The organism is Roseobacter sp., assembly GCF_024639605.1.
GTDB lineage: Bacteria > Pseudomonadota > Alphaproteobacteria > Rhodobacterales > Rhodobacteraceae > Roseobacter.
The window spans coordinates 1-44,172 of record NZ_JAHEHZ010000009.1 but is presented as its reverse complement, the minus strand read 5'-3'; the positions used below and the strand labels follow the sequence as shown (position 1 = coordinate 44,172).

The 44,172-nt window shown below is 60.2% G+C and carries 41 protein-coding genes and 1 pseudogene; 21 read left to right on the top strand and 21 right to left on the bottom strand.

Features of this window, described 5'->3' with window-relative positions:
• The 3 genes from Q0M35_RS02480 to rmuC all read left to right on the top strand — a co-directional run.
• The coding region (locus Q0M35_RS02480) for a urate hydroxylase PuuD (protein ID WP_295311841.1) at positions 1 to 713 on the top strand (713 nt) is incomplete at its 5' end.
• An 83-nt stretch (positions 714 to 796) separates the two neighbouring features.
• Positions 797 to 2,632: a DNA mismatch repair endonuclease MutL gene (gene mutL / locus Q0M35_RS02475; protein ID WP_295311839.1), complete on the top strand. Its 1,836-nt coding sequence runs from the start codon at positions 797 to 799 to the stop codon at positions 2,630 to 2,632.
• The gene (gene rmuC, locus Q0M35_RS02470; protein WP_295311837.1) at positions 2,629 to 3,864 is read left to right on the top strand and encodes a DNA recombination protein RmuC; all 1,236 of its coding nucleotides are present in this window, start codon (positions 2,629 to 2,631) and stop codon (positions 3,862 to 3,864) included. Before mutL ends, rmuC begins: the two co-directional genes overlap by 4 nt.
• 55 nt (positions 3,865 to 3,919) lie before the next feature.
• Here the strand turns inward: rmuC and uxuA are convergent, their stop codons facing one another.
• The 14 genes from uxuA to Q0M35_RS02400 form a co-directional block, all read right to left on the bottom strand.
• Positions 3,920 to 5,101 carry a mannonate dehydratase gene (uxuA, locus tag Q0M35_RS02465; RefSeq protein ID WP_295311835.1) on the bottom strand — a complete coding sequence of 394 codons (1,182 nt, stop codon included), beginning with the start codon at positions 5,099 to 5,101 and terminating at the stop codon, positions 3,920 to 3,922.
• The gene (locus tag Q0M35_RS02460; RefSeq protein WP_295311833.1) at positions 5,098 to 6,150 is read right to left on the bottom strand and encodes a Gfo/Idh/MocA family oxidoreductase; all 1,053 of its coding nucleotides are present in this window, start codon (positions 6,148 to 6,150) and stop codon (positions 5,098 to 5,100) included. The genes uxuA and Q0M35_RS02460 overlap by 4 nt, the downstream gene beginning before the upstream one ends.
• Entirely contained in the window at positions 6,147 to 7,154 is a 1,008-nt protein-coding gene (locus Q0M35_RS02455; protein WP_295311831.1) for a Gfo/Idh/MocA family oxidoreductase, read from the bottom strand. The genes Q0M35_RS02460 and Q0M35_RS02455 overlap by 4 nt, the downstream gene beginning before the upstream one ends.
• The gene (locus Q0M35_RS02450) at positions 7,151 to 8,188 is read right to left on the bottom strand and encodes a Gfo/Idh/MocA family oxidoreductase (protein WP_295311829.1); all 1,038 of its coding nucleotides are present in this window, start codon (positions 8,186 to 8,188) and stop codon (positions 7,151 to 7,153) included. Before Q0M35_RS02450 ends, Q0M35_RS02455 begins: the two co-directional genes overlap by 4 nt.
• Positions 8,185 to 9,072, bottom strand: coding sequence for a sugar kinase (locus tag Q0M35_RS02445; protein WP_295311827.1), 888 nt, complete (start codon positions 9,070 to 9,072; stop codon positions 8,185 to 8,187). Before Q0M35_RS02445 ends, Q0M35_RS02450 begins: the two co-directional genes overlap by 4 nt.
• The gene (locus tag Q0M35_RS02440; protein WP_295311825.1) at positions 9,069 to 9,950 is read right to left on the bottom strand and encodes a DMT family transporter; all 882 of its coding nucleotides are present in this window, start codon (positions 9,948 to 9,950) and stop codon (positions 9,069 to 9,071) included. The genes Q0M35_RS02445 and Q0M35_RS02440 overlap by 4 nt, the downstream gene beginning before the upstream one ends.
• A complete protein-coding gene (locus Q0M35_RS02435) occupies positions 9,951 to 10,838 on the bottom strand; it encodes an NAD(P)-dependent oxidoreductase (RefSeq protein WP_295311824.1) in 888 nt (295 codons plus the stop codon).
• Between the two features lie 12 nt (positions 10,839 to 10,850).
• A complete protein-coding gene (locus tag Q0M35_RS02430; protein WP_295311822.1) occupies positions 10,851 to 11,735 on the bottom strand; it encodes a phytanoyl-CoA dioxygenase family protein in 885 nt (294 codons plus the stop codon).
• Positions 11,728 to 12,741 carry a Gfo/Idh/MocA family oxidoreductase gene (locus Q0M35_RS02425; RefSeq protein ID WP_295311820.1) on the bottom strand — a complete coding sequence of 338 codons (1,014 nt, stop codon included), beginning with the start codon at positions 12,739 to 12,741 and terminating at the stop codon, positions 11,728 to 11,730. The genes Q0M35_RS02430 and Q0M35_RS02425 overlap by 8 nt, the downstream gene beginning before the upstream one ends.
• On the bottom strand, positions 12,738 to 14,246 hold the full coding sequence (locus tag Q0M35_RS02420) for an altronate dehydratase family protein (RefSeq protein WP_295311818.1): 1,509 nt from the start codon (positions 14,244 to 14,246) through the stop codon (positions 12,738 to 12,740). Before Q0M35_RS02420 ends, Q0M35_RS02425 begins: the two co-directional genes overlap by 4 nt.
• Positions 14,247 to 14,256: 10 nt before the next feature.
• On the bottom strand, positions 14,257 to 15,207 hold the full coding sequence (locus tag Q0M35_RS02415) for a phytanoyl-CoA dioxygenase family protein (RefSeq protein ID WP_295311816.1): 951 nt from the start codon (positions 15,205 to 15,207) through the stop codon (positions 14,257 to 14,259).
• Positions 15,208 to 15,220: 13 nt separating this feature from the next.
• Positions 15,221 to 16,846, bottom strand: a complete 1,626-nt coding sequence (locus Q0M35_RS02410; protein ID WP_295311814.1) for a TRAP transporter large permease subunit — start codon at positions 16,844 to 16,846, stop codon at positions 15,221 to 15,223.
• Positions 16,846 to 17,751: a TRAP transporter small permease gene (locus Q0M35_RS02405; RefSeq protein WP_295311812.1), complete on the bottom strand. Its 906-nt coding sequence runs from the start codon at positions 17,749 to 17,751 to the stop codon at positions 16,846 to 16,848. Before Q0M35_RS02405 ends, Q0M35_RS02410 begins: the two co-directional genes overlap by 1 nt.
• 99 nt (positions 17,752 to 17,850) lie before the next feature.
• A complete protein-coding gene (locus Q0M35_RS02400; protein ID WP_295311810.1) occupies positions 17,851 to 18,873 on the bottom strand; it encodes a TRAP transporter substrate-binding protein in 1,023 nt (340 codons plus the stop codon).
• Positions 18,874 to 19,060: 187 nt separating this feature from the next.
• Here Q0M35_RS02400 and Q0M35_RS02395 point away from each other — a divergent pair, with 187 nt between their 5' ends.
• Positions 19,061 to 19,750 (top strand): GntR family transcriptional regulator, encoded by a 690-nt coding sequence (locus tag Q0M35_RS02395; protein WP_295311809.1) that lies wholly within the window; start codon positions 19,061 to 19,063, stop codon positions 19,748 to 19,750.
• Here Q0M35_RS02395 and denD read toward each other — a convergent pair.
• The gene (gene denD / locus Q0M35_RS02390; protein ID WP_295311807.1) at positions 19,714 to 20,697 is read right to left on the bottom strand and encodes a D-erythronate dehydrogenase; all 984 of its coding nucleotides are present in this window, start codon (positions 20,695 to 20,697) and stop codon (positions 19,714 to 19,716) included. The genes Q0M35_RS02395 and denD overlap by 37 nt on opposite strands.
• On the bottom strand, positions 20,694 to 21,581 hold the full coding sequence (locus Q0M35_RS02385) for an NAD(P)-dependent oxidoreductase (RefSeq protein ID WP_295311805.1): 888 nt from the start codon (positions 21,579 to 21,581) through the stop codon (positions 20,694 to 20,696). The genes denD and Q0M35_RS02385 overlap by 4 nt, the downstream gene beginning before the upstream one ends.
• Positions 21,582 to 21,782: 201 nt before the next feature.
• Between Q0M35_RS02385 and Q0M35_RS02380 the strand changes: the two genes are divergently transcribed.
• From Q0M35_RS02380 to Q0M35_RS02355, 6 genes and pseudogenes are all read left to right on the top strand, one after another.
• Complete coding sequence (locus tag Q0M35_RS02380; protein ID WP_295311804.1) at positions 21,783 to 22,544, top strand: SDR family oxidoreductase; 762 nt, start codon at positions 21,783 to 21,785, stop codon at positions 22,542 to 22,544.
• Positions 22,541 to 24,343, top strand: coding sequence for an IlvD/Edd family dehydratase (locus Q0M35_RS02375; protein ID WP_295311802.1), 1,803 nt, complete (start codon positions 22,541 to 22,543; stop codon positions 24,341 to 24,343). The genes Q0M35_RS02380 and Q0M35_RS02375 overlap by 4 nt, the downstream gene beginning before the upstream one ends.
• Positions 24,288 to 24,577 (top strand): annotated as a pseudogene (locus Q0M35_RS18535) (DUF6552 family protein). Before Q0M35_RS02375 ends, Q0M35_RS18535 begins: the two are co-directional and overlap by 56 nt.
• A gap of 13 nt (positions 24,578 to 24,590) precedes the next feature.
• On the top strand, positions 24,591 to 25,439 hold the full coding sequence (locus tag Q0M35_RS02365) for a fumarylacetoacetate hydrolase family protein (RefSeq protein WP_295311799.1): 849 nt from the start codon (positions 24,591 to 24,593) through the stop codon (positions 25,437 to 25,439).
• A gap of 2 nt (positions 25,440 to 25,441) precedes the next feature.
• A complete protein-coding gene (locus Q0M35_RS02360; protein WP_295311798.1) occupies positions 25,442 to 26,371 on the top strand; it encodes a 2-hydroxyacid dehydrogenase in 930 nt (309 codons plus the stop codon).
• Between the two features lie 4 nt (positions 26,372 to 26,375).
• Positions 26,376 to 27,470: a mandelate racemase/muconate lactonizing enzyme family protein gene (locus Q0M35_RS02355; RefSeq protein ID WP_295311795.1), complete on the top strand. Its 1,095-nt coding sequence runs from the start codon at positions 26,376 to 26,378 to the stop codon at positions 27,468 to 27,470.
• 3 nt (positions 27,471 to 27,473) lie between these two features.
• Here the strand turns inward: Q0M35_RS02355 and Q0M35_RS02350 are convergent, their stop codons facing one another.
• The gene (locus tag Q0M35_RS02350; RefSeq protein WP_295311794.1) at positions 27,474 to 28,124 is read right to left on the bottom strand and encodes a ChrR family anti-sigma-E factor; all 651 of its coding nucleotides are present in this window, start codon (positions 28,122 to 28,124) and stop codon (positions 27,474 to 27,476) included.
• 5 nt (positions 28,125 to 28,129) lie between these two features.
• Positions 28,130 to 28,654 carry a sigma-70 family RNA polymerase sigma factor gene (locus Q0M35_RS02345; RefSeq protein ID WP_206040809.1) on the bottom strand — a complete coding sequence of 175 codons (525 nt, stop codon included), beginning with the start codon at positions 28,652 to 28,654 and terminating at the stop codon, positions 28,130 to 28,132.
• 253 nt (positions 28,655 to 28,907) lie between these two features.
• Between Q0M35_RS02345 and Q0M35_RS02340 the strand changes: the two genes are divergently transcribed.
• The 5 genes from Q0M35_RS02340 to Q0M35_RS02320 are packed head-to-tail and all read left to right on the top strand — an operon-like array spanning position 28,908 to position 33,518.
• Entirely contained in the window at positions 28,908 to 30,236 is a 1,329-nt protein-coding gene (locus tag Q0M35_RS02340; protein ID WP_295311793.1) for an FAD-dependent oxidoreductase, read from the top strand.
• Positions 30,233 to 30,994: a DUF1365 domain-containing protein gene (locus Q0M35_RS02335; protein WP_295311792.1), complete on the top strand. Its 762-nt coding sequence runs from the start codon at positions 30,233 to 30,235 to the stop codon at positions 30,992 to 30,994. The genes Q0M35_RS02340 and Q0M35_RS02335 overlap by 4 nt, the downstream gene beginning before the upstream one ends.
• Complete coding sequence (locus tag Q0M35_RS02330) at positions 30,991 to 32,223, top strand: MFS transporter (protein WP_295311791.1); 1,233 nt, start codon at positions 30,991 to 30,993, stop codon at positions 32,221 to 32,223. Before Q0M35_RS02335 ends, Q0M35_RS02330 begins: the two co-directional genes overlap by 4 nt.
• Before the next feature lie 3 nt (positions 32,224 to 32,226).
• Positions 32,227 to 32,787 carry a DUF3833 domain-containing protein gene (locus Q0M35_RS02325; protein ID WP_295311790.1) on the top strand — a complete coding sequence of 187 codons (561 nt, stop codon included), beginning with the start codon at positions 32,227 to 32,229 and terminating at the stop codon, positions 32,785 to 32,787.
• Positions 32,787 to 33,518, top strand: coding sequence for an SDR family NAD(P)-dependent oxidoreductase (locus Q0M35_RS02320; RefSeq protein ID WP_295311789.1), 732 nt, complete (start codon positions 32,787 to 32,789; stop codon positions 33,516 to 33,518). The genes Q0M35_RS02325 and Q0M35_RS02320 overlap by 1 nt, the downstream gene beginning before the upstream one ends.
• 4 nt (positions 33,519 to 33,522) lie before the next feature.
• Here Q0M35_RS02320 and Q0M35_RS02315 read toward each other — a convergent pair whose 3' ends face one another.
• Genes Q0M35_RS02315 through Q0M35_RS02305 form a run of 3 tightly spaced genes read right to left on the bottom strand, consistent with a single transcriptional unit; the run spans position 33,523 to position 35,863 of the window.
• On the bottom strand, positions 33,523 to 34,578 hold the full coding sequence (locus Q0M35_RS02315) for a saccharopine dehydrogenase (RefSeq protein WP_295311788.1): 1,056 nt from the start codon (positions 34,576 to 34,578) through the stop codon (positions 33,523 to 33,525).
• A gap of 2 nt (positions 34,579 to 34,580) precedes the next feature.
• Entirely contained in the window at positions 34,581 to 35,198 is a 618-nt protein-coding gene (locus tag Q0M35_RS02310) for a glutathione S-transferase family protein (protein WP_295311787.1), read from the bottom strand.
• An 11-nt stretch (positions 35,199 to 35,209) separates the two neighbouring features.
• Positions 35,210 to 35,863 carry a histidine phosphatase family protein gene (locus tag Q0M35_RS02305; RefSeq protein WP_295311786.1) on the bottom strand — a complete coding sequence of 218 codons (654 nt, stop codon included), beginning with the start codon at positions 35,861 to 35,863 and terminating at the stop codon, positions 35,210 to 35,212.
• A 236-nt stretch (positions 35,864 to 36,099) separates the two neighbouring features.
• On the opposite strand from Q0M35_RS02305, the gene fdhF reads away from it, so the two are divergent.
• The 6 genes from fdhF to Q0M35_RS02275 all read left to right on the top strand — a co-directional run.
• A complete protein-coding gene (fdhF, locus tag Q0M35_RS02300; RefSeq protein WP_295311785.1) occupies positions 36,100 to 38,865 on the top strand; it encodes a formate dehydrogenase subunit alpha in 2,766 nt (921 codons plus the stop codon).
• Between the two features lie 3 nt (positions 38,866 to 38,868).
• Positions 38,869 to 39,240, top strand: a complete 372-nt coding sequence (locus Q0M35_RS02295; protein WP_295311784.1) for an ASCH domain-containing protein — start codon at positions 38,869 to 38,871, stop codon at positions 39,238 to 39,240.
• A 226-nt stretch (positions 39,241 to 39,466) separates the two neighbouring features.
• Positions 39,467 to 40,657: a hydantoinase/carbamoylase family amidase gene (locus tag Q0M35_RS02290; RefSeq protein ID WP_295311783.1), complete on the top strand. Its 1,191-nt coding sequence runs from the start codon at positions 39,467 to 39,469 to the stop codon at positions 40,655 to 40,657.
• Between the two features lie 213 nt (positions 40,658 to 40,870).
• A complete protein-coding gene (locus tag Q0M35_RS02285; RefSeq protein ID WP_295311782.1) occupies positions 40,871 to 42,841 on the top strand; it encodes an AMP-binding protein in 1,971 nt (656 codons plus the stop codon).
• A gap of 84 nt (positions 42,842 to 42,925) precedes the next feature.
• The gene (locus tag Q0M35_RS02280; RefSeq protein WP_295311781.1) at positions 42,926 to 43,744 is read left to right on the top strand and encodes an ABC transporter ATP-binding protein; all 819 of its coding nucleotides are present in this window, start codon (positions 42,926 to 42,928) and stop codon (positions 43,742 to 43,744) included.
• Between the two features lie 123 nt (positions 43,745 to 43,867).
• Positions 43,868 to 44,172 (top strand): hypothetical protein (locus Q0M35_RS02275; RefSeq protein ID WP_295311780.1); only part of this gene is annotated, 305 nt, incomplete at its 3' end.

The following is a 44,172-nucleotide window of genomic DNA, read 5'->3' as shown; positions in this document are numbered from 1 at the left end:
TCACCGGGCGCGCGGCCATGCTGCATCTGGGGGCTTTTACGGCCACCATCATGAGCGCCAATGTTTTTATGGTGATCATCCCGAACCAGAAAATCGTGGTCGATGATCTGATCAACGGGCGGACCCCGGATGCGAAATACGGCAAGATCGCCAAGCAGCGCAGCACGCATAACAACTATCTGACACTGCCGGTGATCTTTCTGATGCTCAGCAATCATTATCCGCTGGCTTTTGCCACCGGTAACACGTGGATCATCGCCAGCCTTGTGTTCCTGATGGGTGTTACAATCCGGCATTATTTCAATTCGATGCACGCGCGTCAGGGCAACCCACACTGGACCTGGGCTGTGACTGCGCTGATTTTTATTGTGATTATGTGGCTATCGGTGGCGCCGATGCATGGGCTTGATGAGCCAGAAGAGGCCACCGGGCCTGCGTTGCGCTTTGCACAGGCCGAAGGGTTTGAGGATGTGCATGATATCGTTCTGGGACGGTGCTCGATGTGCCACGCAGCAGAACCGGTCTGGGAAGGGCTGCTCTGGCCACCCGGTGGCGTGCGTCTTGAGACGGAAGATCAGATCGCGCGGCAGGCCCGCGACATCTATCTGCAGGCGGGTCTCAGCCACGCGATGCCCCCTGCAAATCTCTCTTTTATAACCAGCGAGGAACGAGCACAGATCGTCGCATGGTATCATGCCGCAACCGGCGGATAGGGCGCGGGCGCGGGACGACACAGATCACGTTTCTGCAGAATTCAGGTTCCAGAATCGCAGTATGCCATGCTAAGTATAGCGGTATGCTCACAGCTAACCCCAACATAAGCGACTTTCGCCCGGTAATTCGCCAGCTTGATGAAAGCGCGGTAAACCGGATCGCTGCGGGTGAAGTTGTCGAACGCCCGGCGTCCGCTGTCAAAGAACTCGTCGAAAACGCAATCGACGCCGGGGCCCGCAATATCACTGTCGAATATGCGGACGGCGGCAAGACGCTGGTACGTGTTCAGGACGATGGCTGTGGCATGACGGCGGAAGATCTGCCGCTGGCGCTTACGCGCCACGCTACCTCCAAAATCGACGGATCCGACCTGTTGAATATCCATACCTTTGGTTTTCGCGGTGAGGCTTTGCCTTCTCTGGGTGCCGTTGGCCGGCTGACGATATCAAGCCGGACGCCGGGCGGCGAGGGGATTGAATTATCGGTGTCCGGCGGGCGGACCTCGCCGGTAAAACCGGCAGCCCGGAACACGGGCACGACTGTCACGCTGCGCGACCTCTTTTACGCAACACCGGCGCGGCTCAAGTTTCTGCGCACAGACCGCGCTGAGGCGAAGGCGATCACTGATGTTATTAAACGTCTGGCGATGGCCGAGCCCTTCATCCGTTTTGTGCTGCGCGAAGTGTCAGGTGACAGCAAAGGCCGCGAAACGTTTGAGGCACCGGCGGAGCAGGGAGATCTTTTTGACGCGCTGCATGGTCGCCTCACCAGGGTTCTGGGGCGGGAGTTTGCTGAAAACGCGCTGCCCGTTGACGCGCAGCGCGAAGGGTTGCACCTTACGGGATTTGCCGCGCTGCCGACCTATTCTCGGGGGTCGGCTGTTGCGCAGTATCTTTTTGTCAACGGTCGCCCGGTGCGCGATAAGCTGCTGATCGGGGCTTTGCGCGGTGCTTATTCGGATTTCCTGAGCCGCGACCGTCATCCGGCTGCTGCACTTTTCATCGAATGTCCGCCCGAACAGGTCGATGTCAACGTACACCCGGCCAAATCAGAGGTGCGGTTCCGCGACCCGGGGCTCGCGCGCGGGCTCATCGTCTCCGCGCTGCGCCATGCGCTTGCTGAGGCAGGACACCGGGCCTCGACCACCGTTTCCGGTGCCACCCTCGGGGCTATGACACCAGAAACTGCGGGCGCACGGGTGTATCAGATGGACCGTCCCGGTGCGCTGGTGCGCGGCGCGTCCTATGCGGCTCAGACCCCTCAGTTTTCGGAAACATCGGCACCATGGGGCCGTGTTGAGACCGGCCCGGACACCGCTCCCGACCAACCGGCGCAGGATTTTCCGCTCGGCACGGCCCGCGGCCAGGTGCACGAAAACTACATCGTAGCGCAAACCGCTAAAGGGATGGTTATTGTTGATCAGCACGCAGCCCATGAACGGCTGGTCTATGAAAAACTCAAAGCGCAGATGGCCGAAAACGGCGTCGCTTCTCAGGCTTTGCTGATCCCGGAAATCGTCGAGCTGTCAGCCGGCGACTGTGCGCGACTGCTTGATGCAACCGAAGATCTGGCAGGGCTTGGTCTGGTGATTGAACCCTTCGGAGGTGACGCGGTTGCGGTGCGCGAAACGCCGGCCGTTCTGGGTGAGGTCAACGCGCGCGCCATGGTGCTTGATATCCTTGATGAACTGGCCGATCAGAACTGGTCAGATACCCTGCGCTCACGAATAGAAGCGATCCTGAGCCGCGTTGCCTGTCACGGGTCGATCCGGTCAGGACGCCGGATGCGCGCAGAGGAGATGAACGCGCTGCTGCGCGAGATGGAAGCTACTCCGCATTCAGGCCAGTGCAATCATGGCAGACCCACCTATGTCGAGCTGAAGCTGTCCGACATAGAGCGTCTTTTCGGCCGCACATGATCGAGTTCGGAGGCCAGACTTATCTGCTCAGCGATCCGCTGGTGATGGCGGTACTGGCGGGCAGTGCGGTTTTATTGCTGATCGTGATCCTGCTCATCATGGCGGTGCGGGCCGCAGGCAGATCCGCACAGTTCGCGGCACCGCTTGCACAGCAAATCGGGATGCTGGGCCAGAACGTGCAGCAGCTTGGCGCCGGACAGGAGCAGTTGCGCGGCGGATTACAGACCGTATCCGACACGCAGGCCAACGCACAGGCGCACGTCATCCAGACCGTCGAGTCGCGTCTTGCCTCGGTGCAGCAACAGATGCAGGACCGGCTGGCGGATAACGCCATGCGATCGCAGCGCGCTATGACAGAGATGCAGGAGCGGATGAAAGAGACGCTGAACGGCTCTTCAAAACAGACGAACACCTCTCTTACGCAGTTGCAGGAACGGCTTGCCGTGATCGACAAGGCGCAGGACAATATCACCCGCCTGTCCGGCGACGTTCTGAGCCTTCAGGACATCCTGAGCAATAAGCAGACGCGGGGAGCTTTCGGGGAGATCCAGCTTAATGATATCGTATCAAAAGCGCTGCCGCGCGACAGTTATTCGTTGCAGGCGACGCTCAGCAACGGCAAGCGCGCGGACTGTCTGATCCACCTGCCCAATCCTCCCGGGCCTATTGTTATCGATAGTAAATTTCCACTTGAAGCCTATGAAGCGTTGCGCCGGGCAGAGACGGAGTATGACCTGAGTGAAGCAGCAAAGATGCTGCGGAACTCGGTGCGCAAGCACATCACCGACATTTCACAGCGCTATATTATCGAGGGGGAAACCGCTGACGGGGCGCTGATGTTTCTGCCGTCAGAAGCGGTCTATGCGGAACTGCACGCAAATTTTCCCGAGCTGGTTCGGGCAGGGTTTGATGCGCGGGTCTGGATCGTTTCTCCGACCACCTGCATGGCCACGCTGAACACCATGCGCGCCATCCTGAAAGACGCCCGGATGCGCGAACAGACGGGCGCTATCCGCAAAACGCTGAAACTGCTGCACCGCGACGTTGAGCTTGTTGTCGAACGGGTCGGGAAGCTCGACATGCACTTCCGGCAGGCGCGCGATGACCTTGACGGGATCGGCACAGCGGCCGAGCGCGCGGGCAAGCGGGCGATGCGCCTCGACAATTTTGATTTCGAAGAACTCAGCGCGGAAGAAGAAGTTGCGGTGCCGCTCAGCCCTTCGAAACCCTGACGGAAGCATAGATGCCCGAAAGGTGAAAAGGATACGCCAGCGTATTGAATCCCGGTCAGGCCAGTGCCCGAATCACGCCCCGCAGCTCAGCCAGACCCCGCATCCGGCCGATCAGCGGATAGCCCGGCGCGCTTTCCCTTTCCCGATCCGTGAGCAGTTCCTGCCCGTGGTCCGGGCGCATCGGGATCTGACTGTCGGCGCGCCCGGCGGTCGCCCGGCGTTTTTCTTCATCGAGAAGAGCGCGAATGACGGCGACCATGTCGGTGTCTCCGTCCAGATGCGCGGCCTCGAAAAAGTCGGGTCGCTCCGGATCGGGGCCGGGCAACCTTTGCGTGTTGCGCAGGTGAGCAAAATGAATTTTTGAGCCGAGCCTTGTGATGAAATCAACCGGGTCAAACCCGGGCGCCACACCAAGTGACCCGGTGCAAAACGTCGCGCCGCTCGATGGCATATCAACTGCATCCAGAACGCGCGCGTAGTCTGCTGTGGATGACATGACCCTGGGCAAACCGAGCAACGGAAACGGCGGGTCATCGGGATGGCAGCATAACCTGATCCCGAGTTGACCTGCATGTGTGGCCACTTCTCCCAGGAAGTCGATCAGGTTACTGCGCAAACGGTCGGGAGTGATGGCCCGGTAAGTATCCAGCCGAGCTTTCACATCCTCTAACGTCCACGTGTCGTTGGCACCCGGTAACCCCGCGATGATTGTCTGGCGTAACGTTGCCCGTTCTTCATCCGGCATCGTTTTAAACCGGGTCCGCGCCGCTTCCTGCAAGGCGGCATCATAATCTTCCGTGGCAGCCGGGCGGCGTAAAATGAAGAGATCGAAAACCGCAAAATCCAGCAGCGAGAAACGCATCGCGGTGCCGCCATGAGGTTGGGGTTCACGCAGCACGGTACGCGTCCAGTCGAGGATCGGCATGAAATTATAGCAAACAGTGGTGATGCCTTCTCTGGCGAGATTGGTCAGGCTGGTTCTGTAATGCTGAATATCTTCAGAAAAATCTTTTCCACCTGTCTTGATGGTCTCAGAAACCGGCAGGCTTTCGACAACGTCCCAGGCAAAGCCCGCAGCCTCCAGCGTCTGCCGCCTTGTCCGGATGTCTTCGCGATTCCACACGTAACCTGGCGGGATGTGGTGCAGTGCAGTGACGATACCTTCGACACCCGCCTGATGAAGATCACCAAGGCGAATCTGATCGTCCGGCCCGAACCAGCGCCAGCATTGTTTCATGGCTGCCATCCTTTGAACATCGGGTGTGTGCTTAAAAGGGGCAGATTAACATACGAACGCGTACTGGCAGCGCTGTAAATTGCAGTTACAAGCTCAATAGACGCGATCCCGTCCTCGAGAGTTACCGCAGCGCCGTGAATGCCCCGCAGCGCCTGTGCGACCCCGGTCAGAAAACCCACAAACCCTGCCGGTCCGGGCTGTGTTGAGGAAACGACCCTGTCGACGGCTTCCTGCCTTGCGGGAACGCGCGCCTTGAAGGTCCATGTGCCTGTTCCGGGCGCATAGGGTTCGGTGCCGGATGTGGCCGTCAGATGCTCAAACACCAGCCTGATCCGGCTTTCATTGGTTGCGGCGCCAAGGGTTATACTGCTCGAAGCCATTGCGCCATTCTGCATTTCAAAGCTGATGGTGGCACAGTCTTCTGTCTCGATATCGTTAACGCGCGTTGTCATCATCGCAGCAACACGCGCAACCGGGCCCATGAAATGTGTGAGCAGATCATGGTTGTGAATAGCATGGCCGAGCACTGCGCCACCCTGTTCTCCGGCCCAGGTGCCGCGCCAGGGGACTGCGTAATAGTCAGCGCACCGTGACCAGTGGGTCTCGACAGATGCGACCTGTGGCTGTCCGGCAAGACCTTCTCCGATCAACTGTCGTAACTGGTCGAATGCGGGACCCCAGCGGTACTGGAAAACGGGAAAAACTCTTTTACCACTGGCCTTTGCAGCCTGCGCAATGCGATGCGCGCCCTCAAGAGATGTCGCCAGAGGCTTTTCGCAAATCACGTGTTTACCGGATTCCAGCGCTTGCAGGCAGACCGGCACGTGCAGATGCGGGGGCAGGCATATGTCGATCAGGTCAACATCCGGATCGTTCAGAGCGGTTGCAATATCCTCCACCACGGAAAAGGAATCGTCCTGACGCAGTTCTTCGGCACGTGCGGTGTTCTGATCAACGATCATCGCAACCTCATACTGCCCTGGCAACAGCCGGTAGGCGAGAAGGTGCTCGCGCCCGATGCCTGCCCCAAGGATCGCTACGCGGATCATCGTCTTCTGCCCTCGGCCATTTCCTGCGCTTTAAGTGCAAGTTCCATTACAGCAAAGCAGTGCGTCTGTCGCATCGCTGTTTCTGTACGGTTGCGTATGTCATTTGCAAGGCGCCCGAAGTAAGGTAACCCGGCATTGCGCGCATCAATCTTCTCGCAGCGTGATCCGTTGACGAGAATGAGATGATCGGAACCGGGTGCTCCCCCGACATCCACGTATTTGCGCAGCTCGATGTAGCCATCTGTCCCGAGAATGGTCAAACGACCGTCACCCCAGGTTGGCAATGCATCGGGTGTGTACCAGTCAACGCGGATGTATCCCGTACCTTTTTCGCTGCGCAGCGAAACCTCGCCGAAATCCTGAAGCCCGGGATCCTGCTGGTTTGCGTAATTAGCTGTAAAGGCGTGACAAATTTCAGCTGTTTCTGACCCGGTAAAATGCAAAAACTGATCGATCTGATGCGAAGCGATGTCGGTCAGTATTCCGCCATACCGGTCGCGCTGAAAGAACCAGCCGGGCCTGGTGTCACGGTTCAGGCGGTGGGGGCCAAGACCCGTGGTGTGAACCACTTTGCCGATGACGCCGGACGCCACAAGCTCATCGGCCATTGTGACGGCGGGCACCTCAAAGCGTTCTGAGAAATTCACCGACCAGATGCGCCCGGTCTCAGCCACGCAGGTCCTTATCTCATCAAGTTGCGACAAAGTAGTGCATCCCGGTTTATCGGTCATGATATCCATACGCTTGCGCATGGCCTGCACTGCCAGTGCCGCTCTGTCAGCAGGGATTGCAGAGATCAGAGCAAGATCGGCACCGCTGTCCAGGGCCTGCTCAAGAGACGCAAAGCGTGTCACGTCCGGAAAGCGTGCCTCAAATCCTGCAAGTGTCCCCGGCGTGCCGTCCGTCCAGTATCCGAGACAGCGCGCTCCGGTTTTCAGCATATTCTCTGTCATGCCGTAGATATGGCGGTGGTCGAGCCCGAGGGCGATGAATGCAAGCGTCATACCCTGCTCACTTTCGTGCGGGCGCCGCTTTTTGCTGCGCGCTCCATGGCGTCGATCACCGCATGCGCCATCAGAGCGCTTTTGCCGGTGGCCAGCGGCTGTATGTTTTGCTGCAGCGCACGGGCGAAATCCTCCAGAACAGACTGGTGCCAGGCATGTGTAAACTCCATCGGGTCCGCGCCGCCACCGGTGCCGCCTGCTGCTGCACCAATGGTTTCGGTGCGCCCGTCTTTGTGCTGCAGGGTCAGCACCCCTGATGCAAGATGCGCCGCGGCTTTCGTTCCCTGAAGTGTGATGCTTTCTGAGGCTCCCGGATATGCCGCCGTTGTGGCCGTCAGACTACCGACCGCGCCGCTTTGAAGTTCAAACAGTGCTCCGGCCCAGTCTTCTGCTTCAAGCTGGTGAAGGGGCGTCCGATGCATGGCTGCCTGCAGCGAGGTCACAGGGCCCAGCAACCACAGCATCAGATCAAGTGTATGAATAGCCTGGCTGATCATCACGCCGCCGCCGTCACGGTCATATGTGCCCCGCCCCGGCACATCATAGTAAGACTGATCGCGCCACCATGGCACGCGCAGATCTGCCGTGGCGATCCTGCCCAGGATACCGGCGTCGATTGCTTCTTTCAGGTGCAACGAGACGGGGCGCGCCCGGTGCTGAAACATAATGCCCAGAGGAAGACCGGCACGGTCGAAGAGGTTGACGATGTCCCGGGCGGCCTCCAGGCTGCGCTCTACAGGTTTCTCCATCAGGATGGGGCGGGCATTTCCGGCGAGAGCCCGGACAAGCTCCTTCCGCGCATCAGGTGGTGTCGCTACAATGGCGAAATCCGCATCTGCTGCCGCGAAGGACCGAACGTCCGGAAAGACGCCGACTTCATAGCCCAAAACCTTCTTTGCTTTTTGCGAGAAAGCGTCGGCGCGCGCCGGGTCCCGACCCAGAACACCTGAAAGAGTGAGGCGCGGCCTGGCATCGCGGATCGCCGGCAGATAAGTTCCGGCCACCATCCCAAGCCCTGCCAGCACGACCTTCACGGCGCATCCTCCGGGATGATGGCACCGGGGTACTGCACCACCTTTGCCGCGCAGGTGTGGCCTGCCATCAGAGCGCCGGCCTGATCCGCGCCGGTCAACAGAGCCGCCAGATAGCCGCCGTTGAAGCTGTCTCCGGCAGCAGTCGTATCAATGACTTTCGGCGCCGGAGCATAGGTCTGGTCGATGGCCTCTCCGAGGCTCAGCGGCCCGCCGGCACCGCGTTTCAGCGCACCTGTGAGGCTCAGCGCTTTAAAGCGGACTGCCACCTCGTCCGCGCTCTGATCAAAAAGCGCCATCTCGTCATCAAGCGATGGCAGCCCTATGTCGGCACGTGCCCAGAGCATGGAATTCACCGCCCGCGCGGTCGCCGGGTTTTCCCACAGGCGGGGCCGGTAATTGCTGTCATAGGCAAATTTCACATCCGACTGCACAAGCCAGTCGAGCAGGGAAAGCCGGACCTTGTGGGGCAGGATCGCCATGCTGATGCCGGACAAATACACCAGATCATAACCTTCAAGCGCCGAAAAATCCGGCTCCTGCCCGTACTGAAACATCTCACGGGCCGCAGAACTGCTGCGCCAGTAGGTAAAGGACCGTTCGCCCTCATCCGACGTCGTTATGGCGTAAAGCCCGGGAGAGCGGCCGGGCAGGGTTGTGATGCCGCCGGTCCCGATACCCTGATCCGCGATGAAATGACGGATGCGGTCGGAGAAGGGATCATCGCCAAGGCAGGTGATGTAATCAACTTCGCACTGTGGTGCCGCACGCCTGAGATAGATCGCCGTGTTCAGGGTGTCACCGGCTACACCCAGCGTCGCAGCAGTCTCGCTCTTAACGGACAGCTCGATCATAGCCTCACCGGCGCAGGCGATACGCAGGGTCATCGTTGTTCTCTTTTCCAGATGATCAGGCCCGAACCCACAATCACCAGTGCACCGACGATGGTCCAGACTTCGGGAGGATGATCAAACACGAGCCAGCTCAGCGCGGCGATGTAGATCATGAAGGAATAGGTGTAAGGCATCAGGGTATTTGCTGTCCCGAAGCGATGCGCACTCGTGAGTAGTTGATGCCCGCTCCAGCCGCCGGCACCCATCGAAAAGAGCAGCACCCAGCCGGAAAGGTTTTCGGGCGAGACCCAGACCCAGACCGCAAGCGGCAAAAGCAGCACCGTTCCGAGCGCGCCCATGATGAACTGCATCGTTTCGGTCGCCACGAGCCCGGCCAGACGACGGGTCATCAGCGAATAGAGTGCCAGTGCGGTCGCATTATACACCGGCAGGATCATGGCAGGGTGAAACGCCTCTCCGAACGGACGGATGACGATCAGAACGCCGGCAAAGCCCATAACAATCGCGCCCCACCGCCAGGGGCCGATCTGTTCTTTCAGCACGGTCAGTGACAGAAAACACACGATGATCGGGCTGGAGAACATGATTGCTGAGATAACCGTCAGCGGCAGAAAGTTCAGCGAGTAAAAGTTGCACATCGTGGCCGAGATCAGCAGCAGGGCGCGAAACATCACCTGACCCAGATAGGGCGTGCTGAGCCTGTCACGCGACAACCCGCCCGAGATTGCGATCACCAGCGAAATCGCAAAGTGCCCGGCATAGCGCATAAACGCCAGCTGGAACGCCGGGATGCCCGCGAGCACAAGCCATTTGGCCGAAGTATCCACCAGCGCAAAGAAGAACCAGGCGGCGAGCATCATCAGGATGCCCAGCTGCGGTCGGTCCTCGATTGCGCCGGCGGAAATGGCCATTTACCTGCCGAATTTTGCCGAGAAGTAATCGATCTGTTCGGCGACCAGCGTATCGCCGCGGCCTTCCTCAACAGCGCCGTTCAGAGCGGCAAGCGCGCATTTCGACATGATGCTGTCGACGCCTGCGTCTTTGGCCATCTGAGTGTAATAGCCAACGTCCTTTGCTGCGTTTTTCACTGCAAAAGCAAGCATCTGTGCGTTCCCGTCGACGCCATAGGCTTTGACGAAATCCATCATTCCGGAGGCCAGTGGCCCTGCGGACATTACATTGTAAAGCTGTTCGCGGTCCACGCCCGCCACGTCTGCCATGGCGAAGGCCTCGGACATGGCGTTGGCGGTGGTCATGGCGAAAAAGTTGTTGATCAGTTTGATGGTGTGCCCGGCCCCTGACGCGCCGAGGTGGAAGACGTTTTCACCCAGGTCATTCAGAACCGGAGTGATGCTGTCAAAGGCGGCCTTGTCGCCGGCACCCATGATATTGAGTTGTCCGTCTTTGGCATGGCTGGGGGTGCGCCCGAGCGGCCCGTCAAGGTACTGCCCACCCGCTGCTGCAACTTTTTCCGCCAGCATCCGTGTGGAGCCTGGCAGAGAGGTGCCGAAGTCGATCACAACAGTGCCGGGTTTCATGCCTGCGATGACGCCTTCCTCACCCAGCATGCGCGATTCCACCTGCTCGGAGGTGCCCATACAGAGCATGACAATCTCCGAGGCTTCTGCCACCGCTTTTGCGTTCGAAGCTTCTGTGGCACCGCGGTCGACGGCCTGATCCACATATGTGCGATCGCGGTTGCCGAGGACCGTGACTTCATAGCCTTTGTCCTGCAGGCGGCCGACCATTGCGCCGCCCATCAGCCCCAGGCCGATGAATCCGATTGTTGGTTTTGTCATGAAAAATTCCTCTCAGATGGTGTCAAAGGCACGTTTTTTCATGCCTTTCTGGATTTCGTAAATGGAGATAGGGACATCAGGTTGTGGCTGCGGGATGCGCACGGGGATGTCTTTGAGCCGCGGGTTCAGCGTGGGTTCACCGCACAGCATACGGGTGTTGTAATCGGCAATGCCATCCCATTTAGTCATGGATCCCATGATGGGGAAGGCGTCAGCCGCCATCATTTCGTAAAAGAGAATACGCCGTGCGCGGTCGGATCTGTTGAGCGCCGAGCCGTGCACGATCCGCCCGTGATGAATGCTGACCGAGCCCGCCGGCCCGGTCAGTTGTACCGCATCACCGGAGTTCAGACCGTTCTCCTCAGGCAGCATGGCACCGGCGAAAACACCGTCCACATGGTGATCGAAAACCGGCCCTTTATGGCTGCCCGGATAGACCATCAGCGGGCCGTTCTCCGGCGCCATATCGTCGAGGATCACGCCGATGGCGAGGATGTCGTCGTTGGTGTGCGGATAGAAAGCATAATCCTGATGCCATTCGACAGCTGCCCCGTATCCTGCTGATTTCATGTTGAGCTTTGTTGTGTGCAGGCGCAGATCCGGGCCGATCAGATCGCGGGCAGGGGCGAGGATGAGATCGGAATACATCAACTCGCGCATCACATCAGAGATAGTGTGCGGCAGTTTGATCCGGCGCAGGCGGGGGTTTTGCTGAGAGTGGCTGTCTTCGAGATCGAGGCGGTCGTTTGAGGTGGTCATGCCGGCGGCCTCCTCCTCAAACCGGGCAATCTCGGTGTAGATCCTGTTCAGCCATTCAGGCGGGATCCGGTTTTCCAGCACGAGATATCCGTGCTCCTGATAGTCAGCGATCTGCTGCAATGTCAGGGTTTCAGCCATAGCGTTTTTCTCCCCGGGCGGATGGTGCAAGCTGCGCTTCGATGCCAAGGGCAACGGCAAGTGTCCGGCTGGCATCAGCTACACCGATCAGCGGGGGCACATGGCCTTCCATCACGTCGACAAAATGGTCCAGCTGCCGGTCGAGCGGCACGCTGGCGTCATCAGGATCGCTCAGATCGCTGGCAATGGCCGGGTGCGACCAGTCGTCGCCGCGCCAGCTGGTCATCGACGGGAAACTTACCGCCCCCCTGGTTCCGGTAATCCACATCATGTCCTGATCCGTTGTGCCGATGTTGGGGTTCTCGCCGGTGCCGGCCTCAAACCCCCATGGGCTGGGCGCGGTGTCAGCAAAGCTGATGGTGCCGGTCGCACCGCTCTCAAAGGCCAGCGCCACAGCGCCGCTTTCGATGCGGTCGGTACCACGCAGACTGCGCCCGGGCAGCGCGACGGTGGCGGAAATTTCCCCCAACAGATGCCGCAGAATGTCGATGTCGTGCACGATATTGATCATCACAGGGCTGCCGCCCGCTGTGCGCCAGTTGCCGGCAAAATAATCATCCGGTTTGCGCATCGCCCAGATCAGCGTGGCAGTGACGGGCCTGCCGATCATGTCTTCGGCGATCAGCCGGCGCAGACGGGCAATGCTGCGATGATAGCGGCGGTGGTGGCCCACCAGCGCGTGCACGCCGGCCTTTGTCACCGCAGCCTGCAGCAGTTCGGCACCGGCGACGTCACCGGCCACCGGCTTTTCGATCAGCATATGCCAGCCGCGCGATGCGGCATAGCATCCGTGGATCGCATGAAGGTGCGTGGGCGTGGCGATAATCACCCCGTCCACATCGTCCGGCACCTCCGACATATCCGCAAACCCCGGCGTGTCCCCGCCGCTCAGGCGTGCGGGGTCAGGATCGACCAGACCCGCAAGCGTGCAGCGCGGATGCGCCCGGACCGCCGCCAGATGGCGCGCGCCGATCAGGCCGCCTCCGACAACGACGATCCGTTTCACATGACTGCTCCGATCTGCCAGGGTACGAACTCGTAGTCTCCGAGGCCCTGAGCTTCGGATTTGCTGGCCTCGCCCGAAGCCACGCGCAGAAACAGATCATAGATCTCGCGACCCTTTTCCTCGACACTCACGCCTTCGGTCAGGATGGTGCCGGCATCGACGTCCATATCCTCGGACATACGTTTTGCCATGGCGGAATTGGTCGCGACCTTGATGGTCGGGCTGGGTTTTGAGCCAAAGGCTGAGCCGCGCCCGGTGGTAAAACACACCAGATTACAGCCCCCCGCGATCTGACCCGTGACCGAAGCCGGGTCATAGCCGGGGCTGTCCATAAAGGTGAACCCGCGCGCCGTGACGGGTTCTGCGTATTTGTAAACGCCGGTCAGGGGCGAGGTGCCGCCCTTGGCCGCCGCTCCGAGCGATTTTTCAAGTATCGTGGTCAGCCCGCCCTTTTTGTTGCCGGGCGAGGGGTTATTATCCATCGAGCCCTTGTTGCGCGCGGTGTAATCTTCCCACCAGCGGATGAGACCGATCAGGCGCTCGCCTGTCGCCCGGTCGACCGCGCGCCGGGTCAGCAGATGTTCCGCGCCATAGATCTCGGGCGTTTCGGCAAGGACACCGGTGCCCCCCTGTGCGGTCAGCAGGTCGCAGGCATATCCAAGCGCCGGATTGGCGGTGATCCCGGACCAGGCATCCGAGCCGCCGCATTGCAGGGCGACTTTCAGTTCTGACGCCGGGCAGGGCGTGCGTGTCGCCTGATTGGCAAGCGGCAGCATAGCTTCGATCTTTTCGATGCCCGCCTCAATGGTGCGGCGCAGACCCGCGACTGACTGAATATTCATGACCTGAAAGGTCGGGCCTTGTTTCAGACCGTATGCTTCGAGCAGCCAGTCGATCTGGTTCATTTCGCACCCGAGGCCCACCATCAATACGCCGGCATGGTTGGGATGGCGGGCGTAGCCCCACATCACCCGTTGCAGCGCCTCGAACCCGTCACCATCGCCGGCCATGCCACAGCCGGTGCCGTGGACGAAAGCCACAACGCCATCGACATTCGGAAAGTCAGCAAGCAACTCCGGTGTAAAGTGCGCCGCGATCTGACGGGCGGCCGTGGCCGAGCAGTTCACCGAGGTGACGATGGCGATGTAGTTGCGCGTGCCGACCGCGCCGTTTTCACGACGGTAGCCCATAAAGGTGTCGCGCTGATCTTCCGGCACCGGCGTCACGGCGCGCAGATCGGTTGAGAATTCATACTCAGCTTCAGTGTTGCGAAACTCGACGTTCTGGGTGTGCACATGATCTCCCGCCGCAATATCCCCGGCCGCATAGCCGATGATCTGTGCATATTTGCGCACCGCTTCGCCGGCGGCGATGTCGCGGGTGGCGATCTTGTGACCCGAGGGGATGAGGGTGCGGGTCGTGGTGTCTTCTACGGCAACGCCGGCTTCCAGCGCGCGGGTTGCTGTCACGACGTTGTCGGACTTATCAAGGCGGACGGTGTCCATCAGGTCTCCTTTACGCGCAGAAAGGCGCGTCGCTTTGCCAGCGGTGGATCGGGATATGCGGCTCCTTTGACAGGGCCGCACGTGCATCTTCCCACATAACCCGCCACCTGCGCCAGTCCGTAAGCATGGTTTCGGGGGCTGCAGCGCTGCGCGCGATAAATTCCGGGAAGTGCGCGCGCCCGGTCGGCTGGCCGGTCACGTTGTAGCGCAGATCGAACGACCAGCGGAACCCGTCCGTAAGGTTGACCCGCGATGCATGGGGCGTCAGCGGATGAAAGAGCACGACCCCGCCTGCCGGTACGGGCAGCGGCACGGCGGCGGTCTCATCGATTAAATCATCGGCGATGGCAGTCTGCACTTTGGGGCAGTGCGGCAGCATTTTGTCAGCGGCTTTTGGAATGACCTGCAGACATCCGTTCTCCAGAGTGGCATCGGTCATGGCGATCCAGACAGTGATCATGTCGGTCTGATCTGCTTCAGCGTGACCGACACCGCGATCCTGATGCCAGTCGGTGGCGGTGATATGAGCGCGGATCTCGTCACCCTTCAGCCTGCGTGCGGGCGGTTTGATGCGAACATGCTGGATCGGATTGGAGGTGATCTCCGGGCCGATCAGACTTTGCACAATATCGAGGATTTCTTCACAGCGCAGCAGATCGAAAACCGCAGGCCCGAAGTGCATCGGCGTGTCGGGTGTGATCTCGTCGCCCGGCAGGCTGATGTCCATCGGCTGAAACCAGTCGCAGCCGGCGTCATATCCGACCTGGAGTTTGTCCCAGAAACTTTCAAGGCGGTCCGGATGAGTGGTGATCCGTCCCTCTGCATGCCAGCGGGCGCAGAGCTGATCGAGAATTCCCTCGTATTCTTCCTTTACAGCATCCCGGGTGACCAGGGGCACCACATCCGGGACAACCAGATACCCGTCAGTTCTGAAGGATTGAATCTGATCATGCGTGAGCATCTCGTCCTCCTGATCACGGAAGCAGCAGCGTAACAATCGGTGGCCAGATCAGCAGAACAGAGAGCGCGCAGAGCTGGATTCCGATAAACGGCAGGAAGCCTTTGAAAATATCGGTCAGGCTGATGTGCGGCGGTGCGACTGATTTGAGATAAAAGGCGGCAGGGCCGAAGGGCGGGCTGAGAAAGCTGACCTGCATGTTCATACAGAACACGACGCCAAACCAGATCGCCACGTGACGCGGGTTGAGTTCACCGAACACGCCGATTTCCTCGATCGGCAGACGCTGCACGATCGGCAGAAACACCGGGATGATCAGCAGAACAATGCCGACCCAGTCCATGAACGCGCCCATAAAGAGCAGGATGACCATCATCGCGAGGATAATCCCCATGGTCGGCAGATCGGAGCCCACTATGAAATCCGCGACATAAACAGGGCCGCCGGCGATGGTGTAGGCACCGGAGAGCGCTGCGGCACCGATGGTCACCCAGATAATTGTGCCGGTGGATTTCAGCGTGCGCATCAGGCTGTCCCAGACCAGATCAAAGGAGCCTTCGCCACGCAGAATGGCGATGACCAGCACGGCGAGCGCGCCCATGCCGGCGGCTTCTGTGATACCGGTGATCCCGCCGTAGATTGACCCCATGACCACGCCGATGACGACGATGGGTGGGACGAGCCCTTTGCCCATATTCCATCCGGTGGCTGTGGTTTTGCGCCCCAGCACAGCGAACATCATGATAAAGGCCACAATGACCGCGCCGCCGAACCATGGCAGATAATCCGCTGTGCCATACGCAATATCAGCGCCGGTATTACCTGCATTCTGTCCGGCCAGTTCAAAGAAAAGCGCGCGCAGAAAGAGTACCGTGGAGAACCCCGCGACAAGCACCGACAGGAAAGCCACAAAGAGCTTCAGCTTTTCAATGCCCACCGGTTCGCCTTTGACGGGGTCTGGCAGGGGCGCGTCTTCGGGGCGCATCTGGGTGCGGATGATGATGTAGATGATGATGAAGCTCGCGAGCATGAAGCCCGGAAGGAAGGACGCGGTAAAGAGCGCCTTGATAGATGTTTCAGTGATAAGCCCGTAGATGATCAGCACGATCGAGGGCGGGATCATTGTGCCAAGGCTGCCGGAGGCGCAGATCGTCCCGATGGCGAGGTTCTGGTTGTATCCGAGGCGCAGCATCTGTGGCAGCGCGATCAGGCCGAGCAGAACAACCTCGCCGCCGATGATGCCTGACATCGCAGCCATGATCACCGCCATGATGGAGGTCACGATGGCAATGCCACCGCGCGTGCGGTTCAGCCAGATGTTCAGCGAGGAATACATGTCCTTGGCAATGCCCGACCGTTCGAGCAGAGCGGCCATGAAGATAAAGAGCGGAATGGATATGAGCACGTAATCGGTCAGTAACCCGTATATCTTCTGGGCCAGAATGTTCAGAGGCCCGGATCCGGGTCTGCCGGTCAGGATTCCGTCGCCGAAGGACAGCGGGTTCATCAGAAGTGCCGGTTCAAACTTCATCACCAGCACGAGAACCGCGAGGATTGCCGAGGCAAATCCGAGCGGCATGCCGATGGCAAGAAGCAGCACAAGGCCCAGCATGAGGACCATCGAAATTGTTCCGATATCCATCAGCTTTTCCTCGGTGTGTTGGATTGTATTGACCCGCGTGTGACGTCGAGATCGCCCGTGCCGTCAGCTCCGACAGCGGCTCTGAGACGGTCGAGTTCGTCCTGATCAATGTCATCGGCGGCGGTATGGATCACCGGCTCTGCGTTCCAGTCGGAGACGAGGTTGACGATGGCCTGAAAGGCCACAAGCACCATCACGAGCAGAACCATCGGTTTGAGCGTCGCCGGGATCGGCGGATCAAAAGCGGTGCCGAATGTTTCCCAGCGGTAAAACTTGTCGAAGGCCTCGCCGTATCCGCCGTACACGAGGAAAAAGGCAAAGGTCACGATGAGCGTGGTCGAGATGATGTCGCAGACCCTCTGCAGCCATCGGGGCATCATGTCATAAAGCAGAAAGATGCGGATGTGGCTGCGCTGCTGCATGGCGTAAAGGCCGGCACACAGAAACACGAAACCCGCCAGCCAGAGCGACAGTTCGTTGGCCCAGAGCGTCGGTGCCTCGAAGACATAGCGCAGGATCACTTCGTAGATCATCACCGAGCAGAGCAGCACGATCAGCATCATGGTCAGGCGTCCGATGAAAACAGCGAGCCTGTCGAGCGGCTTCCAGCTTTCAAATTCCATAGGGGCGCGGCGCACGGTTCTGACACCTATGATTCCGAAAACCGGCAACAAGAGCAGTGCCGCCCAATCCATCGCATCCGCGTAACCGCCGAAGAGGCCCGTCATGCCGTCCGTCACATCGACACGTGCGAAAAGCGCACTCAGTTTATCATATTGGGAAGGATCTTCAGGCGGGAACCACGAGAGGGTAAAGGCAGGAAGATGCCAGGTCAGCCAGCCGGCGCAAAGAATAAAGGCCAGCGGGACAAGCCACTCGACCAGGCTTCCGGATTTTTCTTCCATGATGTCCCCCCGGACGCTTTGGCAGATTAATTTTATGTGTCCCGGCCAGAGACAAAAAGACCCCGCCTATGGGCAGGCGGGGTCCGTTTTCAGGTCAGTTTACTGCTTGAGGCCAAGCTGCTCGAGATAGGCAAGGTGGCTTTCTACCAGGGCCTTGGCTTCGGGCGTGTCGGCGAACTCCGGCCATGTGGCCTGAGCCGCGGCACGGAACTTCGCCAGTTCTTCAGGGGCCCACTGCGACAGAGTTACGCCCTGCTCACGCAGTGTTGCGGCAGCTTCGGCGTTCTTTTTCTCGAACGTCAGGGCCGTGCGCAGCGCCAGGGCTTCCATCGCAACCTTCATGATCTTCTGGTGGTGCGCAGGCATCGCGTCGAACACGGCCTTGTTGCACGCCAGGTGGTCAGACGGCATTGAGTGGAAGCCGGGGAAGTTGGCATATTTCACGATGTCATAGAGACCCAGGCCCACGTTGTTTGCGAGGCCGGATGCATCGGCACCATCGATGATGCCTGTTTCCAGAGCGGTGAAGATCTCGGTGAAGTCCATCACGATCGGCGAGGCGCCGAGCTTTTCAAAAATCTTCGTTTCCATGCCGGGGGGCGAACGGAATTTCCAGTCTTTGAAGTCTTCGACCTTGGCGATCGGCTTGGAAGAGGCAAAGCTTTCCTGGCCGTAGACCCACCAGCCGATCAGCTCCATGCCGTATTTGTTATAAAGCGGTGCTGCCGCTTCACGGCCACCGCCGTAATAGAGCCAGCTCAGCTGCTGATAGGGCGTGTCGTAGCCGCCCATGATGTCGCCCACAAACTGGAACGCGGAGTTTTTGCCGGTCTGGTAACCACCGCCGGTCATGTCACAGTCAAGAATGCCCGTGGATGCGGCGTCAAATGTCTCAACCGATTTCACAACGGAAGATGAATAGAACATCTCGACGTTGATCTCGCCGTTTGACATATCCTGGACGTCTTCCACGTACTGAGCGGCCAGCTTGCCGGACACCGTCTCGGGTGCATAGTGTGTCTGAATACGCAGGTTTGTTGTGTCGGCCGACGCGGTAAATGCGGTCGAAGCAGCGAGAGCTGCCACAGCGGCGACGGACGCCGCCCTTTTCATCATTGTCATGTTGTCCTCCCAGACGTTAAGCGCGCTGTTTTCCCGGGGTTCTGAGCCCCGCTTCTGATTACGCTAACAAAACGTTAGGCTGAGCCGGGTGCACGCGCAAGAAAATATTTTATTTCCGCATAATTTTGATATTTTATTTGAATTTCGAAAATTTCGCCGTAACCCTGAGGGCCAGCGGGGGGCTATCATGCGGACGCAGGACGCAGACATTTTCGACGATATGCGGCATCGCCTGATCACAGGCGAGTTCGGGTACGGTATCAAACTGCGCGCCGAAAAGCTACGGTCTGATTACAACTGCTCGGCCAGCACGGTGCGGGAGGTTTTGTTCCGCCTGTCCACCGTCGGGCTGGTCGATTTTCAGGAGCAGCGTGGATTCCGTTCGCCGGAGCAATCGGTTGAGCGCCAGCACGATCTGACGCACATGCGCATTATGCTGGAAAGCGAAGGAGCGTGCCTTTCGATCCGTCTGGGTGGTGTGGAGTGGGAATCACGGCTGAGTGCCGCGCATCACAAGTTGTCGCATATCGAGATGCGGGTGCGCTCCTCAGGGGATGTTTCGCCTTTGCTGAGCCTGTGGAGCCGGGCGGAGCAGGAGTTCCATGAAACTCTGATCGAGGCCAGCGGGTCAGCCCTTTTGATACGCACCCACCAGGTCATTTACGAACAGTTTCGCCAGCAACTGGTCTCTGCCGAGACCAACTATGGCTACTTTCCCGAAAATATACCCGAACATCAGGCGATTCTGGACGCAGCACTGGACCGGAATGAGGATCTGGTGCGCAAGCGGGTGCATGACCACCTCGCGCGCAACCTCAGCACGCCGTTGCCGGTCCCGCATCAGGCGGTCGCTTTTGGCAAATCCTCTTTGATGTAGACATCAATGATTTCGTCAAAGCTGCTCTCGGCCTTAAACCCGAGGTCGATCGCGCGTTGCGGGTCGAAATTCCGCGGCCAGCCTTCGACGATTTTCATGATCGCCGGGTCAGGCTCAGCCCGGATCAGATCAACGGTTTTCTGGCCCGCCGCCCGTCGCAGCGCTTCGATCTGCTCGGCCACGGTGCAGCTGATCCCCGGCAGGCTGAGCGCGCGGCGCCCTTCGAGCAGGTCCGTGTCCAGCGTCGCCGCGTGGGTCAGGAACCCGGCCGCCGACCGCGGCGAGGCGTGCCAGTGGCGCACCGTATCGGGCACCGGCAGTATGGCCTCAACCCCGTTCAGCGGCTCCCGGATAATGCCTGAGAAAAACGACGAGGCGGCGAGGTTCGGTTTGCCCGGTCGCACGCAGATCGTCGGCAAACGCAGTGACACACCGTCGATGTATCCTTTGCGGCTGAAATCGGTGACCATCAGTTCGCAGATGGCCTTTTGCGCGCCATAACTCGTTTGTGGTGCGTTCAGGAATTCATCGCCGATCTTCTCCGGGAAAGGCGCGCCGAAAACCGCGATCGATGACGTGAACACGAGCCGTGGCACCCACTCCCCGCCGCTGGCTTCGTGTTCGGCGCGCAGGGCTTCCAGCAGATGCCACATGGACATCATGTTCACTGCCCAGCCTTTTTCGAAATTCGTCTCTGCCTCGCCCGAGACAATGGCGGCGAGGTGAAAAATCACATCGAAACGCGCGGCAGCAAGTGCGCGGATGATCGCCGGGTCCGTGATGTTACCGGTTTTTGTGGTAACGTCGGTCACGCCTTCCGGCGGAAAGGCCATATCGAAAAGTGTGATGTCGGGCGATGCGTTATTCCCGAGACCTTCAGACTGAAGGCGTGTCGCGAGTTTCTGGCCGACCATCCCGCCGCCGCCGAGAATCAGAACCCGGGTCATACCGGCAACCCGTTGCGCGCGCGCAGTTCCAGATAGAGGCCGGAGTGATCTCTTTCGGCGCCGTTCATCTCGTCAATAAAGTACTGAAACCTGTCGCGCACGCTCTGGGTGGCAGGCAGCGTCAGGCCGAGGGCTGTTGCTTCATCAAGGGTATTGTTGAGATCTTTCACCTGAAATTTGGTGAGCCCGCCGGGATCGAAATTGCGGGTCGTCATGCGTTCGCCGTGCTGTTGCAGGATGGTACTGTCGGCAAATCCACCTTTCAGTGCGGCGCGCACCGCGGCAGGGTCGGCACCGCCCTGCTCCACCAGCAGCATGGCTTCGGCCACGGCTGAGATGGTCACGGCAACGATCGTCTGGTTTGCCAGTTTGGAAAGCTGCCCGGTGCCCGAGGGGCCGACATGTACCGGCCGCCCCATCGCCTCGAAAACACCGCGGGCGGCGTCGAAGTGCGCGGCCTCGCCTCCGACCATAATGGCAAGCGTGCCGTCTTCGGCGCCCCTGGTTCCGCCCGAAACCGGCGCATCGAGGTGCCCGAAGCCCAGCGATTTCAGCGTTTCTGCCTGCGCGCGGGAGTGTTCGGGTTTGGCGCTGGACATGTCCAGCCAGATGGCACCCGGACTGAGCGCTGCCTGAACTTCCCGGTCATCCAGCAGCGCGCCCGAGGCAAATCCGTCCGACAGCATCGTGATGACAAACTCCGCGCCCGCAACCGCCTCAGCGGCACTGGCCGCGACCGTGGCGCCGTGCTTTGCCAGTGGTTCTGCGCGCTCTGTTGTGCGGTTCCAGACGGTCAGGTGATGGCCGGCGCGCAGCAGGTTGCGGGACATGGGAAACCCCATCAGCCCGGTGCCTATGAGTGCGACCTTGCGTGCTTGTGTCATAAGAGCGGTTATCCTCTGCTGGCCGTTTTCAAAGCTGTAGCCAAAGTTAATACTGTGTCATACGCTAACGGAAACCAGCCGCTGAACCAGCCCGTTTGACGGTTTTTTTGACGACAACAGCAGGAAGATCCGAGGCCCGCAATTTTTCCGTACGCATGCGTCCGGATAGTCGCAGGCAGGCCCGGAACGGGGGGAGAATATATGTCCGGACAAAGGCTTAAGGGCAAACGCGCGCTGATCACAGCAGCAGGTCAGGGGATCGGCCGGGCCACGGCTCTCGCGATGGCGGATGAGGGCGCACAGGTTTTTGCCACCGACGTGAATATGGAAGCGCTTTCTACGATTCGCGATGCGAATCACGAAAATCTCGAAATTTTCGAACTTGATGCCCGTGACGATGAGAGCGTGAAAGCGGGCGTCGCACGCGCACGGCCGGATGTTCTTTTCAACTGCGCAGGCTTCGTGCATCACGGCACCGTTCTGGACGCCAGAGACGAAGAATGGGAGTTCGCCTTTGATCTCAATGTGCGCTCGATGCTGCGCACAATCCGGGCAGCACTGCCGGGTATGCTCGAACAGGGGGCGGGCTCGATCATCAACATGTCTTCTGCCTGTTCCAGTGTGATCGGCGCACCCAACCGCTTCATTTACGGCACGACCAAGGCTGCGGTCATCGGGCTCACAAAATCGGTGGCGGTCGATTACATAGCACAGGGTATCCGCTGCAACTGCATCTGCCCGGGCACGGTCGAAAGCCCCAGCTGGCACGAGCGCGTCGATGCGCTGGGCGAGCAGCTGGGCAGCAAAGAAGAGGCGATGAAACAGTTCGTATCGCGCCAGCCGATGGGACGGGTCGCCACCGCAGACGAAATTGCCGCCCTTGTGGTGTATCTCGCGAGCGATGAGAGCGCCTTCACCACAGGGCATCCGCATATCATTGACGGGGGGTGGTCGGGCCAATGAACGGGAAAAAGATCGGTATTGAAGACCTTCGGTCGCGCAAATGGTTCATGAATCCGGACAATCCGGAGATGACTGCGCTTTATCTGGAACGCTATCTGAACTACGGACTGACGCGCGCTGAATTGCAGTCCGGCAAGCCGATCATCGGGATTGCACAGACCGGCAGCGATCTGAGCCCCTGCAACCGCCACCATCTGGAGCTGACTAAACGGGTGCGGGACGGTATTATCGCGTCTGGTGGCACCTGTATCGAAGTGCCGGTGCATCCCATTCAGGAAACCGGCAAGCGCCCGACGGCGATGCTGGACCGGAACCTTGCCTATCTCAGCCTTGTGGAGACGCTTTTCGGCTACCCTCTCGACGGTGTGGTGCTGAACATCGGCTGTGACAAAACCACGCCTGCGTTGCTGATGGCCGCGGCGACGGTCAACATTCCGGCGATTGCGCTCTCGGTCGGGCCGATGCTCAACGGATATTTCCGCGGCCAGCGCACCGGATCGGGCACCATTGTCTGGAAGGCACGCGAGATGCTGGCCGCCGGAGAGATTGACGACGACGGATTCATGGAACTCGTGGCCTCGTCTGCGCCTTCGGTCGGTTACTGCAACACGATGGGTACGGCGACGACCATGAACAGCCTCGCGGAAGCGCTGGGTATGCAACTGCCCGGAGCGGCGGCGATCCCGGCCCCGTACCGGGAGCGCGGGCAGATCAGCTACGACACCGGCCGGCGGATCGTCGATATGGTATGGGAAGACCTTCGCCCGTCGCAGATCATGACTCGCGAAGCCTTTGAAAATGCAATTGTAATCAACTCCGCCATCGGCGGGTCGACCAATGCGCCGATCCACCTCAACGGCATCGCTCGGCATCTCGGAGTGCCACTGGACAATGACGACTGGCAGAAGGTCGGGCACGATGTGCCGCTGCTCGTTAATCTGCAGCCGGCTGGCGAATACCTTGGCGAGGATTACCAGCACGCGGGCGGTGTACCTGCAGTCGTCGGAGAGCTTCTCTCCGCCGGGTTGCTGCCACATCCGGATGCGGTGACCGCCAACGGCCGTACCATGGGCGAGAATTGCGGCGGGCGTCGCAGCGAAGACACCAAAGTCATTCGCTCGGTTTCTGACCCGCTTGTCGCTCAGGCCGGGTTCATCAATCTGACGGGCAATCTCTTTGACAGCGCGATCATGAAGACCAGCGTGATCGGACCGGCCTTCCGGCAGCAGTACCTTTCTGATCCTGACGACCCGAATGCGTTTGAGGGGCGCGCTGTGGTGTTTGACGGGCCTGAGGATTTCCATCACCGCATTGATGATCCGGCGGAGAATATCGATCAGGACTGCATTCTCTTTATGCGCGGTGCGGGGCCCAAAGGATACCCGGGCGGGGCCGAAGTCGTGAACATGCGTCCGCCGTCCTATCTGCTGAAAAAAGGTATCGAGGCGCTGCCCTGTGTCGGCGACGGTCGGCAGTCGGGCACATCCGGCAGCCCGTCGATCCTGAATGCATCGCCTGAGGCGGCCGCGGGCGGTGGCCTGGCGCTGCTGAAAAACGGCGACCGGGTGCGTATCGATCTGAACAAATGCACAGCGGATATGCTCGTGCCTCTTGATGAGCTGGCCGAGCGCGCCCGCGTCTTTGAGGCCGCAGGTGGTTACGACGCACCGGAGAGCCAGTCGCCCTGGCAGCAGTATTTCCGTGAAAAAGCCGGCCGCTTTGATCAGGGCATGATCCTTGAGGATGCGGACAAGTATCAGGACATCTCACGCAAATGGCTGCCCCGTGATAACCACTGACCCGGAAACACCGCACCCGTGGCGGCCGGTAGATACGGTAAAATGGATTGCGACAGCCGTGCAGCTTGTTGGCTGTGATCTGAGGGGCATGGGTGTCACACCGTGGAATTATGGACGTTCTTTGCGGGGATCGTCCTGTGGTTTGCCGTCGGTGCAATGTGGAAGGACAAGGCGATCATGGTCGTGCATGTCGGAGCCTTCCTGTCGCTGCTGATCGGCTATCTCAACGCATAATAAGGAGACGTGCATGAAACTCGTAAGATACGGCGCCGCCGGGGCGGAAAAACCAGGGATGCTGGACGATGGTGGCGTGCTGCGTGATCTGTCGGCCCACGTGGATGACATTGCAGGCAATGTTCTCTCTGAGGCCGGACTTGATAAGTTGCGCGCGATTGATCCCGCGACCCTGCCTGCAGTAGAGGGCAGCCCGCGTATCGGCGCTTGTGTCGGCAGCATCGGCAAGTTCATGTGCATCGGTCTGAATTTTGCGGATCACGCCGAAGAAACCGGCAACCCCTTCCCCGATCACCCGGTGCTTTTCATGAAGGCGAACTCCGCCGTGGTGGGCCCGGATGACGATGTGTCGATGCCGCGCGGCTCCACCAGCACTGACTGGGAAGTGGAGCTTGGGGTGGTGATCGGCAAGGCCGCAAAATACGTGAGCAAAGAAGACGCGCTCGATTATGTTGCCGGCTATTGCGTGATCAATGACGTCAGTGAGCGGCATTTTCAGAACAATCTGACCGGCACCTGGACCAAGGGTAAATCCTGCGACACTTTCGGACCGACCGGCCCCTGGCTGGTCACGCGGGATGAAATCCCTGACGTACAGAACCTTGCCATGCGTCTCGACGTGAACGGTAAGCGTATGCAGACCGGCAACACGAAGACGATGATCTTTACTGTTGCTGAGATCATCGAACACCTGAGCGGGCTTATGACGCTGCATCCGGGCGATGTCATCTCGACGGGCACGCCGCCGGGCGTTGGCATGGGCATGAAACCGAACCCGGTTTATCTCAACAAAGGCGACGTGATGGAGCTGGAAATCGAAGGTCTGGGCATACAGCGCCAGACCGTGACGGAGGACGCATAATTATGGCTGATCTGCTGCAGATCGGGGGCATTACCGACACGATGCGAGAGCGGCTCGAAGCAAAGTTCACGATTCACAAGCTGACCGATGGCGCGTATCCTGCGGATGCGATCACGCATATCGCCACCAACGGGCACGACGGGGTGGCACCGGATGTGATGGCGGCACTGCCGAACCTGCAGGCGATAAGCTGTTACGGTGTGGGCTATGACGCGATTGATGTGAACGCGGCCAAAGCAAAGGGCGTCGTGGTGACCCATACGCCCAATGTTCTGAATGCCGAAGTGGCGACAACGGCGGTTCTGCTGATGCTGGCCTGCTACCGGGAGCTTTTGCGCGATGACGCCTGGGTGCGGTCGGGAAACTGGGAAGCGAAGGGCAACGCGCCGCTGACCCGCTCTGCGGACAATCAGACGGTCGGCATCCTCGGGCTGGGGCGCATCGGGCAGGCGATTGCCGACAAGCTGGCACCTTTCGGAACGAAGATTGTTTATCATTCGCGCAGCAAAAAGGACGTGCCCTATAAGTATTACGGCGACCTTACCGAAATGGCGCGCGATGTGGATTGCCTGATCTGCATCACGCCGGGCGGGCCTTCGACGCAGCGGATCGTCAACCGCGAGGTGATCGATGCGCTGGGGGCGCAGGGTACGCTCATTAATGTAAGCCGTGGCTCTGTTGTCGATGAGCCGGCCATGATCGAAGCGCTGCAGGAAGGCCGGCTTGGCTGGGCGGGGCTTGACGTGTTCGAGGCGGAACCAAAGGTGCCGGAGGCCCTGCGCAAGCTGCCCAATGTGGTGTTATTGCCCCATGTGGGCAGTGCCACGGTGGAAACGCGCGCCGCGATGGGTGCGCTGACTGTCGATAACCTGCTGCAGCACCTTGAGGATGGCAATGTCATCAGCCCGGTGCCGGAATGTGCGGACATGTGAGCCCGTGAGCGCGATTGCAGAGGTCACCGCGCGGCTTTTCAATGTGCCGCTGGACGAAGTGCTGGTGGACGCAAAACACGGCAGCCACAGTCACTTTCATCTGATCACCGCGACCGTGGTGCTGGAGGATGGCCGCGAAGGCACCGGCTATACCTATAACGGCGGTCGCGGCGGCCATGCGACGGCAGCGATAATCACTCATGATCTGGCGCCTTTTCTGAAGGGCCGGGATGCGGGTGATGTCGAAGCGCTCAACGACGCGATGCAGTGGCACATGCATTATGTCGGGCGCGGGGGCATCCTGAGCTTTGCGATTTCGGCCGTTGATATTGCGCTCTGGGACCTGCGTGGACGGGCCGCCGGCCAGCCGCTGTGGCAAATGGCGGGCGGGGCTGGCACGACCTGTAACGCCTATGGTGGCGGCATCGATCTCGCCTTTCCGTTGCCTAAGCTGCTCAGCCATGTGCAGGGGTATCTCGATGCCGGTTTGCGTGCGGTCAAGATTAAGGTGGGCCAGCCGACGCTTGAGGAGGACATTGAGCGCATCCGCGCCGTGCGCGCGCAGATCGGACCGGATGCCGGGTTCATGATCGATGCGAATTATTCGCTGAGCGTGGATCAGGCAATTGCCATGGCCCGGGCGGTCAGTGACCAGAACATAATGTGGTTCGAAGAGCCGGTGATCCCGGACAACTACCCTGGCTATGCCCGCATCACCGATGCCACTGGTGTGGCGGTCGCTCAGGGCGAAAACCTGCACACGATCCATGAGTTTGAGATGGCGCTGGCGCAGAGCAGTCTGAGCTTTGTGCAGCCTGATGCATCGAACTGCGGCGGCATCACAGGATGGCTTCAGGCAGCCAGGGCGGCGGAGGAAGCGGGAGTTCAGGTCTGCAGCCATGGCATGCAGGAGCTGCATGTCGGGCTCTTGTCGGGCATGTCGCCTGCGGGCTGGCTTGAAGTGCACAGCTTTCCCATCGACCTGTACACAAAACGCCCGCTCGTCATTGAGAGAGGGCGTGCTGTGGCATCTGATGAGCCCGGAACCGGCGTGACCTTTGACTGGCCGCGCCTGGAGCCTTTTGAAGTCGTGCTCTGAGCGTCAGATCCGCAGGAAACGCTGTGCGATCCTTGGAAGCAAGCGGTCGAAACGCAGCGGCGCGTCAGTTACCGCCAGACAGATGCAGTCCTCGTGGATATCGGCCACGGGTGTGTGGTGCAGATCACTGTCCGCGATCTCGACATCGCCGCGGGCGAAATAGCCGTCGTCGTCCTGAAACGCACCCTTCAGAACCAGAGTCATCTCGGTCCCGTGATGGCCGTGGTCGGGCATCGCAGCACCAGCAGGAATGAAAAGCAGCCGCGCGGTGGCATCTTTGGACGTCGGCAGGATCGCCTGCTTCACGCCCATACCAACCGGCTTCCAGCGTATGGCATCCAGACCGCCACCGACATAATCGCGCAGCGGTCCGGGCAGAACGGCGTTCTCCGGAGAGGAAACTTTAATTGTGTCCGGTGCGCCGCTTTCAATCAAAGCCATTGTGGCCTCGAAACTGTCTGCAGCTACACTTGCTTCTGGCTGCTGGTCGAGGATCTCGCCGCCCAGAGCATCAAAGCTGCCGGCACGTGCACGGCAGTCGTCGCAGAGCGACAGATGCGATGCGACAATCAGGTTAAACGCTTCCGGCAGGGTTCCTGCAGAATAGGCCATCAGGACGGCGTCATTGAGGTGATGTTTGATTGTATCTGTCATGGCTTTCACTTCAGTGTGTGGCGCAAACGGTCCAGCGCCAGTCTTATTCTCGATTTGATCGTGCCCAGTGGCAGACCGGTTTCGGCGGCGATTTCGCTGTGGGTCAGATCCCCGAAATACGCCTTTTCGATTAACTCTCTCTGTGGCTCCGGAAGCTTCGCGAGCGCGGCCCCCAGTAATTCTGTTTCCTGTTGCAGGTTCAGGACATCTTCCTGATCCGGTTCTGCCTCAGGACCCCAGGTCAGGTCCTCCGGTTCCGGTCTGCGCTGGCGGCGCAGAAGGTCGATTTTACGGTTCCGCGCGATCGTAAAAATCCACGTCGCGACGGAGGCCCTTGCAGGGTCGAACTGATGCGCCTTGTGCCAGAGCGACGCCATCACATCCTGTGTGCACTCTTCTGCCAGTGAGGCATCCGTACCGGTCCGCATCAGGAACCCTTTTACTCGCGGTGCAAAGTGCTCGAACACTTCAGCAAAAGCGCGGCGGTCCCGGTCATCCCGGATCCGTACCATATGTTCCACCCAGAGCATCCGGGCTGATCCGTCTTTAACTGTCACGACTGAACGCCCTGCTCTCGTCACGCTTTTGCGCCGCGCCGGCGGCGCCACCGGCACAGCCAACCCTCTTTCGGTGCGATTTTCAACTGTGGCGTTTGCGTACATGAGAGGTTTACGCTGCACCTGCGAAGGCGGATCATAAAAACTTTGTTTTTGTCCTGACCGATCCAGATTAAGAAACGTCGCGTACACTTAATGACAAAACAAACCGAGCGGATAACCCTTTATGCCTTTCGAAGCCCTCACTTCAGGTGATTTAACAGCGTGCGCGCCGAAATCAGACCCGCTGCGGATTGCGGTGATCGGAGGGGGTATTTCCGGCATGGGAGCGGCTTATATGCTTGGGCGCGATCACCATGTCACACTCTTCGAAGCGGAGGCGCGTCTTGGCGGGCACGCCCGGACAGTGATAGCAGGGAAGAACGGAGATCAGCCAGTCGATACAGGGTTCATCGTTTTCAATTACGCTAACTATCCGTTCATGGCGGCGCTCTTTGACGAGCTTGGTGTGCCAGTAGTGAAATCCAACATGAGTTTTGGCGCGTCTGTCGACGGCGGCCGCCTGGAATACGCACTTACGTCACTCGATGCTCTCTTCGCCCAGAGACGCAATGCGGTTACACCGGCCTTTCTCGGTATGGTGCGTGATATTCTGAAGTTCAACAAAAACGCACTCCGTATTGCGGAAAACGGTGATCTGACCCTGCGCGATTTTCTGGTCGAACTGGGGACGGGTGACTGGTTCCGTGACTATTATCTGCTGCCGCTCTCGGGCGCGATCTGGTCCACGCCGACCGAAAAGATTATGGATTTCCCGGCGCAGGCAATGATCCGGTTTTTCGAAAATCACGCGCTGCTGAACACCACAGGTCAGCATCAGTGGTACACTGTCGAAGGCGGATCTGTGCAGTATGTTCAGCGGCTGCAAAGCGCTTTGAAATCGCGCGACGTGCGGGTCCGGACCGGCGCACCGGTCCGGTCGGTGTCGCGCATCGGGGGGCAGGTGTCCGTACGCGCCGCCAGCGGTGAGGCGGAAATTTACGACCACGTGGTGTTTGCAACGCATTCGGATGACAGTCTGAGCCTGCTGGCGGATGCCAGCGCTGCTGAGAGCACCGCTCTCGGGGCCATCGGGTATCAGCCCAACCGCATTGTTCTGCACGCTGATGAGGCGATCATGCCGGCGCGGCGCAAAACCTGGGCCAGCTGGGTCTATACCGAAGACAGCGCCGCGAAATCCGACCGGATCGACCTGACATACTGGATGAACTCATTGCAGCCCATTCCGCAGAACGACCCGCATTTTGTCACGCTCAACACCAAACGTACGATCCGCGAAGAGCTGATCTATGATGAGGTAACTCTGCGCCATCCGGTCTATGATCTCGCAGCCCTTGCGGCGCAGCAGGATGTTGCGGCCTTCAACGGGACGAACAACACGTGGTTCTGCGGGGCATGGATGAAAAACGGATTTCACGAGGACGGTCTGTCGAGCGCCGTTGATGTTGTGCGTGCCCTGCGTGCCGGAGCTTCTGTGAGGGTCGCTGCCGAATGACGGGAACCGTCGATCATATCGCCGGTCTGACGTATCACGGGCGCAAGGGGGATATCACCAACGCTTTCCGCTATTCGGTGGACTATGTGCTTTTTGACGCCGAGGCGGATCTCGACACGCCCGGGCTGTTTGCGCGCAACGGGCGCGGGGTGACGGCCGTCAATGATCGCGACCACGGTGGCACACCCGGCGAGGGGCGCGGCGCGCAATGGGTGCGTGATGTTCTCGAACAGCATCAGATCACGGGTGTTGCGCGGATTGAACTGCTCGCGCAGCCACGCGTGTTGGGTCATGTGTTCAATCCTGTCAGTTTCTGGCTCTGCCGCAATGGCACGGGCGAGCTGATTACGGTGATTGCCGAGGTCAGTAATACCTTCGGCGACAGACACAGCTATCTGTGCTGCCACCCCGATCAGCGCCCCATTTCGCCAGGAGACACTCTGCAGGCGCGCAAGGTTTTCCACGTCTCTCCGTTTCAGCCGGTCGAGGGCGGATATACCTTCCGTTTCGACATTACGAAGGAGCGGATCGGCATCTGGATCGACTACGCCCGCGAAGGTGGCGGGCTGATCGCCACGCTCACCGGCAAACGCCGTCCGCTGAGCAATACTGTCATCCTGAAGTCAGCTCTGTGCCGGCCGTTCGGCGCGCGTCGGGTGCTGGCCCTGATCCACTGGCAGGCCTTCAGGCTCTGGCTGCGCGGCGCGCTTTACCGCCCGCGCCCGACGCCACCGTCCGAGGAGGTATCGCGCGGATGACCGTCACCACAGATCGCCTGCCGTCCTATTCCCTCTTTGCGGCCCTTCTCGCCTCAGCCGGGTTGCCGATCTATATTCATGCGCCGAAATTCTATGTCGATGAATATGGTGTGTCGCTGGCAGCGCTTGGCACAGTGCTGTTTGGTCTGCGCCTGCTCGATGTGGTCCAGGATCCGTTTCTGGGCTGGCTGTCGGAAAAAACCCGTGATGCGCGGGCAGCAGCGGTCGGCATTGGCTGCGCTGTGCTGGGCGGGTCGATGCTGCTCCTTTTTGCTGTGCCGCCCTTTCTGCCGCCGGTTTTGTGGTTCGCACTGAGCCTGACCCTGGTCTTTTCAGCGTTCAGCTTTCTGACAATCAACTTTTATGCTCAGGGCGTCGTTAAGGCGGCCAGACTTGAGGGCGACGGCCATCTCAGACTGGCACGCTGGCGTGAAAGCGGGGCGCTTGCGGGCGTCTGTGCCGCGTCGGTCGCACCGGTCGCGCTGGGGTTCGTCTTTGCGGCCCCCTTCGCCGGTTTCGCGGCAGGATTTGCGGTTTTGTCGCTGGCGGCCTGGTGGTTTATGCGGCCCGAGTGGAGCACGGCCGGGTTGGGGCAGTCCACCGGATTTGCTGCTGTTCTCTCTGATCCGATGGCGCGGCGTCTGTTGCTGATCGCGTTTTTCAACGCGGCCCCGGTTGCGGTGACGTCTACGCTGTTTTTGTTTTTTGTGGAGAGCCGCCTTGAAGCGCCGGGATTTGAAGGCCCTCTCCTGCTGGTATTTTTCCTGTCAGCAGCCCTGGCCGCTCCTCTCTGGGGGATGATGGCTGAACGCTTCGGGCCGCGTGATGTGCTGGTGGTGGCGATGGTGCTCGCGATTTTTTCTTTTGGCCTCGCGTTTACCCTCGGACCCGGAGACTGGCTGCTTTTTACGGTGATCTGCATCGCCTCCGGGGCGACGCTGGGCGCTGATCTCACATTGCTGCCGGCGATTTTTGCGATCCGGATGGCACAGGTCTCGCCCTCAGCCTCCGAAGGCTTTGGCCTGTGGTCGTTTGTATCAAAACTGACGCTGGCTTTTGCGGCGGTGACGCTGCTGCCGCTGCTGGAGAACGCCGGGTTTCAGAGTGGTGCAACAGACAACCCTCCTGAGGCCCTTGCGATGCTCACCTTACTTTACGCCGCAGTACCCTGTGCGCTCAAGGTGATCGCCATCATCCTGTTGTCCCTCACAAACCTGAAAGAGGCCTGAACCATGAGCGCTTGGATCTGGATACTGACTGGTGCAGGGCTCGCGTTTGCCGTTGTGTGGGCCAAAGCACGGTTTGCCGGGTTTACCGCGCAGCGCCCCGAAGACTATGAAGACGACCACCCGGTTTTTGACATCCGCCAGCAGCTAAACGGACCGATCGTGTGCGAGGGCATCATTTACGGGCCGCTCGGGCGCGTCAGCAGCCGGTTCAGGGCTGATTTTGACGCCTCGTGGGATGGCGATACCGGCGTGATGAAAGAGCACTTCGTCTATGATGACGGCTCTGTTCAGGACCGCGAATGGCAACTTACGCTGCGCCCTGACGGTGCAATCGTTGCGCGCGCTGACGATGTGGTCGGCGATGGTCTGGGCCGCCAGTCGGGCTCCTCCGTTCTCCTGCGGTACCGGATCAGACTTCCCGAAGCCTCCGGAGGGCATGTGCTGAACACCACCGACTGGATGTATCTGACGCCCGACGGGACGATCATGAACCGCTCACAGTTCCGCAAATTCGGCATCAAGGTTGCCGAACTGGTTGCGACAATGCGGCCGGCGAGCGTCTGATGCGATCCTGGACAGGTAAACGCTACTGGCTCGTGGGCGCCAGCGACGGGCTGGGAGAAGCTCTCGCGCACCGGCTGAGTTCCGAGGGCGCGCATGTGATCGTTTCGGCGCGCTCCGAAGACAAGCTGAAAGCAATCGTCGAGGCGCTGCCGGGTGGTGGGTCATGGCAGACGGTTGATGTGTCGGATGACGACAGCGTGCGCGAGGCCGCCGCTGCTGTAGGTCAGGTTGATGGTGTGGTATTTCTGGCCGGGGTGTACTGGCCCTTCAGCGCGCTGGAATGGGACGCCGCGCAGGCCACTGCAATGGCGGACATCAACTTTACCGGTCTGATGCGTGTGATGGGACAGGTGGTGCCTCAGATGGTGTCGCGGGACGAGGGCCATATTGTCATCACCGGCAGTCTTTCGGGCTTTCGCGGCCTGCCCGGATCCATCGGCTATACCGCGTCCAAGGCGGGTACGATGTCGCTGGCAGAGTGTATGTATGCTGATCTGCGCGAAACAGGTGTGCAGGTCCAGGTCGCGAACCCCGGGTTCATCAAGACCCGGCTGACCGAAAAAAACAATTTCAGGATGCCCTTCCTGATGACGCCGGAAGAAGCGGCCGGTTACATGTTCCGGCATATGAACAGCAACCGGTTCAAGCTCAGCTTTCCGCGGGTCTTTTCTTGGGTTTTCAGAGGCAGCCAGTTTCTGCCTGACTGGCTCTATTTCCGGATATTTTCCTGACGCGTCAGAGCCGTTCCAAATGCACGCCAAAGGTTGCAGTCGCCCGCGCCCAGACCCCTTGAGGGTCGTCCGGCAGCCCCAGCAACACAGGCAAAAGCTGTCCCGCGTAATCTTCGCTGCTTTCCAGTGGCAGCATGGAGGGCAGATTATCGATCGCGGTGACATCGAGCACAGGGTCATCATGCACGCGCAGCGCGGGTGCCGACCACGTGGTGGTCCGGTCATAAACTTTGATCGGTGAGAAATCACTGTCCGGATCGCAGGCGATATCCCCGATGACACTCAACCTGCGGCTGGCGGTTTTTGCACTGGCTGGCACAAAGACCGGCGTGCCCGGGCGGGCCAGGACGCAGTTGAAAAAGAGCCCGTGGGCGAGCACCTGCGGGAACGGCCCGCCCGACGCTGTTTCCGCCATATCCCATCTGGTTGTTGCGACGCCCATTGCCGTGCAGAGATCGGCCACGCCATGCCCGACACGCCCCAGCGCGCCGACAATCAGCGCATCCGGGCGGTGGGTGCCCGTGGCCACAAGATCTGATTGCAGATCCTGAAGCAGATGTGTGGAGCTTTCGTAAGCGCTCACCGGGCCGGCGATGCGGTCGTGCTGCTGCGCTGCCCAGCATTTCAGGGCCACGGCAGCGCCCGCGTAACCCGCCCAGTAGCCGAAGGCGGCAAGCCTGCGGCCGGTGTCATCAGTCAGATACTCCAGATCAAGCAGGGTGCCGCCACCTTCGCGGAACCGCTGCAACAGACGCAGGCCCGCGGGCTGACCCTTAAACGCATGGCCGAACATGATGTGACGGTGCGGCAGGGGGCTGCCGTCTTCGGGCAGTTCCTTGAGCCCGAAAATAATCGCATCCTGAGGTGCCCCGGGCCAGCTGTACGCGGGCGCCATCGTGCATCCTGTTGCGGCATATTCAGCATCCGGAATGACGCGCGTTGCGCTCTGTTCGACTGTGACCTTCACTCCGGTATCCTGCAGCCGGCGAACACCATCCGGTGTAACCCCGACCCGGGTTTCGTGATCACGTTGTTCGGCGCGGACCCACAGATGCGTCATGTTCAGATCAGCCCCTTTTCACCGACGGTCACAACCGAAGGTCGGGTGCGTACCCGGTCAAGCCAGGCCCGGATTGTCGGGAACGGCGCGAGATCCACGCCGTCGCCTTCCAGCCAGGAACAGACCACAAAAGCATAGGCGTCCGCGAGCGAAAACCTGTCGCCCAGAATGTAATCGCCGCGCAAACAGTCGCTGGCGACAAAAGCCGCAGATGCTGTCATGGTTTCGGGTACTTTGGCGGACATATCCGCAAAGCTTTCGGGGCGATCGGCCCAGCGGCTTCCGCGCCGGCTGTGGGCATGATTTACGTGCATGGTCGAGGCCATGTAATACATGACCATGCGCATGTGCGCGGCCTCAAGCGGATCGTCCGGTACAAGGCCGGCCCCGGGCCTGATCGCGGCGATATATTCAAGGATGGCGCCGGTTTCGGTCAGCAGGGTGCCGTCGCTGATCTCCAGGGTGGGCACGCGACCCTTCGGGTTGAGCCTGAGATAAGCTTCACCTGTTTGCTCTGATGCGCGAAAATCCACTGCGACCAGCTCATGATCAAGCCCGGCTTCCTCAAGCGTGATGGCTGCGGCAACGGCGATTGTGCGGGGGGCGTACCAGAGGCGCATGGGCTGTCCTTTTAAACGTGGGTCCGGGCGTGCTGCCGGTCAGGGTCTTCCAGATGCGGGATCGCGTTGAACATCGTGGGAGAGAGGTTGCCGCCGATCGGAAAGAGCTGATGCTGCGAGGTATTGTAGATCGCCAGCGCCATCTGCGCCATGGCGGCGATATCAAGCCGCAATACCTGCCGCATGGCCATCGAAATCAGCCCGCCGGACGTTACCACCAGCGCCGGCCCCTCGCCTGCGGCAATCTCGGAAAGGGCGTCCCCGACACGGGCTTCAAAGTCCCGGAACCGTTCCGGCGCGCCGGCGATCTCGTCGTTCTGCCAGGCCTGGAAGAGGCGCGGCAGATGCTCGGTAAAGCCGGCGCTGTCGGTGGGAAAGGCCACGCCATGCTCGTCTTCCATTGCCCGTGCCAGCGTGAGGTACTCCAGTTCGTTCAGCCGGGCGTCGCGGACCGGCGTGAGGCCGGTGTCCATCGCATCAGCCGTTTCAACATGACGTCTGAGCGTGCCGGTATAGAGCCGTGCGTGATGCTGCTGGCGGTCACGCAGATGCGCGCCGAGCCATGCAGACTGCTGGTGGCCCAGCGGGCTCAGCCGGTCATAGCTGGCTTCGTCCCGGGCACCTGAATTTGCCTGGCCGTGGCGGATGAGAGTAATATGGGACATGGATGCTTTCTGTGATGTCAGCGATATGTAGGGGAGGCCGGGGGGATAGGAAAGGGCAGGCACCTGCGACCGGCCCGATTAACGCGGAGCGAGACCCCCCCGTTGCGCGGATAAGCGATCCCGGGCTGGCTCGTGACTCCGATCTGGCGGGAATCCGGCGGGATGTGTCGGGATTGGGACTCCGGTCCGGGCGCTCTGCAGGTTAGAGTATCCGCGAAGAAGCGGGAGATTTCGTCATGACGGATCAGATCACATTTACTCTTGATGGTCAGGAAGTGACCACAAAAGCAGGTGTGACCATCTGGGAAGTGGCCAATGGCCGTGGTCTGGTGATCCCGCACCTGTGCCACAAGCCCGCCCCGGGGTATCGCCCGGACGGCAATTGTCGCGCCTGTATGGTCGAGATCGAGGGTGAGCGTACGCTGGCGGCTTCCTGCATACGTGAGCCGTCCGAAGGGATGGTCGTCACAACCGGCAGCGCCCGCGCGAAGAATGCGCGCAAAATGGTCGTCGAGATGCTGCTGGCCGATCAGCCGGAGCAAGCGCGGGCGCATGATAAATCCAGCCATCTCTGGGACATGGCTGCCGAAAACGGTGTCAGCGAGAGCCGGTTTCCGAAGCTCGAAGAGGGGCGCATTCCGCTGCTGGATGACAGCCATGTGGCGATGTCCGTGAATCTGGATGCCTGCATTCAGTGCGGGCTCTGTGTGCGCGCCTGCCGCGAGGTTCAGGTCAATGACGTGATCGGCATGTCCGGGCGCGGGCATGATGCCTGGCCCACCTTTGATATGGCCGATCCGATGGGCGCGTCGACCTGCGTGGCCTGTGGTGAATGTGTGCAGGCCTGTCCCACCGGTGCGCTGATGCCCGCGACCGTGGTGGATGAAAACCAGGTTGGTGACAGTGCCGATTTCGACAGCGAAGTGGAGAGCATCTGCCCGTTTTGCGGTGTCGGCTGCCAGGTATCGCTGAAGGTGAAAGACAACAAAATTAAATACGTGGACGGTATCAATGGCCCGGCCAATGAGGGCCGGCTTTGTGTGAAGGGCCGCTTCGGATTTGACTATATTCACCACCCCCACCGGTTGACGAAACCGCTGATCCGGCGTGACGACGCGCCTGAAAAGGGGTTGAACGTCGATCCGGGCAACTGGTCTGCACATTTCCGCGAGGCGACCTGGGACGAGGCGCTGGATGCGGCAGCGGCGGGTATGAAGGGACGCGGGCGCGAGATTGCGGGTTTCGGCTCGGCCAAATGTACCAATGAGGAAGCCTATCTTTTTCAGAAGCTGATCCGTCAGGGCTTCGGGCATAATAACGTCGATCACTGCACGCGGCTTTGTCACGCATCGTCGGTAGCAGCCCTGCTGGAGAATGTCGGATCGGGAGCAGTTACGGCGACCTTTAACGAGATCGAAAACGCTGATGTGGCCATCGCTATCGGGTGCAACCCGATTGAAAATCACCCTGTTGCGGCGACCTTTTTCAAACAGTTCACCAAACGCGGCGGAAAGCTGATTGTCATGGACCCGCGCGGGCAGGCGCTGAAACGCTATGCCAGCCATATGCTGCAGTTCCGGCCCGGCGCAGATGTGTCGATGCTGAACGCGATCATGCACACCATCGTCGAAGAAGGCCTCTACGACCAGCAGTATATCGATGCCTGGACTGAGAACTGGGAGGCGGAGAAAGCCCATCTGGCGGATTTCTCGCCCGAGGCGATGTCAGGTGTTTGCGGTATTGCGCCCGAAGTGCTGCGCGATGTGGCACGGACTTTTGCCGGGGCGAAATCGGCGATGATTTTCTGGGGCATGGGCATCAGCCAGCATATCCACGGCACCGATAACTCCCGCTGTCTCATCAGCCTTGCACTGATGACGGGACAGGTGGGGCGTCCGGGGGCCGGACTGCATCCGCTCAGAGGGCAGAACAATGTGCAGGGCGCCTCTGACGCGGGGCTCATTCCGATGTTCCTGCCCGACTATCAGCCCGTGACGGACGACGGTGTGCGCTCGGCCTTTACCAGGGTGTGGGGCACGGCGGATTTCTCCAACGAGCGCGGGCTGACGGTTACCGAGATCATGGACGCTGTGCACGACGGCAGGATCAGGGGCATGTACATCCTTGGCGAAAATCCCGCCATGTCGGATCCGGATGTGGAGCATGCCCGTGCAGCACTTGCGAAACTCGATCACCTCGTGGTGCAGGATATTTTCATTACCGAGACTGCGAACTATGCGGATGTGATCCTTCCGGCCTCGGCCTTTGCTGAAAAATCCGGCACCGTGACCAACACTAACCGTCAGGTGCAGATGGGTCGGCCTGCTGTGCCGCCCCCCGGTGAGGCGCGCGAGGACTGGTGGATTGAGACGGAACTTGCCAAACGCCTCGGCCTGCCCTGGGATTACACAAGCCCCGCAGATGTTTTCGCTGAGATGAAGCTGAACATGCGCAGCCTGAACAATATCACCTGGGAGCGGCTTGAGGCGCAGAATGCCGTGACCTATCCTTCGCTCAGCCCGGAGGACCCGGGGCAGGCGATTGTCTTTGGCGAGGGTTTCCCGAGGCCTGACGGGCGCGCGCGGTTCACGCCGGCGTCGGTTATCGCGCCTGATGATGTGCCGGATGCGGAATATCCGATGGTGCTGACCACGGGCCGGCAGCTCGAGCACTGGCACACCGGGTCGATGACCCGGCGCAGCAAGGTGCTGGACGGACTGGAGCCGGAGGCGAACTGCTCGCTGCACCCTGCCACGCTCCGCAAACTGGGCGTGGCGCCCGGCGAGCACGTGACGCTTACCACCAAACGCGGCAGCATCTCGATCATGGCGCGAGAGGACCGCGCGGTGGCGCCCGATATGGTCTTTGTGCCCTTTGCCTATGTCGAGGCGGCGGCAAATATCCTGACCAACCCGGCGGTGGATCCTTATGGCAAGATCCCGGAGTTCAAGTTCTCAGCTGTCCGGGTGGAGCGCAGTGCCGATCAGGTGGCGGCGGAATAGGGCATGCAGCAGCTGGAAGTGGCCGGACGGCTCTGGGACGATCTGCTGTCAGGGCGCAAGACCAACACCATCCGCTGGCGCGAACCGCGGGTGGCGCCAGGCCCGCTGAATTTTGTGCGGAGCGACGACCCGGCACAACAGGCGGTGGTTGTTGTTGAGCGCTGCAGCGATCTGCCGCTTGGCGAGGTGGCGGTCTTTCTGGGCAAAGATGACGTCTGGCCCGCAGATGTGATGCTGAGCGGTATGAGAAGCCACTACCCCGACATCACCATGGATGACACGGTTCAGGTCATCGAGTTTGCGCCGGTAAAGGACGCTCAGGTACAGCGTTCGCCCGCCACGACCAGCTCAGAACCGGTGATCCCGAACTCGTAAACCGCCGAGCGGTCGGGTGTTTCCGCGCGGGCGATCAGAGCGCCGGCGTCGTTGCGAAATACCGCATGGGCGGTGTGCAGGGCACGATAACAGTGGCTGCGGTCGGGATAGTAATATTTAATCAGTCATGTCTCCTCCGGAGCACTGTGGCGGATGCTGGCGTCAGAATTTGTCAGCAGAGTGCCCGCGGATGACACCCGGGTGAAGCGCAGGAAAGAGGACGGATATGGTAAACCCTGAGCGATTTCTGGCGGACCTTCACAAGTTGCGGTCTTTCGGGGCCAGCGGGGTTGGCAACGGTGTGGTGCGTCCTGCCTACAGCGAGGCCGATCTGGCGGCCCGCGACTGGCTCAGCGAACAGATGGCCGCGGCCGGGCTCGAGGTGCAGATGGATGCGACGGGCAACCTTTTCGGGGTCACCGAGAAGCCGTCGCTGCTGCTGGGCTCGCATTCCGACAGCCAGCCGGAGGGCGGATGGCTCGACGGGGCGCTGGGGGTAATCGCGGCGCTGGAAGTGGCCCGCGCCAGCCGCGAAGCGGATGGCCCGCCGGTCTCTGTGGTGTCCTTTCAGGATGAAGAAGGCCGATTTGGTGTCACCACCGGCAGTGCCGTCTGGACCGGGCACCTCGAACAGACGGTTGCTGATGCGCTGACCGATCATACGGGCGTTTCTCTTGCATCTGCCCGCGCTGGCCTGGCCGACAGGGTAACCGGGCCCGTCGATGCGCGCCGTTTCACCGGTTTCATTGAAATGCACATTGAGCAGGGTCCGACGCTCGACACCAGCGGCGGGAAGATCGGCGTGGTCACCGATATCGTCGGCATCCGCGACATGCGAGTGACCTTTGACGGCCAGCAGAATCACGCGGGCACGACGCCGATGCATCTGCGCAGGGACGCGTTTCAGGCGCTGGCTGCTTTCAGCACCGGCCTGAGTGACAGGCTCCGTAACATCGTGACACCGCAGACGGTGTGGACGATCGGTCATGTGAGCCTGCATCCCAATGCAAGCTCTATCGTGCCGGGGCGGGTGGTATTTTCCATGCAGTGGCGCGACGCGCAGACTGACAGGCTGGCGCGGATGGAAACGGTGATCCGCACCCTGGCGGATGAGATCGCGGAGGCACACGGGCTGACCGTAAGATTCGGGCCGGTGCTGGGCCTCGATCCTGTGGAGATGGATGCAACGCTGCGTGCCCGGCTGGAGGATGCGGCGGAGAGGGAGGCGCCGGGGGCCTGGCGCGCGATGCCCTCGGGTGCATTGCATGATGCCACCAATGTGGCCTCGCTGATGCCCGTTGCGATGGTATTCGTACCGTCGATTGGCGGGATCAGCCATGCTTTTGAAGAAGACACCACCGAACAGGATCTTGTTTGCGGGCTCAGAGTGCTGGCGCGCGCTGCCGCTCAGCGGTGAGCGGTCGTCCTGCTGTCCCCACGGCATCCCGCCCCGGTTGCAGAAATGGTACGAAGGCTCTTGCGATCTGCTAAAGGTCTGCAACAATGGCACGAACGTCCGAAGTACCGACGAAGACGTTGACGGGGAGACCAAAAGCAAGATTGATAAGAACAGACGGTTCAAAAGAGCCGCATCTGCCATCACAATGGCAGCGTCTGGGAGGACATAAGTTTGAATACGCCGAGCCGACCGGCCGACGGACCTGCATCCGTACCGGCTCTCCTGCATCTGAACGCACAACGGTATGCCGATGCACCGGCATATCGCGAAAAAGAATACGGAATCTGGCAGAGCTGGACCTGGGCGCAGACGCTGGAAGAAACCGAGGCGCTGGCGCTGGGATTGCTGGATCTGGGCGTGGCAGAAGGCGATTTTGTCGCCGTCATCGGGCGCAACCGGCCCCGGCTTTACTGGGCAATGGTCGCGGCAGAGATGTGTGGCGCGGTGCCCGTGCCTCTCTATCAGGACGCGGTTGCGGAAGAGATGGCCTATGTAATGGGGCATTGCGGTGCGCGCTTCGTGATCGCGGGCGATCAGGAACAGGTCGATAAAGTCATCGAAATCCAGGGCGAATTGCCGGATTTCGAACAGATGATCTATCTCGATCCGCGTGGTCTGCGCAAATACGACCACGCGCGGCTGCATCAGTACAGCCATGTGCAGGACGCCGGGCGGGCGAAACGCGATGAGCTGCTGCCCGAGATCACCCGACGTCAGGGCAAGCTCGATTACGACAGCACTTGTGTGATGCTTTACACTTCCGGCACGACCGGGCGGCCCAAGGGGGTGGTACTGAGCAACCGAAATGTGATCGAAACCTCGAAATCGTCGTCTGAGTTCGACGATCTGAGGCAGAGCGATGATATCCTGGCCTATCTGCCGATGGCCTGGGTGGGTGATTTCATCTTTTCGGTGGGGCAGGCGATGTGGACGGGGTTCTGTACGAACTGCCCGGAGAGTGCGGATACCATGCACACTGATCTGCGCGAGATCGGGCCCACGTATTATTTTGCTCCGCCGCGGGTTTTTGAGACGCAGCTGACCTCGGTGATGATCCGGATGGAGGATGCAGGGCGGTTCAAGAAATGGCTCTTTGATCATTTTATGACGCATGCCCGCAAGGTCGGGCCGGATATTCTGGATGGTAATCCGGTGAGTATGGCGGACCGGCTGAAGTATCAGCTGGGAGAGTTTTTCATCTACGGGCCGCTCAAGAACACGCTCGGGTTCAGTCGTGTGCGGGTCGGATATACGGCCGGAGAGGCGATCGGCCCTGAGATTTTCGATTTCTACCGGTCGCTGGGCATCAACCTCAAACAGCTCTACGGGCAGACTGAGGCAACCGTTTTCATCACAGCCCAGCCAGACGGCGAGGTGCGCTCGGATACGGTGGGGGTGAGCTGTCCCGGGGTCGAGCTGAAAATCGCGGAGAATGGCGAGGTTTTTTACCGCTCGCCCGGTGTTTTCGTGGAGTATTACAAGAACCCCGAAAGCACAGCTGATACCAAAGACGCCGAAGGCTGGGTGGCGACCGGGGACGCGGGTTTCATTGAAGAGGACACCGGGCATCTGCGGATTATCGACCGGGCCAAGGACGTCGGCAAAATGGCCAGTGGTGCGCTGTTTGCGCCAAAGTACGTGGAGAACAAGCTGAAGTTCTTTCCGAATATTCTCGAGGCAGTGGTTTTCGGAAATGAGCGCGATGAATGTACGGCCTTTATCAATATCGATCTGACCGCGGTGGGCAACTGGGCGGAGCGTAACAACATCGGTTATGCGTCCTATCAGGAACTGGCACGGCATCCCCAGGTCATGGATACCATTCAGGAACATGTGGAGGAGGTGAACCGGTCGGTTGCGGAAGATGAGATGTTGTCCGGCTGTCAGGTGCACAGATTCGTGGTGCTGCACAAAGAGCTCGACGCCGATGATGGCGAGCTGACGCGCACACGCAAAGTGCGGCGCCGAGTGATCGAAGAGAAGTTTCACGATATTATCACGGCACTTTATGACGGCTCATCAAGTGTGAGCACGGTTACCGAAGTGACCTATGAGGACGGGCGAAAGGGGTCGATCGCCGCCACGCTGGAGATCCGGTCCGTTGCGGTTCAACCGGCACCTGCACGGATGGCCGCGCAATGACGGTACGACGCTCTGCTGCGCAGTCGCCCCGCCCGCCATCCCGCAGGGGCCCGCCGGAAAAATACACGAACGGAGTAAGCCCGGATGCTTGATCAGGCCGACGGATATACGACAGCGGACGGCCGCAGGATCGGTGGTGTTGTCATGGAGATGCGCAACATCACACTGCGGTTCGGCGGGGTGGAGGCGATCAGGGATATCTCATTTGATATCCGCGAGGGCGAGATCAGGGCAATCATCGGACCCAACGGTGCCGGCAAGTCTTCTATGCTCAACGTTATCTCGGGCTTTTATGTGCCGCAGGAGGGTGAGGTCTGGTACAAAGGCGCGCCGCGTCCGCCGATGAAGCCTTACCAGGTGGCCCGTCAGGGCATCGCCCGGACTTTTCAGAACATCGCGCTTTTTGAAGGCATGAGTGTTCTGGACAATGTGATGACCGGGCGGCTGACGCATATGAAAAGCGGATTATGGCGTCAGGCGCTGTGGCTGGGACAGGCTGAGCGGGAAGAGACGGAAAACCGCGAAGTCGCTGAAAAAATTATCGATTTTCTGGAGATCCAGGCGATCCGGAAAACTCCTGTGGCCCGGCTTCCCTATGGTCTGAAGAAGCGGGTCGAACTGGCGCGCGCGCTGGTGGCCGAGCCGTCGCTCCTGCTGCTCGACGAGCCGATGGCCGGAATGAACGTTGAGGAGAAAGAGGACATGAGCCGCTTTATCCTCGATGTGAACGACGAGTTTGGCACCACGATTGCGCTTATCGAACACGATATGGGTGTGGTGATGGATCTGAGCGACCGTGTGGTTGTCATGGATTATGGCAAAAAGATCGGTGACGGCACGCCCGACGAGGTGCGGAACAACCAGGACGTGATTGATGCCTATCTTGGGGTCAGCCATGACTGAGAGAGGCGCTGTCCGTCGCGGTTATTTCTGCCCGTGCTGCATCCGGGCGTCCGGTATGCAGTGTCGCGCTGTGACGCAAGCAGGGTGGCAGGCCAGCCTGACAACCGGTGGAGTGGGGTGAGAATGTCGATGCCTGCGCACTCAAAACAACGGCTGGCGATGTTCTTTTGCACTGTCGTCTGTCCGGTGGGGATTGCCGCGCTGATCACGTCGCGTCCGTGCGATGCCGCATTGCCGGAAGCGCAGCACCCTGCGGTCGAACGCGCCACTGAATTCAGTCGCGGTGCGATGCGCTGCTCAGATGTTAAGGACCTGGCTGTCGCGTCGGGCCTGGATGCGAAAATTCTGGTCGGAAAGGCGGCAGCGCCGCGCGCGCACCCGTCACTTGTGATTTGTCAGGTTGATGCGCAGGCCGCCGGCGACGCCGG

Bases quoted from the DNA above. Each gene is read 5' to 3' on its own strand.
- mutL (WP_295311839.1), top strand. From the start codon at position 797: ATGCTCACAGCTAACCCCAACATAAGCGACTTTCGCCCGGTAATTCGC.
- rmuC (WP_295311837.1), top strand. From the start codon at position 2,629: ATGATCGAGTTCGGAGGCCAGACTTATCTGCTCAGCGATCCGCTGGTG.
- uxuA (WP_295311835.1), bottom strand. From the start codon at position 5,101: ATGAAACAATGCTGGCGCTGGTTCGGGCCGGACGATCAGATTCGCCTT.
- Q0M35_RS02460 (WP_295311833.1), bottom strand. From the start codon at position 6,150: ATGATCCGCGTAGCGATCCTTGGGGCAGGCATCGGGCGCGAGCACCTT.
- Q0M35_RS02455 (WP_295311831.1), bottom strand. From the start codon at position 7,154: ATGACGCTTGCATTCATCGCCCTCGGGCTCGACCACCGCCATATCTAC.
- Q0M35_RS02445 (WP_295311827.1), bottom strand. From the start codon at position 9,072: ATGACCCTGCGTATCGCCTGCGCCGGTGAGGCTATGATCGAGCTGTCC.
- Q0M35_RS02440 (WP_295311825.1), bottom strand. From the start codon at position 9,950: ATGGCCATTTCCGCCGGCGCAATCGAGGACCGACCGCAGCTGGGCATC.
- Q0M35_RS02435 (WP_295311824.1), bottom strand. From the start codon at position 10,838: ATGACAAAACCAACAATCGGATTCATCGGCCTGGGGCTGATGGGCGGC.
- Q0M35_RS02430 (WP_295311822.1), bottom strand. From the start codon at position 11,735: ATGGCTGAAACCCTGACATTGCAGCAGATCGCTGACTATCAGGAGCAC.
- Q0M35_RS02420 (WP_295311818.1), bottom strand. From the start codon at position 14,246: ATGGACACCGTCCGCCTTGATAAGTCCGACAACGTCGTGACAGCAACC.
- Q0M35_RS02415 (WP_295311816.1), bottom strand. From the start codon at position 15,207: ATGCTCACGCATGATCAGATTCAATCCTTCAGAACTGACGGGTATCTG.
- Q0M35_RS02410 (WP_295311814.1), bottom strand. From the start codon at position 16,846: ATGGATATCGGAACAATTTCGATGGTCCTCATGCTGGGCCTTGTGCTG.
- Q0M35_RS02405 (WP_295311812.1), bottom strand. From the start codon at position 17,751: ATGGAAGAAAAATCCGGAAGCCTGGTCGAGTGGCTTGTCCCGCTGGCC.
- Q0M35_RS02400 (WP_295311810.1), bottom strand. From the start codon at position 18,873: ATGACAATGATGAAAAGGGCGGCGTCCGTCGCCGCTGTGGCAGCTCTC.
- Q0M35_RS02395 (WP_295311809.1), top strand. From the start codon at position 19,061: ATGCGGACGCAGGACGCAGACATTTTCGACGATATGCGGCATCGCCTG.
- denD (WP_295311807.1), bottom strand. From the start codon at position 20,697: ATGACCCGGGTTCTGATTCTCGGCGGCGGCGGGATGGTCGGCCAGAAA.
- Q0M35_RS02385 (WP_295311805.1), bottom strand. From the start codon at position 21,581: ATGACACAAGCACGCAAGGTCGCACTCATAGGCACCGGGCTGATGGGG.
- Q0M35_RS02380 (WP_295311804.1), top strand. From the start codon at position 21,783: ATGTCCGGACAAAGGCTTAAGGGCAAACGCGCGCTGATCACAGCAGCA.
- Q0M35_RS02375 (WP_295311802.1), top strand. From the start codon at position 22,541: ATGAACGGGAAAAAGATCGGTATTGAAGACCTTCGGTCGCGCAAATGG.
- Q0M35_RS02365 (WP_295311799.1), top strand. From the start codon at position 24,591: ATGAAACTCGTAAGATACGGCGCCGCCGGGGCGGAAAAACCAGGGATG.
- Q0M35_RS02360 (WP_295311798.1), top strand. From the start codon at position 25,442: ATGGCTGATCTGCTGCAGATCGGGGGCATTACCGACACGATGCGAGAG.
- Q0M35_RS02350 (WP_295311794.1), bottom strand. From the start codon at position 28,124: ATGACAGATACAATCAAACATCACCTCAATGACGCCGTCCTGATGGCC.
- Q0M35_RS02345 (WP_206040809.1), bottom strand. From the start codon at position 28,654: ATGCTCTGGGTGGAACATATGGTACGGATCCGGGATGACCGGGACCGC.
- Q0M35_RS02340 (WP_295311793.1), top strand. From the start codon at position 28,908: ATGCCTTTCGAAGCCCTCACTTCAGGTGATTTAACAGCGTGCGCGCCG.
- Q0M35_RS02335 (WP_295311792.1), top strand. From the start codon at position 30,233: ATGACGGGAACCGTCGATCATATCGCCGGTCTGACGTATCACGGGCGC.
- Q0M35_RS02330 (WP_295311791.1), top strand. From the start codon at position 30,991: ATGACCGTCACCACAGATCGCCTGCCGTCCTATTCCCTCTTTGCGGCC.
- Q0M35_RS02325 (WP_295311790.1), top strand. From the start codon at position 32,227: ATGAGCGCTTGGATCTGGATACTGACTGGTGCAGGGCTCGCGTTTGCC.
- Q0M35_RS02320 (WP_295311789.1), top strand. From the start codon at position 32,787: ATGCGATCCTGGACAGGTAAACGCTACTGGCTCGTGGGCGCCAGCGAC.
- Q0M35_RS02315 (WP_295311788.1), bottom strand. From the start codon at position 34,578: ATGACGCATCTGTGGGTCCGCGCCGAACAACGTGATCACGAAACCCGG.
- Q0M35_RS02310 (WP_295311787.1), bottom strand. From the start codon at position 35,198: ATGCGCCTCTGGTACGCCCCCCGCACAATCGCCGTTGCCGCAGCCATC.
- Q0M35_RS02305 (WP_295311786.1), bottom strand. From the start codon at position 35,863: ATGTCCCATATTACTCTCATCCGCCACGGCCAGGCAAATTCAGGTGCC.
- fdhF (WP_295311785.1), top strand. From the start codon at position 36,100: ATGACGGATCAGATCACATTTACTCTTGATGGTCAGGAAGTGACCACA.
- Q0M35_RS02295 (WP_295311784.1), top strand. From the start codon at position 38,869: ATGCAGCAGCTGGAAGTGGCCGGACGGCTCTGGGACGATCTGCTGTCA.
- Q0M35_RS02290 (WP_295311783.1), top strand. From the start codon at position 39,467: ATGGTAAACCCTGAGCGATTTCTGGCGGACCTTCACAAGTTGCGGTCT.
- Q0M35_RS02280 (WP_295311781.1), top strand. From the start codon at position 42,926: ATGCTTGATCAGGCCGACGGATATACGACAGCGGACGGCCGCAGGATC.